The 57671-nt window shown below is 60.5% G+C and carries 49 protein-coding genes and 1 pseudogene (1 of these 50 running past the window's edge); 26 read left to right on the forward strand and 24 right to left on the reverse strand.

The window, feature by feature from the left end:
• Positions 1 to 6077, forward strand: a 6077-nt coding sequence (locus AC1DYW_RS07035; RefSeq protein ID WP_477225591.1) for a cadherin-like domain-containing protein, incomplete at its 5' end; no start/stop codon positions are given.
• 872 nt (positions 6078 to 6949) lie between these two features.
• Here the strand turns inward: AC1DYW_RS07035 and AC1DYW_RS07040 are convergent.
• The 8 genes from AC1DYW_RS07040 to AC1DYW_RS07075 all read right to left on the reverse strand — a co-directional run bounded on the left by AC1DYW_RS07040 (position 6950) and on the right by AC1DYW_RS07075 (position 13897).
• On the reverse strand, positions 6950 to 7300 hold the full coding sequence (locus AC1DYW_RS07040; protein WP_477225592.1) for a hypothetical protein: 351 nt from the start codon (positions 7298 to 7300) through the stop codon (positions 6950 to 6952).
• An 845-nt stretch (positions 7301 to 8145) separates the two neighbouring features.
• Positions 8146 to 9222, reverse strand: coding sequence for a class I SAM-dependent methyltransferase (locus AC1DYW_RS07045; protein ID WP_477225593.1), 1077 nt, complete (start codon positions 9220 to 9222; stop codon positions 8146 to 8148).
• A 260-nt stretch (positions 9223 to 9482) separates the two neighbouring features.
• Positions 9483 to 10190, reverse strand: a complete 708-nt coding sequence (locus tag AC1DYW_RS07050; protein WP_477225594.1) for an NAD(P)H-dependent oxidoreductase — start codon at positions 10188 to 10190, stop codon at positions 9483 to 9485.
• A gap of 27 nt (positions 10191 to 10217) precedes the next feature.
• Entirely contained in the window at positions 10218 to 10694 is a 477-nt protein-coding gene (locus AC1DYW_RS07055; RefSeq protein ID WP_477225595.1) for a DoxX family protein, read from the reverse strand.
• Positions 10695 to 10705: 11 nt separating this feature from the next.
• Positions 10706 to 11491, reverse strand: a complete 786-nt coding sequence (locus tag AC1DYW_RS07060; protein ID WP_477225596.1) for an HvfC/BufC family peptide modification chaperone — start codon at positions 11489 to 11491, stop codon at positions 10706 to 10708.
• Entirely contained in the window at positions 11478 to 12503 is a 1026-nt protein-coding gene (bufB, locus tag AC1DYW_RS07065; RefSeq protein WP_477225597.1) for an MNIO family bufferin maturase, read from the reverse strand. The genes AC1DYW_RS07060 and bufB overlap by 14 nt, the downstream gene beginning before the upstream one ends.
• 42 nt (positions 12504 to 12545) lie before the next feature.
• Positions 12546 to 12815, reverse strand: coding sequence for a BufA1 family periplasmic bufferin-type metallophore (locus AC1DYW_RS07070; protein WP_095081018.1), 270 nt, complete (start codon positions 12813 to 12815; stop codon positions 12546 to 12548).
• 239 nt (positions 12816 to 13054) lie between these two features.
• A complete protein-coding gene (locus AC1DYW_RS07075; RefSeq protein WP_477225598.1) occupies positions 13055 to 13897 on the reverse strand; it encodes a patatin-like phospholipase family protein in 843 nt (280 codons plus the stop codon).
• A gap of 110 nt (positions 13898 to 14007) precedes the next feature.
• Between AC1DYW_RS07075 and AC1DYW_RS07080 the strand changes: the two genes are divergently transcribed.
• The 5 genes from AC1DYW_RS07080 to AC1DYW_RS07100 all read left to right on the forward strand — a co-directional run bounded on the left by AC1DYW_RS07080 (position 14008) and on the right by AC1DYW_RS07100 (position 18057).
• Positions 14008 to 14394 (forward strand): hypothetical protein, encoded by a 387-nt coding sequence (locus AC1DYW_RS07080; protein ID WP_477225599.1) that lies wholly within the window; start codon positions 14008 to 14010, stop codon positions 14392 to 14394.
• A gap of 216 nt (positions 14395 to 14610) precedes the next feature.
• Positions 14611 to 15522: a LysR family transcriptional regulator gene (locus tag AC1DYW_RS07085; protein ID WP_477225600.1), complete on the forward strand. Its 912-nt coding sequence runs from the start codon at positions 14611 to 14613 to the stop codon at positions 15520 to 15522.
• 192 nt (positions 15523 to 15714) lie between these two features.
• Positions 15715 to 16197 carry a cupin domain-containing protein gene (locus tag AC1DYW_RS07090; protein ID WP_477225601.1) on the forward strand — a complete coding sequence of 161 codons (483 nt, stop codon included), beginning with the start codon at positions 15715 to 15717 and terminating at the stop codon, positions 16195 to 16197.
• 92 nt (positions 16198 to 16289) lie between these two features.
• Positions 16290 to 17492, forward strand: a complete 1203-nt coding sequence (locus tag AC1DYW_RS07095; RefSeq protein WP_477225602.1) for an MFS transporter — start codon at positions 16290 to 16292, stop codon at positions 17490 to 17492.
• Positions 17493 to 17592: 100 nt separating this feature from the next.
• A complete protein-coding gene (locus tag AC1DYW_RS07100) occupies positions 17593 to 18057 on the forward strand; it encodes a DUF302 domain-containing protein (RefSeq protein WP_457152712.1) in 465 nt (154 codons plus the stop codon).
• A 65-nt stretch (positions 18058 to 18122) separates the two neighbouring features.
• Here the strand turns inward: AC1DYW_RS07100 and AC1DYW_RS07105 are convergent, their stop codons facing one another.
• Positions 18123 to 19034, reverse strand: coding sequence for a LysR family transcriptional regulator (locus AC1DYW_RS07105; RefSeq protein ID WP_477225603.1), 912 nt, complete (start codon positions 19032 to 19034; stop codon positions 18123 to 18125).
• 276 nt (positions 19035 to 19310) lie between these two features.
• Here AC1DYW_RS07105 and AC1DYW_RS07110 point away from each other — a divergent pair, with 276 nt between their 5' ends.
• The 4 genes from AC1DYW_RS07110 (at position 19311) to AC1DYW_RS07125 (ending at position 23637) form a co-directional block, all read left to right on the forward strand.
• A complete protein-coding gene (locus AC1DYW_RS07110; RefSeq protein ID WP_477225604.1) occupies positions 19311 to 20093 on the forward strand; it encodes a 3-hydroxybutyrate dehydrogenase in 783 nt (260 codons plus the stop codon).
• A 26-nt stretch (positions 20094 to 20119) separates the two neighbouring features.
• Entirely contained in the window at positions 20120 to 21277 is a 1158-nt protein-coding gene (locus AC1DYW_RS07115; RefSeq protein ID WP_477225605.1) for a patatin-like phospholipase family protein, read from the forward strand.
• Positions 21278 to 21428: 151 nt separating this feature from the next.
• The gene (locus tag AC1DYW_RS07120; RefSeq protein WP_477225606.1) at positions 21429 to 22706 is read left to right on the forward strand and encodes an NAD(P)/FAD-dependent oxidoreductase; all 1278 of its coding nucleotides are present in this window, start codon (positions 21429 to 21431) and stop codon (positions 22704 to 22706) included.
• A gap of 226 nt (positions 22707 to 22932) precedes the next feature.
• Positions 22933 to 23637: a peroxiredoxin-like family protein gene (locus AC1DYW_RS07125; protein ID WP_477225607.1), complete on the forward strand. Its 705-nt coding sequence runs from the start codon at positions 22933 to 22935 to the stop codon at positions 23635 to 23637.
• On the opposite strand, the gene AC1DYW_RS07130 is transcribed toward AC1DYW_RS07125, so the two are convergent.
• Positions 23621 to 24526 (reverse strand): LysR family transcriptional regulator, encoded by a 906-nt coding sequence (locus AC1DYW_RS07130; protein ID WP_457154632.1) that lies wholly within the window; start codon positions 24524 to 24526, stop codon positions 23621 to 23623. The genes AC1DYW_RS07125 and AC1DYW_RS07130 overlap by 17 nt on opposite strands.
• 926 nt (positions 24527 to 25452) lie before the next feature.
• On the opposite strand from AC1DYW_RS07130, the gene AC1DYW_RS07135 reads away from it, so the two are divergent.
• The 6 genes from AC1DYW_RS07135 to AC1DYW_RS07160 all read left to right on the forward strand — a co-directional run bounded on the left by AC1DYW_RS07135 (position 25453) and on the right by AC1DYW_RS07160 (position 37077).
• Positions 25453 to 26595 (forward strand): hypothetical protein, encoded by a 1143-nt coding sequence (locus AC1DYW_RS07135; protein ID WP_477225608.1) that lies wholly within the window; start codon positions 25453 to 25455, stop codon positions 26593 to 26595.
• A 57-nt stretch (positions 26596 to 26652) separates the two neighbouring features.
• Positions 26653 to 28719: a caspase family protein gene (locus AC1DYW_RS07140; RefSeq protein ID WP_477225609.1), complete on the forward strand. Its 2067-nt coding sequence runs from the start codon at positions 26653 to 26655 to the stop codon at positions 28717 to 28719.
• Positions 28720 to 28745: 26 nt separating this feature from the next.
• Entirely contained in the window at positions 28746 to 29495 is a 750-nt protein-coding gene (locus AC1DYW_RS07145; protein ID WP_477225610.1) for a lysozyme, read from the forward strand.
• A gap of 201 nt (positions 29496 to 29696) precedes the next feature.
• Positions 29697 to 33290 carry a caspase family protein gene (locus AC1DYW_RS07150; protein WP_477225611.1) on the forward strand — a complete coding sequence of 1198 codons (3594 nt, stop codon included), beginning with the start codon at positions 29697 to 29699 and terminating at the stop codon, positions 33288 to 33290.
• Positions 33291 to 33446: 156 nt separating this feature from the next.
• Positions 33447 to 34406: a DMT family transporter gene (locus AC1DYW_RS07155; protein ID WP_477225612.1), complete on the forward strand. Its 960-nt coding sequence runs from the start codon at positions 33447 to 33449 to the stop codon at positions 34404 to 34406.
• Between the two features lie 586 nt (positions 34407 to 34992).
• Positions 34993 to 37077 (forward strand): adenylate/guanylate cyclase domain-containing protein, encoded by a 2085-nt coding sequence (locus AC1DYW_RS07160; protein ID WP_477225613.1) that lies wholly within the window; start codon positions 34993 to 34995, stop codon positions 37075 to 37077.
• A 337-nt stretch (positions 37078 to 37414) separates the two neighbouring features.
• Here AC1DYW_RS07160 and AC1DYW_RS07165 read toward each other — a convergent pair whose 3' ends face one another.
• The 4 genes from AC1DYW_RS07165 to AC1DYW_RS07180 form a co-directional block, all read right to left on the reverse strand.
• A complete protein-coding gene (locus tag AC1DYW_RS07165) occupies positions 37415 to 37978 on the reverse strand; it encodes a histidine phosphatase family protein (RefSeq protein WP_477225614.1) in 564 nt (187 codons plus the stop codon).
• Between the two features lie 64 nt (positions 37979 to 38042).
• Positions 38043 to 39071: an acetamidase/formamidase family protein gene (locus tag AC1DYW_RS07170; protein ID WP_477225615.1), complete on the reverse strand. Its 1029-nt coding sequence runs from the start codon at positions 39069 to 39071 to the stop codon at positions 38043 to 38045.
• A 103-nt stretch (positions 39072 to 39174) separates the two neighbouring features.
• Positions 39175 to 39789: an ANTAR domain-containing response regulator gene (locus AC1DYW_RS07175; RefSeq protein WP_477225616.1), complete on the reverse strand. Its 615-nt coding sequence runs from the start codon at positions 39787 to 39789 to the stop codon at positions 39175 to 39177.
• Complete coding sequence (locus AC1DYW_RS07180; protein ID WP_477226402.1) at positions 39786 to 40904, reverse strand: transporter substrate-binding domain-containing protein; 1119 nt, start codon at positions 40902 to 40904, stop codon at positions 39786 to 39788. Before AC1DYW_RS07180 ends, AC1DYW_RS07175 begins: the two co-directional genes overlap by 4 nt.
• A gap of 514 nt (positions 40905 to 41418) precedes the next feature.
• Here AC1DYW_RS07180 and AC1DYW_RS07185 point away from each other — a divergent pair.
• The 8 genes from AC1DYW_RS07185 (at position 41419) to AC1DYW_RS07220 (ending at position 45559) form a co-directional block, all read left to right on the forward strand.
• Positions 41419 to 41949 (forward strand): DUF1097 domain-containing protein, encoded by a 531-nt coding sequence (locus AC1DYW_RS07185; protein WP_477225617.1) that lies wholly within the window; start codon positions 41419 to 41421, stop codon positions 41947 to 41949.
• Between the two features lie 54 nt (positions 41950 to 42003).
• Positions 42004 to 42618: a nitrile hydratase subunit alpha gene (nthA, locus tag AC1DYW_RS07190; protein WP_477225618.1), complete on the forward strand. Its 615-nt coding sequence runs from the start codon at positions 42004 to 42006 to the stop codon at positions 42616 to 42618.
• Between the two features lie 22 nt (positions 42619 to 42640).
• A complete protein-coding gene (locus AC1DYW_RS07195) occupies positions 42641 to 42955 on the forward strand; it encodes an SH3-like domain-containing protein (protein ID WP_269904301.1) in 315 nt (104 codons plus the stop codon).
• Positions 42952 to 43305 carry an SH3-like domain-containing protein gene (locus tag AC1DYW_RS07200; protein WP_477225619.1) on the forward strand — a complete coding sequence of 118 codons (354 nt, stop codon included), beginning with the start codon at positions 42952 to 42954 and terminating at the stop codon, positions 43303 to 43305. Before AC1DYW_RS07195 ends, AC1DYW_RS07200 begins: the two co-directional genes overlap by 4 nt.
• A gap of 47 nt (positions 43306 to 43352) precedes the next feature.
• A complete protein-coding gene (locus AC1DYW_RS07205; RefSeq protein ID WP_477225620.1) occupies positions 43353 to 43808 on the forward strand; it encodes a nitrile hydratase accessory protein in 456 nt (151 codons plus the stop codon).
• Between the two features lie 96 nt (positions 43809 to 43904).
• Complete coding sequence (locus AC1DYW_RS07210) at positions 43905 to 44114, forward strand: CbtB domain-containing protein (protein ID WP_477225621.1); 210 nt, start codon at positions 43905 to 43907, stop codon at positions 44112 to 44114.
• Positions 44115 to 44129: 15 nt separating this feature from the next.
• The gene (locus tag AC1DYW_RS07215) at positions 44130 to 44876 is read left to right on the forward strand and encodes a CbtA family protein (RefSeq protein WP_477225622.1); all 747 of its coding nucleotides are present in this window, start codon (positions 44130 to 44132) and stop codon (positions 44874 to 44876) included.
• Between the two features lie 77 nt (positions 44877 to 44953).
• A complete protein-coding gene (locus AC1DYW_RS07220) occupies positions 44954 to 45559 on the forward strand; it encodes a hypothetical protein (protein ID WP_477225623.1) in 606 nt (201 codons plus the stop codon).
• 139 nt (positions 45560 to 45698) lie between these two features.
• Here the strand turns inward: AC1DYW_RS07220 and AC1DYW_RS07225 are convergent, their stop codons facing one another.
• From AC1DYW_RS07225 to AC1DYW_RS07265, 9 genes are all read right to left on the reverse strand, one after another.
• On the reverse strand, positions 45699 to 46682 hold the full coding sequence (locus AC1DYW_RS07225) for a beta-ketoacyl-ACP synthase III (protein WP_477225624.1): 984 nt from the start codon (positions 46680 to 46682) through the stop codon (positions 45699 to 45701).
• Entirely contained in the window at positions 46679 to 47944 is a 1266-nt protein-coding gene (locus AC1DYW_RS07230) for an adenosylmethionine--8-amino-7-oxononanoate transaminase (protein WP_477225625.1), read from the reverse strand. Before AC1DYW_RS07230 ends, AC1DYW_RS07225 begins: the two co-directional genes overlap by 4 nt.
• Entirely contained in the window at positions 47944 to 48579 is a 636-nt protein-coding gene (gene bioD / locus AC1DYW_RS07235) for a dethiobiotin synthase (RefSeq protein ID WP_477225626.1), read from the reverse strand. Before bioD ends, AC1DYW_RS07230 begins: the two co-directional genes overlap by 1 nt.
• Complete coding sequence (locus AC1DYW_RS07240; RefSeq protein ID WP_477225627.1) at positions 48576 to 49715, reverse strand: 8-amino-7-oxononanoate synthase; 1140 nt, start codon at positions 49713 to 49715, stop codon at positions 48576 to 48578. The genes bioD and AC1DYW_RS07240 overlap by 4 nt, the downstream gene beginning before the upstream one ends.
• On the reverse strand, positions 49712 to 50686 hold the full coding sequence (gene bioB, locus AC1DYW_RS07245) for a biotin synthase BioB (protein WP_477225628.1): 975 nt from the start codon (positions 50684 to 50686) through the stop codon (positions 49712 to 49714). Before bioB ends, AC1DYW_RS07240 begins: the two co-directional genes overlap by 4 nt.
• A gap of 123 nt (positions 50687 to 50809) precedes the next feature.
• Complete coding sequence (gene nadC, locus AC1DYW_RS07250; protein ID WP_477225629.1) at positions 50810 to 51664, reverse strand: carboxylating nicotinate-nucleotide diphosphorylase; 855 nt, start codon at positions 51662 to 51664, stop codon at positions 50810 to 50812.
• Positions 51664 to 53205 carry an L-aspartate oxidase gene (locus AC1DYW_RS07255; RefSeq protein ID WP_477225630.1) on the reverse strand — a complete coding sequence of 514 codons (1542 nt, stop codon included), beginning with the start codon at positions 53203 to 53205 and terminating at the stop codon, positions 51664 to 51666. The genes nadC and AC1DYW_RS07255 overlap by 1 nt, the downstream gene beginning before the upstream one ends.
• Complete coding sequence (gene nadA, locus AC1DYW_RS07260; protein WP_477225631.1) at positions 53202 to 54164, reverse strand: quinolinate synthase NadA; 963 nt, start codon at positions 54162 to 54164, stop codon at positions 53202 to 53204. The genes AC1DYW_RS07255 and nadA overlap by 4 nt, the downstream gene beginning before the upstream one ends.
• A 68-nt stretch (positions 54165 to 54232) precedes the next feature.
• Positions 54233 to 55183, reverse strand: coding sequence for an NUDIX hydrolase (locus AC1DYW_RS07265; protein ID WP_477226403.1), 951 nt, complete (start codon positions 55181 to 55183; stop codon positions 54233 to 54235).
• A gap of 490 nt (positions 55184 to 55673) precedes the next feature.
• Between AC1DYW_RS07265 and AC1DYW_RS07270 the strand changes: the two are divergent.
• Both AC1DYW_RS07270 and AC1DYW_RS07275 read left to right on the forward strand, forming a co-directional pair.
• Positions 55674 to 55802 (forward strand): annotated as a pseudogene (locus AC1DYW_RS07270) (short-chain dehydrogenase/reductase); the annotation flags it as partial.
• 129 nt (positions 55803 to 55931) lie between these two features.
• Positions 55932 to 56987, forward strand: coding sequence for an alpha/beta hydrolase (locus tag AC1DYW_RS07275; protein ID WP_477225632.1), 1056 nt, complete (start codon positions 55932 to 55934; stop codon positions 56985 to 56987).
• A gap of 162 nt (positions 56988 to 57149) precedes the next feature.
• On the opposite strand, the gene AC1DYW_RS07280 is transcribed toward AC1DYW_RS07275, so the two are convergent.
• On the reverse strand, positions 57150 to 57671 hold the end of the coding sequence (locus AC1DYW_RS07280; RefSeq protein WP_477225633.1) for a hypothetical protein. It continues 531 nt past the right edge of the window; only the last 522 of its 1053 coding nucleotides appear in the window; the start codon falls outside the window, past its right edge; its stop codon occupies positions 57150 to 57152.

Below are 57671 nucleotides of genomic sequence, written 5' to 3' on the forward strand. Positions count from 1 at the left end.
TGTTTCGTGGCGAGATCGCGCTCGCTAATTTCGATCCCGCTGTCGACACCCTCTCGATAGGCACAGCGCTCGGAGGAGCCGATATCGGTGACGGATTTACCCAGATCTGGTGGACGCATGTCGGTGCCGACACGATTCTCATCGGCGACATCAACAACAACTTCGTACTCGATGCCGATGATCTCTTCGTTGAACTCACCGGCACGTCAACCGACCTATCAGAAGCCGATTTCCTGCCCGACAATTTCATTGCGCTGGTTGGTCGCAACATCGATGAAGTCATCCCGGGCACCCCAAATGACGATATCATCTACGCGGTCGGTGGCGACGACACGGTGAACGGCCTCGACGGCAATGACGTCATCTACGGCGGTGACGGCGACGACACGTTGAATGGGGGACTCGGCAACGACCAACTCGACGGCCAAGCCGGCGACGACACCCTGAACGGCGACGAAGGCAGGGACATGCTTATCGGTGGACTCGGCGCCGATACGCTGCACGGCGGCGACGACGGCGACACGCTCATTGGCGGCCTTGCCAACCTAACTGGCGACACTGCGGTCAATAAGCTGTTTGGTGAGCTTGGCAATGACGCCCTCTACGGCGACGCCGGCGACGACGAACTCCACGGCGGCGGCGACAACGACACGATATATGGCAATGACGGCAACGACCAGATCTTCGGAGACCAGGGCGTCGACGCCATTTATGGCGGCAACGGCAATGACATCGTCGTCATCGAGCGCGCTACACATTATGCGCTGGGGGAGACAATTGACGGCGGCGTGGGCTTTGACACGATCCGTTTCGCCAGCACCATAGCCAACGATACGCTTACGCTACGTGCGGGGGTCGCCTCCATCGAGGAAGTTGTCATTTCTGACGTGATTGGCAGCACCACTGGGACAACTGCGCTCAATCTTGACGCGAGCAGCCTCACATATGGCCTCAGCCTGACGGGCAATGCCGGAGCGAACACAATCGTCGGCACGGCTTTCGACGACGTCATCAATGGTGGCCGCGGGGTCGACGTTCTGGACGGCGGAGGTGGCAACAATGTTGTCAGCTACAGCGATCGGGTTGACGCCGTAGTCATAACACTGAACGGCTCCTTGGACGCCGTCGCGATCGTGGGCGGCGTGTCGGAGGACACAATTCGCAATTTTGAGGGTGTGACGGGAGGTGGCGGCAACGACTCGCTTACCGGTGACGCACTGGCCAACGTCCTCTCTGGTTCGGCCGGCAATGACGCAATCGATGGTGGCGGGGGTGACGACACGGTTGTGTATGCGGGCCCCTGGAGGAACTACACGATCAGCGTTTCGTCTGGTGTTTACACGATCACTGATAACGTGGGTGCGGATGGCACTGACACCGTGTCGAACATCGAGAACTTCGCTTTCTCAAACGGCACCTTCTTGGCGGCTGAGATTATCAACGACGCACCCGCTGGCGTGAATGACGACAATTCTTCAGACAGCGTGGTCGAAGCGGGAGGTGTGGCCAACAGCACGACGGGCGATGCTACAGCCTCAGGAAACGTCCTCGGTAACGACACAGATGCCGACGTGAGTTTAGGCGACACGTTGGCCGTCAGTGGCGCGCGCGCAGGACCTGAAGCCTCAGGCGCTGCGTTCACGTCCGTTTCTGGCCCAACCACCCTCATCGGAACCTACGGCACACTGCTGATAGGTGTAGATGGCAGCTACGTTTATTCGCTCGACGACAGCGACCAAGACACCCAAGCCCTCGCGGGCGGAGCGGTGGTGACCGATTCATTCGCCTATCGGGTCATCGATGTCAAAGGTGGGACCGACACTTCCCAGATCGACATCGCCATCACTGGCAGCAACGATGCGCCAACCACCACGACGGTGACCTTGGTAGGGGTTGCGGAGGATTCCAGTGCTCGGCTCATCACTCAGAGCGAGCTGTTGGCAAACGCCGCCGATGCCGAGGGTGACAGCCTCGCGGCCACCAGCCTGGCCATCGTTTCCGGCACCGGCTCGTTGATCGACAATGGCGACGGCACCTGGAACTACACGCCGGCCGCCAATGACGACACGGATGTGTCCTTCTCCTACACGGTCAGCGACGGCAACGGCGGCAGTGTCGCCGGCTCCGCCAGCCTCGACATCACCCCGGTCAATGACGCGCCGGATCTAACGCCGAACACGCCGACTCCGGTTACCTATACCGGAGGCGCAGTTGGTTTGCTTCCGACAGCGCACATCACCGACCCGGACAGTCCGGCCAATTTCGTTGGCGGGGAGATTGCCGTCTCGCTGTCCGGTGGAGATCCGGGCGACCGCTTCAGCATCATGAACAACCTGCCTACGGGCAACGTGCAAGTTGGGTACGTCAACGGCATTCTGCATTTTACAGTCGATGGCGTCGACGTCGGAACAGTGTCCGGACTTGGCACCACAAATATGTACTTTACCCTTAACAGCAATGCGACGGCAGCTGCAGTTGACGGACTGCTAAAGTCGCTCGTTCTGTATAACTTCTATCAAATCATTACAGATGCGCCGCGTACGGCTACCATCACGTTTAGCGATGGAGGAAGCACTGGTTCTGGCGGAGCTTTGACTGACAGTGTTTTGATTGAAATCTCGCCTGTTGCTACAAATCATCCTCCTTCGATTGTCTCTAACGGCGGCGGAGACGATGCATCAATCAACGTTGCCGAGAACACGACCGCGGTGACCACTGTCACAGCAACAGATCCGGATGCTGGTGATACGCTTACCCACTCCATCGTCGGAGGGTTTGACGCCAACCTGTTTTCGATTGACGGTCAGTCGGGCGCATTGTCATTCGTGACGGCGCCAGATTTTGAGAACCCGAATCTCAACGGCGGGATCTTCGATCAGTTCTATCAGGTCGTCGTGCAGGCTGGAGATGGCCATGGCGGCCTGGACACCCAGACCATTACGGTCACGGTGACCAACGTCAATGACAATGCTCCGGTGTTCAGTTCGGGCACGACCGCCAGCTTTGCGGAGAACGGCACGGGCGTGGCCTATGACGCGAACGCCAACGATGCCGACAATCTCGGTGCGCTGACCTATTCGCTGGACGGCACGGACGCTGCGCTGTTTGACATCAACGCCTCCACCGGTGAGATCACCTTCAAGGTGGCGCCCGACTTCGAGACCCCGCTCGATCAAGATGCCAACAACGTCTACGACATCACCGTCACCGCCTCCGACGGCACGCTGAGCACGGGCCAGGGGGTCGCAATTACGGTGATCGATGCACCGAATACGATCATCGGTGACGAATTTGACAACGTGCTTGTTGGGACCAGCGAAGACGAAACTATTCTTGGACTCGGCGGAAACGACACGATCTCAGGCGGGGGTGGCGACGACAACTTGCGCGGCGGGTCAGGATCAGATGTCCTCGATGGCGGCGAAGGAAATGATATCATCCATTACGGCATCCTTGACAGTGCTTTGGGTGACACGATCGACGGTGGAGCAGGATTCGACACCATCTCGGTCGAAGGGAACAACAGCGACCTCTACCGGACAAGCATCACAGGCATAGAGCGCCTGACGTTCGATACCATTTCTGCCGCAACGGTATGGCTCAGCAGCGACAATGTCGGAGCGAGTCAGATAAATACCTTCGTGGGCAGCTCATTTTTCGACCAGGTATCCGTGCGCGTCACCTCCCTTTCGGGAGGAACGGCTGACCTTAGTACCGCTGTATTCCAGAACTGGGGCCCGAATGACAATATCGAGCTGATAGGCTCCAACGCCAACGACGTTTTGATTGGCTCCGCGGTTAATGATGTTATTTTCGGCAGCCTTGGCGCCGACATCATGCAGGGTGGGGCAGGCAACGACCGGTTCAGCTTCAATACCGGGGATGTTGCAAGCGGTGAATCGATTGACGGCGGGGGCGGCGCGGATGATCTGCTCATCTTCGGCAACAACGACTTCCGCCTGGCCACCCTCGGGTCGATTGAATCATTGAGCTTCGGCGGAGCAGCCATTCCTGCGACCGTCACTTTTTCCTCGACGCAGATCGGATCGGGATTGTCTCAGAATGCGTCCGTCGGGGGCAATGGCGGAGCCAACGCGATCGACATTTTGATGGATGCACCGGGAACTCTCGATATCGGAGCATGGACCTTTTCGAACTGGAGTTCCAACGACTCGATCTTCATGGGTGGGTCGTCATCGGCAGACACGCTCATTGGATCATCCCAGGCAGACGAGATTCAGGGCAACTTCGGCAATGACATACTAATCGGCGGTGATGGTGATGACCAACTCGCTGGGCAATATGACGTTGACACCCTTACCGGCGGCGCCGGCGTCGATACATTTGCCGGAAGTGTCACCGATTGGAATGGAGATCGGATAACGGACTACGAATACGGTGAGAAAATCATGGTCGCCTTCGGATCCGCCTCGCCGAGCGACTATCGTCTTCGCACGACAGCAACGGATACCTTCATCGACATCGATGGAAACGGGGACGGGACTTTCGACAGTACCGTCGTGCTCTCCGGCCAAATCAATGGCGTATTGACCGTGACACCTACGGCCGATCCTGTTTATGCCCAACTGGTGATCACGCAAAATACCGCTCCGGTCATCACCTCGAATGGCGGAGGTGATACCGCTCAGATCTCGATCGCGGAGAATACCACGGCGGTGACCAGCGTCACCGCGACCGATCCGGATGCGGGAGCCACGCTCACCTATTCGATCATCGGCGGCCCCGATGCCGCCCGGTTCCAGATTGATTCCGGCAATGGTGCGTTGACTTTCCAGACGGCACCTGACTTTGAGGCTCCCGGAGATGCTGGCGGCGACAACGTCTACGACGTGACGATCGCGGTTTCCGATGGCAATCTTGTCGACAGTCAGTCGCTTTCAATAACTATCACAGATGTTGCGGGACAGACGATAACGGGTACCAACGCGGGCCAGACCCACACCGGGACACCAGAGTCCGACACGATCTCGGGACTTGGCGGGAACGATATTCTCAATGGGCTTGGCGGCGACGACTTCCTCAATGGCGGCGCCGGCGCTGACCGCATGCTCGGCGGCGCGGGCAGCGATATTTACGTTGTCGACAACACTGGAGACATAGTCGACGAGACCGGCGGTGACGGGATCGATCTGGTTCGCTCATCGATTGCTTTCAACCTCTCCGATGCTGTGCACGTCATTGGAAGCGTCGAGAACCTGACGCTGACGGGGACGGCCAATGTGGCCGGCACCGGCAACGCGCTCGCCAACGTGATCACCGGCAACACCGGCAACAACACCCTGGTGGGACTGGGGGGCGCCGACACGCTCATCGGTGACGCCGGTACCGACACGGCCAGCTATGCGGCGTCGGCGGCTGGTGTGAACGTCAGCCTGATGACCGGTCTGGCTCAAGGCGGCGATGCCGAGGGCGACACCTTCTCCGGCATCGAGGGGCTTGTGGGCTCTGCACAGAGCGACACCCTCGAGGGCGATGGCGGCAACAACGTTCTGAACGGCGGCGCTGGCATCGATACGCTGAGCTACGAGCACGCGACCGCGGCCATCACGGCGAGCCTTGCGACAACGGTCGCCCAGAATACCATTGGCGCCGGCAGCGACACGCTCTCGGCCTTCGAGAACCTGATCGGCTCGGGCTTTGGTGACACGCTGACCGGCAACGGTTCTAACAACATCATATCCGGCCTTGCAGGAAACGATGCGGTCAACGGCGGAGCAGGCGCAGACATCCTCATCGGAGGTATTGGAAACGACCGTTTTGTCTTCAACGCAGTTGCAGATAGCAATCCATCGAGCTGGGATACACTAAACGACTTCCAGCATGGGGCCGACAGCATCGATGTGTCGGCAATTGACGCCAACAGCTCTGCGGGAGGCAATCAAGCTTTTGCGTTCGGAGGTCAAAACAATAGTATTATCGCCCACGCACTAACGTGGTTTGAGTCTGGAGGCAACACGGTCGTCCAGGCCGATGCAAACGGAGATACCACAGCAGATCTACTGTTTGTATTAGTGGGAAATAATTTGGGTATTAATGCGTCTGATTTTATTTTGTAGTGTCAAACTACGAAATAAAAACGTAGAACGTGGGGATATCAGCGCAGATTATCTGTGCTTTGACTACGCTCGGTTGCCGTCGATTGCCTCCATGCCCATTGAGAACGGTAGCCCTTTTGCGGCGAGCGAGATCGTCTGCCTCCGGATGACAGTCTGGCTGTCAGCGTCGCAGTCCTGCCGGATGATTCCTATAAGTCGTCCGACTGTATGGAGTACTGCGGACGCGGGGTTCTGACTTCGACCGAAGGCTCAACACTCGAAGGCGCTCGCCATCATGGCATCGAAGGCGTGGGCGATGAGGCTATTGGAATAGACAGGTGAGGCAGAGCTGTCGGTGCTGATCCGGGCAGGAATCGAAACTGTGGCATACAGATTAGGGGCCTGTCGTAGTATTTGACTGAGCTACGGGACCGCGCGGTCCGACAAATAGCCGCTTCGGAAGGCGGGATCATTCGAGACCCTGGCGGAACTTACGGAACGATACGGGAAGACTTCTGATTCTTATCCCACGAAAAACTCAATAAAATCAACGATCTAAATACATCCTCCCGGACCCACCAATTTCGTATAGGGTGAAGTGCGTTCAGCCCAGCAGGGGAATGGTGGCAGGACGCCGAGGTGTCGATATCGTGCGAGGATGGTGTCCTGGCTTCGACTCTCGTCTGCGGTCTATTAGTTCGCCGAGAATGTGCTACATATTGCGATACCTATTGTGATACAAATTTGGTTTTTGAGCGAAAAAAAGGTAATTAAAACAATAGCTTATAGGGCGGATCGATCCCAGCCAACATGAATCACTAGAAGGTCTTCATGTCTATTGCGTTGGTGAACATAGACGATCCGCGGGATCGTGGCGATGTGGTGAGAAGAACCTATGAAGTGCGTGCTTTAGCCCGCAATCGTTTGACACGCTCGCGCACTTCGGCGAGGCGTTCCTCCTTCGCCTGAAGATCCCGCATCGCCCGTTCCAGGTAATCATAGAGCGGAAGCCATGCCTCGCCTTGGTCACCGCGCGCAACGATGATCTCTGCAACACGGTCAAGTGCCCGCCCGATCCGGTCCACCGTGACCGGACGAGTGGTGGCCGAGTGCCCCCTCATGACATCGCTCTCTTGTAGACTTGCGGACTTGAATTTCCCCATTGCAAATTGCATCATGAGGAAAGCGTGAAGCCTAAAATCCCTCGAGGGCATTGTCTGTAATGTTGTGTTGTCGGCGGCCAAGTGAGGCAATCGACGGATTCTCCAACAAAGGCGTGACGGTACTTTTCAGTTTCTGGCGGCGAGGACATATCGGCACCTGAAGTCGACCGAAAAGCGCGATTGACTCCGATTGATGCTGAAACCTCAAAATATTTTTGGCGGCGAATTTCCCTTTAAAATCAAAAGCGTGACTTTTTGACGGACCATGCGTCGGTTTTCGGCGCGGCAAAAAAGAAAAAGCCCAGCTAGATCAATGACCTAGCTGGGTCAAAAACAATTGAGTGGGAGTAGGGGATACAAACGGCGGCGTTAGCGTAGTTTCGGTGGCGACTTTCGCTGCCGAAAATTGTTTTCGTGTCCGTATCTCACTTCAGCTGAACTGGCATTCTCCATCTCCGATCTGGCAAGTCCGATCTGCGCCCATATGCCCTATGAAGTAAAGAGTTTTCAAAAAGGGAGAGGCTACAGCGTAGAACGGCGTGCGCAAAGGCGGGTCTGCTTCGCGCCTCAGGCCGGTTGCGACGGCCGACTTGCGCGCTAACTTAAAGTAGACATTACGTGTGCCGAGATCGAGACGCATTGCCGGACGTTCGGTTGCGGCAGCGTTCGGTTTTTGACTCCGCCGCTTCACCCGATGTCGGCAACGACGGTTCCCGAGACGGGATCGGTCACGCCGAGGTCACCGCCGAGATCCTCCAGCATGCCGCGCATCGTATCCAGCAAACCGATCATCTGCGGTCGTGCCGCCGCTAGCTGTCCATGTCGTTCCATTCACCGACGACGCAGAAGGTCCGGTCTCCGGTCTTGACGAGTGCGCCCTTGCAAAAGCCCTTGACGTCGAGGGTCGCCTTCTTGTGCGCATCACCTTAACGGCGTGCCTCGAGGACCATATTGAACGGTGTCTCGGTGGCGCGGCGGAACCGCTTGAACCCGCCGCCGGATACGACCTTGCGCAGCCTTGCCTCGCCGGCCTGTGCGCCGAGCCCCAGCCCAACCTCCTGCGACAGCGAGGCAGGCGTGCAGATGAAGGTCGAGGCGGCGTAGTAGATGCGGCCGACCGGATTGAGGTTCGCCGAAAGCTGGTCGTTGGCGAAGGGCTCGACGATCATCCAGGTGCCGTCCGGCTTCAGTGCCTTGTGCACATGTTTGGCCGCGCCTTCCGGATCGCCCATGTCGTGCAGGCAGTCGAAGAAGGCGACAAGATCATAGGTGCCGGGGAAATCCTTGGCCGGCGCCACCTCGAAGCTGGTGTTGCCGGCAACACCGGCCTCCTTCGCCGCGGCCCGGGCGCGCTCGATCGACGGGGCGTGATAGTCGAAGCCGGTGAAGCGCGAGTTCGGGAAGGCCTTGGCCATCAGCACGGTCGAGGCGCCGTGGCCGCATCCGACATCGGCGACGTCAATGCCGCGCTCCAGCTTCTCGACGACACCGTCGAGCGCCGGCAGCCAGGAGCCGATCAGATTGGCGTTGTAGCCCGGCCGGAAGAAACGTTCGGTGCCGCGGAACAGGCAAGCGCTGTGATCGTGCCAGCCGAGCCCCTTGCCGGAGCGGAAGGCCTGCCTGACCTTCTCCTCATCCAGCCACAGCGTCGAGACCACCTCGAACGCGCCGGCCATGAAGGCCGGGCTGTCCTCGTTGACGAAGACCTGCTCCTGCTCGGGGCTGAGGTAGAAGCTGTCGCCGGCTTCGTCATATTCGACATAGCCGGCTGCCGCCTGCGCCGAGAGCCATTCGCGGACCAGCCGTTCCTGCGTGCCGGTCCTTTTGGCGAGCTGGCCGGCTGTCATCGTGCCGCCCTCGCTCATGGCCGAGAACAGGCCAAGCCTGTCTCCCAGCAGTACCGCCGCTCCTGTGGTGATGGCGCCGAGATCGCCGACCATCTTTCCCAGCAGCGCTTCCAGTTTTTCCTGATTGGGCTGATTGTCCTTGTTGCGCTCCAGCATCGGCTTTCTCCTCCAGCTCGATCCCAAACACTCGCCACGGGCGACAAGCCTGCTCCCGTCACCAGGATGGCCTCGCCGTAGCAGTCCATTGTTCGCCCCGTGGCGACCGACTGTTACAGCTTCACAGCAACGTGACCGCTGCCTGAAAATTCTCAGCGAGAGCAGGACCTCAAATCGCCGGTGCATCAGAGCAAACCTGCTAGCTCAGGAACCGCGGTCGGCGTGTGGCGTCCGGACCAGTAAGCTGAACAGTGCTTCTCTCACGCCGATTTCAAGACATGGGCGTCGTCGAAGTCCGCGAGCTTCGGATACGCGATGGTAGGGGCATACGCGAGGCAGAGGACGCGTTCGCGGTAACGAACGAGGTGCTCCTGACGTTGGCTACCGCTGATGCGCACTGGTGCATGCACGAGGAATGGTTCGATCACCGTGAAGCCGACAAAATAGAGTATCCCGTGGTTGATTGGGAACAGGATCTCAGTGATTGGCCCGTTTAGTCCGCGGGCGGAATAGATCGGCGAGGGTCCGCCGATTGTGACGGAACACATCGCGCGCTTTCCTGCAAAGACGCCGCGATCATACCATTTGCCGCCGCCATAGATGCGGCCGCCTGACGCGAACACTCGGTCAACCCAGCCCTTCAGGATTGCCGGCAGTCCGAACCACCAGAGCGGAAACTGCAGGATCAGTGCGTCGCACCAGAAAAGCTTGTCCATCTCCGCCTGGATGTCTGCAGCAAATCCGTCAAAGGCAACCGCATTCGCCTCCTCAGCCTGCTGGCGGTAGTAGGTCGCGTCGCGCACGCTCGTGAAGTTGCGGCGATCTGATACTGGATTGAAGCCCATGGCGTAGAGATCGGAAACAACGACCTCGTGTCCCGCCGCAGACAACGCCCCCTGCGCCGCGCTGGTCAGGGCGCCATTGAAGCTCTTGGGCTCGGGGTGGGCGTGAACGATGAAGATGCGCACCGTGCTGTTCCCACTCGATCGAAATGTTCATTTTCTCGATGCCGAAAAGGTCCGCTCGGCGATATGGTCAAGCGAGAAGACGCCAGCCCCGCGCGTCAGCACAAGCAGCAGCAGCGACGCCCACAGCAGGTGCTCTGCCCAGTTTTCCGGATAAACGAAGATCTGGATGACAGACACGACGCCGAGCAGCATCAGCGCTGCAAGGCGCGAAAACAGCCCGAGGAAAATCAACACCGAGCCCGTGAGTTCTGCGGCCGTCGCGAGCGGCGCCGCGATCGACGGATCGATGAACGGCAGATTGTATTCATTGGCAAACAGTTGCAGCGTGACCGGCCAGGATGCCAGTTTCGATTGCGCGGATTGCCAGAAGACATGTCCGACCGCGACACGGGCCGCAAGCTGGATCAGCGAAAATGGAATGCGTTCGGGCAGCTTGATGATGCGCCGGCAGAGGCCGACCAAGCCGCTCGGGCTGGTCGAGGGATGATCTGAAATTGCGGTCATGACTGTCTCCATCAGTTTGAGAGGGAATGCACGGTGATGCGCACGTTTGTGACAAGCCCGTCAGCGAACAGACGAACGAGCGCGGACACGAGTTCGAAGTTCGGTTCGAGCGCAAGCGCGCGGCTTGCACCATGTTCGAGGCCGAGGCCGTGCTTGAGAGAATGCCGGAAGGCGAAGTCTGCTCGGTCGAGGAGAATTAGGCGGACGCTATTCCCGGTCCGCCACAACGCCACGCGTTCGGGACGTCTCGCCCAGGTGCAATGCCGATCGACTGTTGTGCCCTGCTGGTGCGCCGTCCACACCGACAGAATCGACCAGTGTGAAACGATCAGCCTGAGCGATGGCTGCAGCAGGATATCGGGTGAAGGTCCCAGGTCGATTTTGTCATAGTCCGCAAGGCTGCGGGCTGGCAGCGAAGCCGTATCGAGTGCCTCGGCGATGGCCCATTCGAGCCGCGCCGTTTCGGCGACGATCGGCATGTCGGACAGCGTGTCGATCGTCTTCAGGAAGCGCGGGAAGCCGACGCCGTAGCGCGACAGCCGCGTATCCTTCGGCGGATGGCGTCGGATGAATTCGCTCGCCACGAAACGGAAGAAGCGTTCGTCGACCAGGCGCACGGTGACGGGAAAGACCGCCATCAACACCGCAGTGAGCGAACTGCGCGTGTTGTTCTGGTAGATGCGCAGGCGGGCCAATGGATCGGCCTTGCCGGCGGTCAGCATTTTCGCGGAGACCATTGGTTCGATGGCAAGCACCGAGCGTGCCATGGTGGTCTGCAGGTTTTCAAGCGGCAACATCGTATCCTCCTTCCATTGGCGTCAACGCTACCGGTATGGTTGCTCCGGCTTTTGCGGCAGCGAATGCTGCCAGCACTGGCATGCTGGTCCCCCCGGTTTCGAAGCGCGTGAGGGACATCGGTCGGGGTTTGGCTGTTTCAGCGTGTCTCGCAGCCTGCTTGCGGTTGAACATGATCGAAGCGGTGAGCATGTCGGCCCACATGGCTTCGCCAAGCAACACGTCGAGAACCGGGACATCGGTATCCCATTCGATCAGGGTGGGGCGGGGTCCGAGCCAGCTAATGGCGTGCTGATAGAGAGACCAGACGACCGGCGGGACCCGCGAGCCGTGATCGTCGATGAGCACTGTGTCGGCTCCGACCTGATTGGTCGCATGGCCGGCAAGATGGATTTCGCCGATCGCTTCAGCCGGCAGCGCATCGATGAAGGCTTTGGCGTCATATTGCAAATTGTGTGCCGAGACCTGGACGTTGTTGATGTCCAGCAGCAGACCGCAACCGGTCCGCGCCACGAGTTCGGCCAGGAATTCAGCCTCGTTCATCGAAGAGTCGGCAAAGGCGACATAGGCGGACAGATTTTCGATCAGCACCTGACGCTTCAGCGTATCCTGGACGGTCGCGACATTGCGCGCCACGATCGCCAGCGCCTCTTCATCATAGCGCAGCGGCAGCAGATCGTTGAGATAGGCGCCGTCGGCGACGCTCCAGGCGAGGTGCTCGGAAACAAGATCGGGCTGGAAGCGCTCGCACACCTTGCGCAACCGCTCGAGATGATCCGGGTCCACTCCTCGCGCGCTACCCAGCGACAGGCCGACGCCGTGCACCGACAGCGGATAGGTCTGGCGCAGTCGTTCCAGCTCCTCGACGCCGGCGCCGTCTCCCATGTAATTCTCGGCATGAACCTCGAGCCAGCCTGCGGAAGGCCTTCGGGTCAGCATCTCGCCGATATGAGGGGAACGAAGACCGATGCCCGCGGTTGCGGGGATCGCGAGAGCTTGAAACACACGTGACATCGGTCTGCTCCTTTCAAGAGGTTGGCTTGGAGTCTGGATGGTTCAGGCTTTCGGCTTGTCGCTGCCGCCGGCAATCTTGGCGCAGCTGCCGGCGGGCACGTAGAGCCATGAATCCGGCTGGTTGTCGGCGGTGGCCGTGCCGGCGCAGGAATGCGTCGCGGTCTGACAGTCGTTCTGGCCGGCCTTGACGACGCCGTAGCATTTCTCAAAGGCGAAGCCGGGCTTGGCAGCGGGGCCGCTATAGGCCGCCGTCGCGGCGAGCGAAGTGGCGGCAGCGAGGGCCGATCCGATGAGGGTCTTGGTGTTGATCACAGTCGTGTCTCCTGGTTGCGTTTCGAGGGAAAGACTGGCCTTGCGGCCTGTCTGCAAGCAGTGTCCCCGATCAGGCCGCTGAGCTGAAATGCTGTCTCGGCATGGATTTGATACGCGGCCACTATGTTGAGGGGCCGCACGCAAAAAGCCCTCCGGCGGGGGCACCGGAGGGCTTGGCACCTGCATTCGGGAGCGGCCGAAACAGGCGCGGCCAGGCGGGAGGGAGGCGCCTAGATCTATTAGGTTCCGCGGTCGAAGGCCGGGTGGTCCTCCGCCACGGAAAGATCGGCCAAAAGCCAGTCCCCGGCACGTTCGCGTCCTCGGTCACGCATGTCGGTCAGTTCACCCCAGTCGGTCCAGGGCCTTGTGAACAGTGCTGCGCCGGCGCGGTATTGGCTGTCGAAGATGACGTGGGTTGCGGCGGGCTTCATCGCACAATGGCTGGCGGCGAGGCGGCGACCCGCGCACGGCGTCATGAACAGTGCCGGCCTGCCGGTGACCACCAGCAGATGGTCGGTATCTAACGGCAGGGCCGGCGAAGCCGAAAGGCCACCGTCGCTCCAATAGGTGTCGCCGTCGATCTCGACGGCCGGGAAGAGGAACGGGATCGTGGCGGCCGCCAGGATCGCGTCGATCGACAACTGATCGCCGGCGAAAATCTTCACCGTATCAGTGCGGGCATTGGAGGCCAGGATGCTCAACTGCAGCGGGCGGTCCTTGTTGCGGATTACCGCAATATCGATCGATTGTTCCAAGATCGATCTCAGGGGGCTTGCGGCATCGGCGGCAAAAATCGATGCGTGGCTGACGCGTCGCCAGAAGTTGGTGAGCGCCGTCCGCGCGCCGCGCCGGCCGCCCAAGGCCAGGCCATAGGCCAAAACGGCGGCCTCCATTGCACCGAAGCCGGACGCGGTGATGTTGCCGATGGAAAGGCTGGGGTCGTCAAGCAAGCGGTCGAGGACGCCCCAAACGAAGGCGCCGTGCGCGTCGCTCTCCAGGACAATGTCCACGACCCCCCGGTCATCCACTGCAGGTCTTGCAATGACGGCTTGGTCGGTTTCGGTTCCGATCTGGATATGCATGTTTCAGTCTCCATCCCCAAAACGCCAGACTGGGCGTTTGATGGAAGACTGCCGCAACTCCTTCCACTTGCGAAATGCCAAGGTGGCATGAACTCCATAGGCATATTGCATTGGTTGCCATCACGCGCGCGTCGCAACATTTAGTCGGCAAGCGAAGATTCCGGGATTTTGCCCTGGACCAGCATCGAGACGGCCGCCGGAGAGCGTTCAGCACACAAGGAGCAAGTCATGAGAATACGAATCGCGTGCCTGGGGCGATTGCCCTCGCTCCTATTGCCGGAGCGACTTCGGCTGACGCCTTCAGCGACCTGTCGGCCGCCTTCTACACAGACGCCGCGATGAAGATGGTGAAATCGGATGCCGACTTCAAAGCAGCCTGGGCCGCTATGTCGACGGACAAGCAGAGCGCCATGAAGAAGGAATGCCACGACGCAGCGCCCAGCAAGCCTCATGCAGAATTCTGCGTGAAGATGCATCTGCTCGACGGCAACAGCTGAACGTTACGCCGCTTCCAGATCAGACCCGAGCGTGATGGCGTTCAAGCTGTTCGCCATCGTCTCCTATGTCCCAGCAAAGCTACAAAGGCGCCAACCTGCGCCACCCCATGACGATATGCTATGAACTTCATAGCGGCGGTGCATTGGAACGAGGATGTCGTTTGCGGCAAGGTTCGGTTTAGCAAAAAAGGACCATACGCAACGGGGACAATCGGCATGGACATTCATCACATCCGCTATTTCCTCGCCGTGTGCGAGACACGAAATTTCACGCGGGCCGGCGAAAAGTGCAACGTCACCCAGCCGGCGTTGTCGCGCGCCATTCAGCAGCTGGAAGAGGAGGTCGGCGGCCTTCTGTTCCGCCGCGAGCGAAACCTCACTCACCTGACCGACCTGGGCGCGCTGCTGCGCCCCCGGTTTCAACAGATCCTCGACGAACTGACCGGAGTGCGACAGGAGGCGTCGAGATTCTTGTGCCTGGAAAATGCCAACCTCAAGGTCGGCGTCATGTGCACCATCGGTCCGCGCCGCTTCACCGGCCTGCTGGCCGATTTCAACAGGCGCCAGCAGGGCATTCAGCTGCAGCTGGTGGAAGGTGTGCCGACCTCACTTTCGCAACTGCTCGAGTCCGGAGAAATCGACGTCGCCATCATGGCGTCCAGCAACAGTTTTCCGGAACGGTTCGATGTCACGCCGCTCTATCGCGAGCGCTTCGTCCTGGCCTTTCCAAACGGCCATCGGTTGGCCCGCAACGACAATGTCGCCATCTCCGAACTCGACGGCGAGAATTATCTGCGGCGACTGAACTGCGAGTATCGCGATCACCTCGCCGGCCTGTGCAACGACCGTGGCGTGAAGCTCAGGATCTCCTATGCGAGCGAACGCGAGGACTGGATCCAGAACATGGTTTCAGGCGGCCTCGGGATCTGCTTCATCCCGGAGTTCAGCGCGGTGATCCCTGGCTTGCAGGTCAGGCCGGTCATCGACCCCGAGGTCTGGCGGGAAGTGTCTTTGGTGGTCGTGGCGGGGCGCAGGTTTTCACCGGCGGCATCGGCCTTCGTCAACAGCGTCAAGGCGCATGGCTGGCCTGAGAGCGCCCTCGTTCAAACGATCCGCACCGCTGCCTGAAGCAAATCAAATAAATTCCAGCACCGCACGACAGGACCTGTCGTGCGCCTTTCGTTCGTCGTGATGTCCGACCATAGTTTTCGGGTATCGAATTGAGAGCCAGTCAGCATTTCTCTTTGTTCGCCGCACCCATCACTCTCCATTCCATGCCCCGCCTCCCGCGTTTGGGCACCGACAAAGGAGAAATACTAGATGGCTACCAAGAAACTCAACTTTGCGTTGGCAATCGGCTTGCTGTTCGCAGCCGCTGCATTTTCCGCTGCGCCGGCCTTCGCCGGGGACTGCCCTGCCGGCCAGGCCGCCACGACCGACATTCAGGAACACCCCAGCAAGCCGGTCGGCGTGACCGACACGGTTCTCTCGGCGATCGATCTCAGCAGCAAGGGCGAAGCGTGGAAAGGCAATATGCTGCGCCTGCGCAAGCTCGTCGTTCAGCCGGGCGGTGTCGTGCCGTGGCATGAGCACAATGTCCGCCCCGCCAACATTCTGATCGTCGAAGGCTCGATCACCGAATATCGCAGCACCTGCAAGGTCGGCATCGAACATCCGGCTGGCGACGTGACAGCCGAATTCGGCCAGCTCGCCCATTGGTGGAAGAACAACGGCAAGGTTCCCGCAGTGCTCTATTCCGCCGACGTCCTGCCTCCTGCGATGCACGACGACCACATGATGTGAGCCGCCCATCGCGGTGAACAGATCCCGGAATCAGCGACGGAAGCGCGTCCTCAGGCGGTCCGCCCGGGGACGTGCGGCTACGGAGTCCTGTCATGACTACCACTGAACACACCGAACCGACGCGGCTCCGCATGGTTGCCGCAGACAGCTGGCGCTTCGGCCTGATTGCTCTGATCGCGTTTCTCACGCTTGTCGATCTGTTCGCCACTCAGGCCATCCTGCCTTCGCTGGTGATAAAATTCGGCGTCAGCCGCGCGACAATGGGTTTTGCCGTCAACGCCAGCACGTTCGGCATGGCTGTGGCCGGGATCGCCGTGGCGCTTTTCGGCAGAAACCTCGATCGGCGCAACGGCATCTGGATCAGCCTTGCGGTGCTGGCAATCCCGACGACGTTGCTTTCGCAGACCGACAGTATCGTGGTCTTCGCCACGCTGCGTGTCGTCCAGGGATTGTGCATGTCGACCGCGTTCACGCTGACGATGGCCTACCTCGCCGAACACTTTTCATCGAGGCAGACGACCAGTGCTCTTGCTGCCTATGTAACCGGCAATGTCGCCAGCAATTTTTTCGGACGGCTGATGTCGGCCGCGGTGGCCGACACGTTTGGCATCTCCACCAACTTCCTCACGTTCGCCGCGCTCAATCTGATTGGCGCGGCCCTTGTCTGGCTCACCCTGCAAAAGAGATCGGCAATGATGCGCCCTGACGCCAAGAACGAGCCTGCCTGCACCGCATGGAAGGGCCCGTTGATGAACGTCGAGTTGCGTGCCTGCTTCACCATCGGCTTCCTGATCCTCTTCGTCTTCATAGGCACCTTCACCTATGTGAACTTCCAGCTCGTCGCCGCGCCGCTGTCGCTGTCGCCCATGGCGCTGGGGCTGGTTTATTTCGTCTTCCTGCCCGCGATGCTGACGACACCACTCGCAGGGCGGGTTGCTGCCGGGCTCGGGCCAAGGATCGGGATCGGCGCAACGCTTGCATTGGCCATCTTGGGATTGCTTCTGCTTCTGGTGAGCAGCCTGCCGGTGGTCCTTTCAGGAATGGCGCTGGTCGCCATCGGCACCTTCCTGGCGCAGGCAATCGCCACCGGGCATGTCAGCCGGACCGCGTCGCGCGACCGCGCCGCCGCGAGCGGCATCTACCTCGCCTCCTACTATGCGGGCGGGCTCTTCGGCAGCTTCGTCATCGGACAGGTCTACGACCGGATTGGCTGGACCGCCTGTGTGGCCGTGCTTGCCGCGGTCCTCGCCTGGGCAATTGCGGTCGCGCGAGCATTGAAGACGCCAACCGGCTGACGATCGCAAGTCGTCGATCGCGAAGCGCTCTCAGATATTGGACAAAGATATCAACGTAGTAGCCAAGATTCATGCAACCTGGAAAACAAAGGAGACTGACATGACCAACTACCTGAAAACCATGATTGCCGGGGGCGCCATGCTGATGGCGCTCATTCTCCCGGTCGCCGCCTCGGACGGTGTCGTCACCGTGAAGAGCGACTATTCCGTCGCCGAAACCGTCGCCCGCATCAAGAAGGATGTTCTCAAGAAGGGCATCAAGTTCTTCGGCGTCATCGACCAGGCAAGGCTTGGCAAGAATGCCGGCAACGACGTCAAGCCGTCGCGGCTGGTGATGTTCGGCAATCCGGCTCTCGGCACGACCTTCATCACCTCCAATCCCGAGGCCGGTCTCGACTGGCCCGTTCGCGTCCTGGTCTACCAGACCGCGGACGGAACGGTTTACGCCGCCTACAGCGATTTCGACTGGATCGCCAAGCGGCATGGCATCACCGACCGCGAGGCGCAGTTCAAGATGGCGACCGAAGTCATCCAGTCCGTGACCTCGACGATCAAGAAGAACTGAGTACGGATGATGTGCCGTAGATCCGCTGCCGGTGCATGCGACGCAGCCTGCTGCTCGCGACGAGGTTATTCAGCGGCGGACAACGCCTTTGCCCGCTCGCCGAACCACCGCTTCTGCGTGGCCTCGCGCACCAGCGCGCCAACTGCCGGCGAATGCCTGCGGCCGCGCACGGTGACGAGATTGACCTCGCGCCAGAATTCCGGCTCGGTGATCGGCAAGGGCACCACGCCCGGGTGCTTGGCGGTGTGTTCGGGCATGAAACCGAAGCCAAGCCCGGCAGCGATCATTGCCAGTGTCCAATCGTCACGATCGCTCCAGTAGACAGGGCTGACGGTGACGCCCTGTTCGGAGAGAATGGCATCGGCATAGCCGGCAAACTCGCAATTGCTGCGGTGGATATAGCTTTCATTGCTCATATCCTTCACCCGCACGCTGCGCTGGTTGGCGAGGCGATGGTTCAGATGGACGGCCATCACCATCTGCTCCTGAAAGAGTGGTAGCGAGTGCACGTCCTCGTCGGGCACGTTCGAAGGCAAGGCGTAGATGGCGGCCTCGAGATCGCCTTCGAGCAGCCGTCGCCGGAGGCTCGCGGCATCTGCGTCGCAAAGGTGAAGCTCGACGCCGGGGTGATGCGACCGGACGGCAGCGATGAGCTCAATGATTTCGTCTGGCGCAATCGTGCTCATGATGCCGACCTTGAGCGGCGTCTTCTTCAGATGCACATATTGCTCGGCAATCTGCTTTGCCTGGCGGGAGTTCTCGAAGACACCCTCGAGATAGGTCTCCACCATGCGACCGAGCTCGGTGAGATGGGTGAAGCGGCGCTCGCGGTGGAAAAGCGCCCCGCCGAATTCATCCTCGAGCAGCTTGATTGCGCGCGACAGCGCCGGCTGCGTGACGTTGCACTGCTCGGCAGCCCTGGTGAAATTCAGCTCCTTGGCAACGGCCAAGAAATATCTGACCTGGCTGATCTCCACGGCAACTCCCCTCAGCGGGCGGGCATATACCGCACGACCCGTGTTGCGGCGCGATCTTACTAGCTGCCCCTACGTCAAACAACCCGGCCTGGAGATCTACATCGTCGCGGCAGCGATCAGACCGTCGGCTATCGAATCCATGTCTCAACGGCATTTCCGTCGCCTTCGGCTGCTGGCCATACTTGATCCAGAATTTCAAAACGGGGCGCGTGCAGGCCCGTTGCCCGCAGCCATTGCTCGATGGTTTTGCTGCGGCTCCAACAGAAGGAAACGACGATGCTCAAAGGAAAGACGGCGCTGATAACAGGCTCGACCAGCGGCATCGGCCAAGGCATTGCCGAAGCCTTCGCGGCAAAGGGCTGCAACATCGTTCTCAATGGCTTCGGCGATGCGGATGAGATCGAACGCTTGCGGGCGAAGCTGGCCGCCGACTCCGAGGTCACCGTTCGTTACGACAATGCGGACATGAGCAAGGGGGGCGCAATCACCGCCATGATGGACAAGGCCATCGCGGAGTTCGGGGCGATCGACATCCTGGTCAACAATGCCGGCATCCAGCATGTGGCGCCGATCGACGACTTCCCGATCGAGAAATGGGAGGCGGTCGTGGCGATCGATCTGATGTCGTCATTCTACACAATCCGGCGCGCCCTGCAGGCGATGAAGGAGCGCAAATGGGGTCGCATCATCAACGTTGCGTCCGCCCACGCGCTTGTCGCTTCGCCATACAAATCCGCCTATGTCGCCGCCAAACACGGCGTCGCCGGCCTGACCAAGACGGTAGCGCTGGAAGTGGCCGAGCAGGGCATCACGGTCAATGCGGTTTGCCCCGGCTACGTGCTCACGCCGCTGGTCGAAAAGCAGATACCGGACACGGCCAAGGCGCGCGGGATCACCGAACAGCAAGTGATCAAGGATGTGCTTTTGGCCGCACAGCCGACCAAGCAGTTCGTAACGGTTGAGCAGGTTGCGTCGCTCTGTCTGTTCTTGGCCTCCGACGATGCGGCCTCGATCACCGGTGCGATCCTGCCGATCGAAGGCGGCTGGACCGCCCACTGAAACCGGCAACGAGGAGCGCAAAGGCCATGAACAAGATCACCTGGAACCCCTCAACGTCGGAACCCGTGCCGGAGGCCGTTCGTATGGCTGACGGTTCGGTCAAACGACAGACCGTATTGGTGCTGCAGGGCGGCGGCGCTCTCGGCGCCTATCAGGCCGGCGTCTACCAGGCGCTCGTCGAGGGCGGGGTCGAACCCGATTGGGTCATAGGCACCTCGATCGGCGCTATCAACGCGGCGCTGATCGCCGGAAACGAACCGCAAGACCGCCTGCCGAGGCTGCGCGAGTTCTGGGACGGCGTCAGCCGCAGCAGTCCGCTCGACGAGTTTTTCCGGATGATGGCTCCAAGCAACATCTTTGCCAACATGGGCACGGTGATGCGCGGCATACCGGGGTTTTTCGAACCGAACCCAAGCGCCATGTTCGGGGTCAATCGCGAAGTGGGGGTGGAGAATGCCTCCTACTACACCACCGATCCTCTCAAGCGGACGCTGGACAATCTGATCGACTTCGATTGTCTCAACCGTCGCCGCACGCGGCTGACGGTCGGCGCGGTCAACGTCAACACCAGCGAGCTCAAGTATTTTGACAGCAGCCAGATGCCGTTGTCGGTGGCGCACATCATGGCGTCGGGCGCCCTGCCGCCGGCCTTTCCGGCAGTCTGCATCGATGGCGAGCCCTATTGGGATGGCGGCATCTATTCAAACACGCCCATCGAGGTCGTGCTCGACGAGCGTCCGCGGCGCGACGCGCTGATCTTTGCCGTCAACATGTGGCAGCCGCGCGCGACGGAGCCGAAATCGATCTGGCAGGTCATGGGACGACAGAAGGATCTTCAATACGCCAGCCGCGGCCGAAGCCACGTTGCCCGCCAGGAGCAGCTGCATCGCCTACGCCACGTCGTGCGCGAAATGGGAAAGCTGGTCCCCGAGGAGCGGCGCGACGATCCGATGTTCAAGGAACTGGCCTCCTATGGCTGCCCCTCGGTCATGCACCTCGTCCGGCTGCTTTCGCCGCGCCTGGACGGCGAAGACCACACCAAGGACATCGACTTCACGCGCTCAGGCATCCGCACGCGCTGGCAGGCCGGATACGAACATGGCCAGCGCGTCCTCTCGGAAAAGCCGTGGCAGTGCGAGGTCGACATGCTGCAGGGCATCGTGATCCACGAATCGCAGGAATAACGAACCAGCGCCTCGGAAACGATGGAGAATACCGATGCAGATCATCACCCCCGGCATGCGGCTGATCCCCGAGGCGGTGCTTGCCAACAATGCCGCTCTTTTCCGCACACTTCCGGAGACGCCTTCCCACGCGGATACGTCGCTGCATCGCGTGGTCATCGTCGGCGGCGGTGCGGGCGGACTGGAGCTGGCCACGCGCCTTGGCCGCAAGTTCGGCAAGCGACGGCTTTCCATCACGCTGGTCGACCGCAACCGCACCCATATCTGGAAGCCCCTGCTGCATGAAGTGGCATCCGGCGCGCTGAACGCGTCGCACGATGCTGTCGAATACATCGCCCATGCCAGCCGGCACGGCTACCGATACCGCCTCGGCGAGGTCGTTGGCATCGACCGTGCCAAACGCCAGGTCTTTGTCGCTCCCAGCTTTGATGACGATGGCAGGCAGATCATCCCGCCGCGTCTGCTGGGCTATGACACGCTGGTGATGGCCGTGGGCAGCGTCAGCAACGACTTCGGCACGCCTGGGGCGGCTTGCCACGCAATCGCGCTCGATACGGCCGAACAGGCCGCCCGTTTCAACAAGCGCATGATAGACGCGTGCCTGCGCGCCAACGCGCAATACGAGCAGCTTTCGCCCGGTCAGCTTCATTGTGTCATCGTCGGCGCCGGAGCCACCGGCGTGGAACTTGCCGCGGAACTGCACAAGTCGATGCGGGAGATTGCATCGCACAATCTCGACAACATCGATTTCGAGAGATTGATCCGCATCACCATCGTCGAAGCCGGGCCGCGGATCTTGCCAGCTTTGCCCGAACACCTAGCACGCGCTTCAGCACGTCTGCTTGTTAATCTGGGCGTCCAGATACGGTGCGGGATCAAAGTTACCGAAGTGACGGAGGACGGCATCAAGCTTGGCGAGAAATTGTTTGTGCCGGCCGAACTCGTCGTCTGGTCCGCTGGGATCAAGGCTCCGTATTTCCTGAGCGAGCTTGATGGCCTCGAAACGGACAGCATCAACCGGCTGGTCGTGGATGAGACACTGCGAGCCAGAGGGGACGAGAACGTTTTCGCACTCGGAGATTGCGCGAACTGCGTCCTGCCAGGCGAAGGCAATGCCCTGCCGCCACGAGCCCAGACAGCGCACCAGCAGGCAGATCATTTGGTGAAAGTCGTTTCAGCGCGCCTCGCGGGGCAGGTTGCGCCGGCGTTCCGCTACAGGGACTACGGTTCCCTCGTCTCACTGGCCGATTACGGTTCGTTCGGCAGCCTGATTGACGGGCTGAAGATCGAAGGTCTACTCGCCCGGCTGATGTATCGCTCTCTCCACAAGCTGCATCTCAAAGCGGTGCATGGCCTTGTGAAGACCGCCCTCGACTCGATTAGCGAGATGTTTGCGAGGCGCACCCGGCCACGCATCAAGCTCCATTGAACACGTGCAGGTGGCGACTTGGAAAAGTATGGTGTCGTGATCCCGGCCTTCTCGTCGGATACCAGGAAAACGATGTCATACTGTAACGAATTGAGGACGAGCCACGAACAGAATGCGAACCCAACATGCCTCGATGCATCTTGGGCATCGAAACGATGCAAGGAAAGCATGACCCCGCCCGAGGAGCTCCAATGATAGGGTGCACGCAATCCATGAAAGTGCAGAAATGGCCGCCGACGACCAGGCAATGACATTTGAACAGTCCGTCCAGGCTGCCATTGAACTTGATGCGTCCCTGAACGAACGGCTGGCGGTGATTGCTGGGGCGGTGCGCCGCCTAGACGCGAATTTCGCCGACGCAGTGGACCGCTTGGTGGGACGATTGGAGAAACAAGGGGCGGCCGCGATGGCGCCGGTGCCGGGTGATGTCATGCCGGCGTTCCTGCTGCCTGACGACGATGGCAAGCTGGTCAGTCTGGCCGACGTGCTGCAAAGGGGGCCAGCGGTGATCACCTTTCAGCGCGGGCATTGGTGCCCCTATTGCCGTTTGAACGCGATTGGCATCGTCGAAGCCCAGCCCGAGATTGCCACCCTGGGCGGCCAGATCGTGGTGATCATGCCCGAGCGGCGCAAATTCGCGAAGGCGATGAAGACTGCCGTCGGCGCGACGTTTCCCTTCCTGACCGACATGGACAATGGCTACGCCCTGTCTCTCAATCTTGCGATCTGGGTCGGGGCGGAGATGGAGCGGCTGATGGGGCTAGGCCTCGATCTTCCCAACTATCAGGGCAACAGCAGCTGGTTCCTGCCAATCCCTGCAACCTTCATCATTGGAACCGACGGGATCATCACCGATCGCTTCGTCGATCCCGACTACCGTCGGCGGATGGACATCGACGATCTGATCGCGGCGCTCAGGCGGGCTCGCTGACGCCAAAAGATGACCAGTCGGTCGACCGCAACAGGTTGAGCAGCGTCGTGGCCACGGGTGAGCGATGTCGGCCGGCAACCGCGTAAACGGCGACGACCCGGGAGATATCGACGTCTCGCAGCTTGAGCCTGCGGATATTTGGCGTCCGTGGTGCCGTCACGGAGACGAAGCCCACCCCGGCGTTGGCCTCCAGCAATGCCAGCAGGTCGTGGTCGGTCTCGACTTCATGCGCGGTGCGAGGCGTCAGGCCTTTCGCGGAAAGGCAGCGGGACAGTTCCTCGCTGGTTTCCCAATCGATCCGGCTGAGCACGGGTTCCGCCGCCAGTTGGCTCAGCGCGACATCGGCCTCGTTGCGGCGGGCAAGTGGGTGATCGGAGTTCACGACGAGCTCTATGCCCTCCTGGAAGAGCGGCCAGGTGTCGAGCCGATCCCAGGCCTGCCCCAACGGACCGGCAACGGCTAGCTCAACCTCACCGTTCTTGAGAGCCTCAACGACAGCGCTCGGCGAGCCCCGGTTGATCTTGAGATGGACTCCGGGATAGGCGCGAAAAAGCTCCGTAAACGGCGATACCAGCAGCGCAATGTTGACGCTGTTGGAAATGGTGACGTTCAGAGGCGCCACGTCGCTGCTTTGCACAGCCTTGGCGAGTGATTTTGCGGAAGTGGCAGCGTCGTAGCACTGTTGCAACAGAGGCAGCATACGCCTGCCGAGTTCAGTCAGGTGAGAGTGCTGGCGCTCGCGCCGAAGGAGTTCACCCCCCAACTCCTCCTCGAGCGTCTTGATCGCTCGTGTCAGCGCAGGTTGGGTAACGTTGCACTCTTCGGCTGCTCTGGTGAAATTAAGCGTGCTGGACAGGGCTAGGAAATAGCGGACTTGCTGCATCTCCATGAATCTTCGCCCCCTCAGCGAAATGATCTATCAGCGACTGCGCATGTTTGCAGGCTAGCGCATTGCAGCCGTTCCGGCAAAGTGTGGCAACGTCGCTAGGCGGGACGCTATGCAGCATGGCTAGTCAATGTTTGCTGTGGGCCGGATCAAGTCGATGATCGCGATGGGTTGAAAGTAGCGCTCCCGGCTCGATGTCATGCGTCAGCGCAGGAACAATTTCGTTTCGACATCATGCGTCGTCAGCGCCTTCGTGAACTCCGCGAGCATCGGATCGGTGCGACACAAGTCCGATCTGCGCCATGGAAGAGGGCTACAGCGTAGAACGGCGTGCACAGAAGCAGGTCTGCTTTGCGCCTGATCTCGGCCGCTAGATCGGCTTTGGCGTTTCATGAAAGCCGACGTCGCAGTTAACCTTCCGCCTGCGCAATCAATGGACCGACGTTTTGGCCGTCATTCCGGGTTCTCGTCCGGGTGACCGAGCTCGCAGAACCAGGAGAGCGCCTGTCGGCGGCGGACCGCGAGCGCATCGTTCGAGGGGCGGGACTCGGATGTCCTTGCCCGACGTCATCGTCCTCGTCTCCCACATCCAGCCTTTGGCCTAACAGATCCGATTGGGCAAAAGCGCAGTTCCCTGAAAAAGGATCACTTCAAGCGGCGCCTCGGATTTTTTCGGCACCAATGCCTTGACCTCGCAGGCATGGATGCCTGCACGTCCGTCAGTGCGTTTCGTGGTAGGGGCTCAATTTCACATAGCGATACATGGACGGCGCGGCTTCGCCATTCATCTTTTGGAACGCAGATTTCGACGGCAACCCGCCGATCCTTAGTGCGGATAGGCAAACAGAAATCGCTTCATCTAGTATGCGTTCCCCTTCCTAATTATAGAAATGGAGAGTACGGTTTGAGAAGCCATCCGGGGGGGTGAAATGCGCTTCAGGCAACTGATTGCAGCTCTTGTTCTAGTACTTTCCCAACCTTTTGGCGCACTGGCCGATGAGTTTGCCGCCGTAACGCACCCGAGCTTCTCAGCCGTAGAGCCGCGGCTGGTTTATGGGCTGATCACCTACGATTTTGCGTTTACTGGAAAGGACGGCGCTGCAAGAAGCCAATCGGCTTCCGCGTTCCTGCAATCGTTGATAAAATCGAGATTCAAGAACAAGTCGGGAAACTACATCGTAAGTCTCGATGTGGCGATTGGCGACAAGATCATTGCCACCGAGCCATTCATGTCGGCAACGTGGGAAGAGAGCAAATTCCTCTTCGTCACGACATCCGAGAAGTCGAACATCGTCATCAACAGGAACGGTATCCTCATCGACGACATCGTCGTGGATTCTGAGACAAATACAATCTCGTTCTCGATGAAGGTCAGATATAGTTCCAATACGTCGGTGGACATGTCGTTGCTGACCGAGCTGTCGCAACTGTCTAGAACCGCCTCTCTGGCCGGTTTGTCGCCGGGTGTTCAGGCGGTTTCGGATGCCTATGCTCCGTTCGCGACCATCCTCAGCAAGCTCCTGAGCAAATATACCGACGTCTCGATCGTCGACAACACAACGGGCGCGTTCACGTTGCTGGATGACGGATTTCCCAATCAGCTGCGGTATAACGGGACCAACTTCAAGGTTAACATCTACCTGAAGACGCTGAACTCGCAACTGCCGACGAACTTTTCGTCTGAAGGGTTCAAGATCTCCAATTTCGGCCTGCCGCTGACCGAGGTGAAGAGCGGTGTTGGGGCAGCACGGGCACCGGTGATCGATCTGATATCGGCAGGAACCGACAGGGTTGCCGGATTTGTAAAGGCGATCACGGACGGCGCGCCGCTTGGATCCCCCAAGCCCGCATCCGAGACGGAAATCCACGACAGTTGCGTCGCCCTCAAGAACAAACTCAACAAATTCGTCACCTCAAGGGATGCGGCATTGGTTTACTGGTCCTTCCTTCGAAGCTTCCATGCGGCGCTGGTGCAATACAAGGATGGCGTAAGCTGCGGCAGGGGCGATTTGGTTGAAGACCTGAGCGCACTGAATTTGCCGCTCAGCGCAAGCGACTGGCCTGCACAATAGGCTTCGAATAACGGGCTGCCTTGCCCAGGTCTTTGTGGATTTCTCTGGAGCGAAACGATGTTCACAGTAGGCAAGCGGCATTGCCGGGCGCTTTTGGTGGCTTTGCTTCTCTTGCTGTGTCCTCGCGTCGTATTAGCCGAGGAACCGGGCGTGTTCGCACTCCTTGTTGGCATAAACAGCTACGCAAAGACGCCCGGCTCCGCCTACAACGCATCGGACCTTCATGGAACCGCAAACGACGTTGCCCTGGTTAAGGACCTGCTGACCGGCACCTACGGCGTTCCCGACGACGGCGATCACTACCGGGTTTTGCTGGACGCCCAGGCGACCCACGCCGGCATTCGAGAGGCATTTGCGGAGCAACTGATCGAGAAGGCAAAAGCGCATCCGGATGCGACGTTCCTGTTTTACTTCAGCGGTCACGGCTCCCTGGCCATCGATGACAATGGCGACGAGGGCGATGGCTATGATGAGACCATCGTTGCACAGGACAGCCGTGGTCCGGGTGGCACCGACATACGCGACGATGAAATCGAGGCCTGGCTGACCCAGCTCAAGCAATACTCCCATAACATCGTGCTGATCTTTGACAGCTGCCACTCAGGCACGATTTCAAAAGAGCCCACGCTTGCTGCCCGAATGGCGCCGCTGGACGGTAGGCTGCTGAAGGATGCGCCTGTTGAGCGTCACGGCAAGGATGCGTCGATCGCGGATTCAGGCCGCTCATACTCGATCGTCGAAGGGTCCCGGGCCGATGAAGTGTCCAATGAGGATCTTGTCTCTACCGCATCGGGTTCGCAGTATCATGGGCTGCTGACCTACTATCTGGTCCAGACGCTCAAGCGATCTCCACAGCTGACCTATCGCGAAGCAGTGATGCAAGCCGAGAGGTATGTCCAAAAACGTGCGCCATCCCAGCATCCACAGGCGGAAGGAGACTTCGACAGGGTGGTTTTGGGCGGAATAGGAACCCGCCAGCCCCCCTTCATTTCGATTACAAGTGTGACGCAGGACCAGATTTCGGTCCCAGTTGGCCAGGCGCAGGGGATTCAACCAGGAGCAATCCTGGCCGTGTATTCCAGCAAGGCAACCAAGCTGGTCGGTGAGGACGGCAAGATCGCGAACGCGGTCGTGATTTCGTCCGACGTCGCGACTTCGGTTGCCAAACTGGTCAAAGCCCCGAACGAGCCTGTGACCACTGCGTCGAAAGTTCGAATCGTCTCGCCCTATTCCGTTGAGCAAAAGGTTGCGGTGGCTATTGCCGATCCACCTCCAGAGTTGGGCATCGCTGCGGCTGTCCTGCCGATAAAGGCAGCGCTCGCTGATCGACTACGCGACAATGCGCTGGTGCGGCCGGTGCAGGATCTAGGCCAGGCGACGATGGTGATCGCCATGGGGTGCCTGAACGGTGGCAAGCTTGTTCCGATGGAGGAACGCAAAACGCTCAGCCCCGACTGCGACAAGGTCTACTACATCACGCCGCGAGACCAGGTTGGGGCCATGCATGGCTACACGGTTTCGGCAAACGACGACGGTGCCGCTGTCGATGGCATTACGGGTGCGCTCGAGAAGATCGCCCGACAGGAAAACCTGCGCGCGCTGACGAACAGCGTTTCCCCGCTGGCAGGTGCGGTCACGGTTTCTCTTGTCCGTGTGACAGTTAAGACCGAGAACGGCAAGACAAGCGTGGAGGGCGAGGCTCCGGTGGTGTCATCGGGCATAGAGCCGATGAAGCAGGGAGAATATTTTCGCTTCAGCCTCACAAATACAGGATCACAAGATCTCTACTATTCAATTATCGGATTGGGGAGCAGCGGATCTGTGTATGTCTTGGGAGATGGTGGATCAGGGGACAAATTGCAGGCTGGCGTCACGATCAGCACAAAACCGCCACTGAAGGTCGGGCCGCCCGCCGGCCTTGAATCCTACCTGGTGCTTGCGACGACTTCGCCGGTCAACGTCCATTTCCTCGAGCAGCAGGGCATAGATCCCAGAGATGCCGGCCCGCTTGGCTGGCTTCTCGCTGGGCTCTCTAATCCTGGTTTCAGAGACTCCGCCCAGGTTCCGGATTTTGATCTGAATTCCTGGGCAACCATGCGGACGGATATTGAAATTCAACCTTAACTCGGCAAGTCGGAGAAGGACAGACAATGACAGTTTTCAAGAAAGCACAAACGGACGGGCAATGGTTCAAGCGTACGCCTTGGTCGCGGGCTGTCCTTCTGGCGTTATGCGTGACAACAGTCTCGATCGCGCACGTCCAAGCCGGTCAGGCGGTGAAAACCCTCAAGGACAAGCATGCGCCGGGCATCCTCCTGGAAGACACCAAGGATGTACTGCCGCAGGGTGTGGAATTGCGCAAGGTATACCGGCCCGGCATTGAATTGACCAAGAAATGGGAAGGGTGGGTCCCCAAGCGCTATAATGATGCCGTTGGTTACTGCACCGTCGGCTACGGCCATCTCCTGAAGAAGAAGAACTGCGACGGTACGGGCAACGAAGTGGAGTTCCTGAAAGGCATCTCGAAAAAGCGCGGTGAAGAGCTGCTTATCGAGGACATGTCGAAGGCCCAGATCACTGTGCAGCTGGCCGTGCCAAAAGATATCGACGACGGCGCCTATGCCGCGCTTGTCGATTTTACGTTCAATGTTGGCGGCAACAACTTCAAGACCTCGACCCTTCTCGCGGTCGTCAAGAAAAAGCAGTTTGATCGTGTCCCCGAACAGCTCCTCAGATGGACACGTGCGGCAGGCGTCGAACTGGTAGGATTGAAGAACCGCCGCAAAGACGAGATTAAGGTGTTCTTTGATGGAAAGCCGGTTCCGAAGCCGGCGCCCCCACCGGGTGAGGATCTGTCGCCTCTCAATATCGATGTTGTTGCCGAAAAGACGGCAAACTAGGATGCATCGTTCCACATCCGTGCCGACTCTGGAGGCAGTAGCGCGCAACGGGTTATAGCGAGAGCATCGTCGGCGCCCCTACGCTGCGACGCGTCGCGCGGCGTAGGGCGTGTCGATCTTCGAAGGCAAGCGACGACTGCCCCGACCCAGTTGCAAAGAGAGTTCGCGGCAAGCCGCGAGAGCTTTCAATGAGGGCTGCGCATGAGACCACACCGGGTAATTTTCGAGGTCCTGTACTTTTTCCTGATTTGTTCGGTGTTGTGCGGCGCCGCCTTTGCACAGGACATTGGTAGTCGCGGCCCAGACAATTTCGCTGCCCTGGTGCCCAACCTGCGGCCGCAGGAGGCTTCGTTCGTGACGTTCTCACCCAATGGCAAGCTGCTGGCCACAGGTGGCGGGTATGGTGAGCCGGCAGCAAGGCTCTGGGACGCGGATACCGGACGTTTTTTGCGCGTTATTGACGGCAGCAAAAGTAGCGCTTCGATCGGAGTGCACGTCAGTGCTTTTGGCTTCTCCGACGACGGGCTGACCGCTGTGACAGGAGACGATGAGGGGCGGCTTCTGTTGTGGGACCTGAAGGGTGGTCGAGTGCTGCAGGAATACGCGACGCAACACCAGGCGATCTATTCGATTGCGATCTCGACTGATGGAAAAGAGGTGGCCCTCGTCGAGGAGGGCGGCATTGAGATATTTGACATTGCGGTCGCAAAGCCGATCTTTTACCGCAAGACGCCCGACATAAGTTACGGCAAGATCGAACGCCATGGATCTGGATGGGCGGCCATATCATGGAGCCCCGGCAGGGTCCTGTTCCTTGACTCCAGGCGCGGCAACGACACAGAGGTTGATCTGGGGGATGACACCACCAGCGTGTCGTTCTCGGACAGTGTCGGCAAGATATTGGTAACCACGTCCCAGGACGTGTCGATCAGGGACCAGAGCAACCACGTCCTGGCCAGAGTTCCGGTTCGAAAGAACGTGCCGACGGAATCCGCAATGTCTTCCGATGGGCACTACGTGGCCCTCGGATACCGCATGGGCCTTGTTGAATTCCTGGACGCGAGCACGCTTAGGCTTCTGCGCACCGTTCCCGTCGACGGCGACCTCGATTCACTCAATTTCTCGCCTGCGCAACCATCGCTTCTGGCGGTCGGGCTGCGATCGAACGGCTCTCCGATTTTTTTGCTGAGCGCCGGTTCCGACAAGGGCGACGAGATCGTCGGCGCATCGATCGATCCAATTGGGTCTGCGGCGTTCCGGCCCTCCAGAAACCACCTGATACTCGCTCCCGTGGCAGGCCCGGTTGCGCTATGGCGCGACGACGATGGCCGAGGCGTGTTCGAGAACCTGGGCAATGGGCCGATATATTCGGGATCCATCGCCTTGTCCTCGGACGGTCAACTCCTGGTTGTCGATTCAAAAAGCGATACGCGTCTCTGGAGCGTCGACTCAAAAATTGGTTCACGCCTTCAAAAAGGTAATCTGGACCATCACGGTGGATGCAACGGGGCTCAAGTGTTCCTTCCCAAGACCCATCAACTGGTGACGACCGACAGCGCGGGGCGCGTGTTGATATGGGATCTGGACTCTCGTGCTCGGCTTATGCTGGACGAGAGTGCCGCCGACAGACGCCGTTGTATCGCCGTCTCCACCGACGGTGCCATGATCGCAGTCTCGGACGAAACCAAGGCAACGATCTCGCTCTGGGATGCAGGAAACCGAAAGCGGATCAGAAATCTCGCTGGCTTGTCGACCAACATCGGAGGCGTGGCGTTTTCACCGGATGGTTCGAAGATTGCGGTGGTCAGTCCTGCAGAAGGTTTCAGCCTGTTGGACATACGCACGGGGGAGAAGCTCAAGAGCGTGGATATCCCGTTGCTGGGATTGACGTTTCTGCCGGACGGCAGGCGACTTGCATTCGGCAAGGATGACGGCGAGATCGCAATTTTCGACTATGTCGCCGGCAAGGTCGAGCGATCCTTCTTTGGCCACGTCGCGAGGATTTCTTCACTGAACGTGTCCGGCGACGGAACGCTGCTGGTTTCGGCAAGTGACGATGGCTCCGCGAAAGTATGGGACATTCCAAGCGGCAAGCTGATGCAGACGATCGTCTTTGGCCGTGAGGGTACCTGCCGGAGCGACGTGGAGGGCAGCCACGCTGGCAATGGGCAGGCGGATCGTTCGGCTCCTACGTCTTGTTGGATGAGCTTTGACGCTGACGGGCGATTTGATTCTTCGGCGCTGGAGTCCATGCCGCTGGTCAGCTGGGTCGTCGGCGATGATCCTTTCAGGGCGCTTCTCCCCGAGATATTCATGCGGGATTATTACGAGCCGAACCTGCTTGGGCGATTGCTGGCGTGCCATGAGGCGGAGGCAAGCGGGAAGAATGCCGATGCCTGCGCGCAGGCATTCAAGCCGGTTCGGCCGCTGGCCTCGCTGAACCGGATCCAGCCCGATGTGCGGATTGTGAGTGTGAAAGCGGGGCCGACACCCGATGTTGCCCTGGTGGAGGTTGAGGCATCGGGCAAGGAAGATGCCGCGCAGCCGAACGGCAAGACGACCACCGGGATTTACGACGTACGGCTGTTCCGTGAAGGGCAACTGGTGGGCCAGTGGCCCGAGCCGAAGGACAATGCGGCGGTGGTCGGCGACGATCTTGATGCGTGGCGCAGCGCTTCGCGCGTGGTGATGACGCCGGGAAAGATCCTGGCGAGGCACGTCTTCCCAGTCCGGCTTGCAGGCGGTGACAAGGGCAAGAAGGTGATGTTCACGGCCTACGGGTTCAACGAGGATCGGGTGAAGAGCGCGACAGCCACCGACGACAGCTACACGGTGCCGCAGGACATAGCCGTTCCAGCGAAGCCGCGGGCCTATGTGGTGACGGTCGGAGTGAACGAGTACGAGAACGAAGCATTGCGGCTGAACTTCGCGGTGGCCGACGCCAGGGCGATCGAGACGGCGCTGCGGGGAATCAAGGGCTACGACGTGGTGCCGGTGCTGCTGACCACCGACTACGCGCGCAAGGAAGGGGATAAACAGATCCCGGCGGTCGACCACGCCAGCAAGGCCGACATCCAGGCGGTGCTGGATATTCTGGCGGGCAAGGGGGAGGTGGAACGGTTGAGGCTGCGGCAGGAGATCGGCCCGGTCATCGATCAGCTGGCGAAGGCGACGCCGGACGATGTTGTGATCCTTGCCTTCTCCGGCCACGGCCACAACGAGCAGGGCCGCTTCTACATCCTGCCGTCGGATTCGGGCAACGACCTGACGAAGCTGGACAGAATGATCTCAAGCGAGGAACTGACGGCGTGGCTGCGCGATGTCGATGCCGGCGAGATGGTGATGATCGTGGACGCCTGTCACTCCGCGGCGGGGGTGCCGGAAGGCTTCAAGCCAGGTCCGATGGGCGATCGCGGGCTTGGTCAACTGGCCTATGACAAGGGCATGCGCATCCTTGTGGCCACGCAGGCCGACGACGTTGCCCTGGAGAGCGGCTCTCTCGGCCAAGGGCTGCTGACCTACGCGCTCAAGGAGGGGTTGACGGCCGGCACCGGCGCGCACACGCTTGCCGACGCAGACGGTGACGGCGCCGTCACCGTGAAGGAATGGCTGACCTATGCCGAGACCCGGGTCCCCGGCCTGTATCAGGATGTGCTCGCCGGCAAGATCGAGAAGACCAAGGACTCCAGCCCCGATGCCAATCTTCTCGAAGACACCACCCGACACGCCCAGACGCCGGCACTGTTCGATTTTGTGAGAAGACAGGCACAAAACCCCGTGATTGCAGCCCGCTGAGGATGGTGCGGGAAAGAGCCCCTTCGCTCCATCGAAAGACATTTGACGGCCGAGCGCAGATTCCTTTTCGACCTCGCCATTTCAAAACGAATGCACGACCCAACGACGCAGGCTATATTGCTCCTCGGGCCGACGTCATCGAAGGGAGGGCATGACATGCAGGCAATGCCGATAGCGCATCAGGCCGAGCAACCCGTGGTCGGGCCCGTATCCTCCTTGACCGGCTATCCGACCGCCGTCCTGTGCTGGCTGCTTTCGGCCGGGGTCTATATCGCGGCCAAATGGGTGGCGCCTGAAATGCCGCCCTGGGGCCTCTGCTTCTGGCGGCTGACGCTCGCTTGCGCAATCCTGCTGCCGATTGTGCACCATCATCACGACGCGATGATCGGGCTTTTGCGAACTCGCGCCGTGGAGGTCGTCGCCGTGGGGGCGATCGGCCTCACGCTGTGCCAGGGCATGATCTACCATGGCCTCAACGACACCAACGCCACCACGGCCGGCATCATCATGGCGCTGTCGCCTGTCATGACGATGGTGCTCGCCCGTTTCGTGCTTGGCGAGCCGCTCGGCCTGTGGAAGTCGCTTGGCGCGCTGGTTGCGCTCGCTGGGATGATTTTCATCGTTGCCCACGGGAACCTGACGGCGCTGCTGCAACTCAAGTTCAACGCAGGCGAGCTGTGGATCGTCGGCAGCGCGTTCTGCTGGGGCCTGTACACCGTGCTTTTGCGCCGTGCCAAATTCGGCATCGAACTCCTGCCGATGGTCGTGCTGCTGCTCGGCGCTGGTGCGCTGGTCGCATTGCCTTTCCATTTGTGGGAATTGTTCAACGACGAACGCTCCGCCATGGACGTCCACAGCATTCTCGCGCTCGCCTATCTGGCAGGTCCCGGCGGCGCCTTGATGTACTATCTCTACAACAAAAGCGTGGAAACGCTCGGCGCGAGCCGGGCGAGCATGTTGCTCTATCTGCAGACGGTGTTCGTCGCCATACTCGCCTATCTGCTGCTCGGCGAGGACTTGCACGATTACGATCTGGTCGGTGCGGCCTTCATCGTCGCCGGCATCGTACTCGCCACCGTGGTCAAACCCCGGCCGGCTCAACCACGCGTGGCGTAGAAATCTTGCGAGTGACGGCGAGGAACTGGCCTGGAGCTTGTGGAAGGGGAAGAGTCGCGACTGTTTGAGTCTTTCGGCATAGATTTAATTGCCAGATCCTTGAGAAACGGCCCCTTTCCATGCCGCCTAATCTGGCAAGCCCGCCAGACGCCAGCCATCAACAATCGGCTGCGCAGTATCCATGCTCGCAAAAAGGGCGAGTTCGCCGCCGTCTCACCGATCCTCCAATTTGGATTACCCGCAAGATAAAGCGGGCTTCCTCCCGCACGGCGCACGGTGCGGCGCTATGCAGTTGGTGAGTATAGTTGCTAAACCCAGCGATAGAACGAGGGGACGGTGTCGGTGCGACCGCGACGTTTCTGCGCAGTGCGGTCCCACGGGCAAATCGACAACGCATTCCCGCACACGTCTCGCAGTAAAGTTGGTATGCATACGCGAGGGAGAGGGTAACAGATGAAACACAATCTTGGCTTGCCGTCCGACTCGACGCCGACGCTCCTGTTCCCGAAGACGTGATGCAAAAGCAATGTCAGATCTCATGTCTTCTCAAGATGTGACCCGCTCATCCCGCCCCGCGGGCTGGGGCTTGGCCGCAAAGCTGTTTACAACCCTCGTCCTTCTTGGCGCGACCGCGGTCCTGGTGACCGGGGTGCTCGGTTACATCCGCGCCCGCGACGCCCTCGAAAAAGCAGTCTTCGACCAACTCACGGCCGCCCGTCAGACCAAGGCGCGCCAGGTTGAAACCTACTTCCGCACAATCCAGGCGGAGCTGCGCCTGCTTGCCACTTCCAAGATGGTGGTCGATGCGACACGCGAGTTCCGGATCGCGGTCGACCAACTCGACCGGGCAGGCGCGCCGCCTGACCTGCGGCAGAAGGTCGGCGTTTGGTACGCTGAGAACTTCATCCCCGGAATGACGCGCACCCTAGGCAGGGAACCAGCCCTGTCGGACTACCTGCCGGTCGGTGGTGCCCCCTACTATCTGCAGTATCACTACATTGTGGAGAATCCCAACCCGCCGGAGCGGCGCAAGCTTCTCGACGACGCCGGCGACGGAAGCGAATACACCAGGCTGCATGCCATATATCATCCGTTGATGCGCGCTGCGGCGACCACGGTCGGCTTTTTCGATCTCATGATTGCCGATCCCAAATCAGGTCGCCTGATCTATACGGTCGAGAAGGAGGTGGATTTCACCACGTCCCTTCAATTGGGTCCGTACCGTCGCACCAACGTCGCGGCCGCCGTCGCCCGCTGCTCGCAGATCGCAGATCCGTCAGCCATCTGCCTCGAAGATTTCTCCTCTTATGCGCCATCTGGCGGCGCACCGATCGCCTTTATGGCAGCACCGGTGATTGCCCAGGGCGTCGTCATCGGCGCGCTGGTCGCGCAACTGTCGAATGATGAGATCGACAACGTTGTCACTGGTAACCGCCGCTGGCGGCAGGAAGGGTTCGGCGACACGGGTGAGGCCTATCTCGTCGGACCCGATTATCTGGCGCGCTCAGGCTCGCGGGCGTTCTACGAGAACCGGGAAAACTACTTCGCCGACCTCAAATTCGCCGGCGCTTCGGACGAGGAGATCGCCGCCATTCAGCGCTACGGGACACCAGTGCTGCATCAGCGCGCCGACACCAAGGCCACCCGTGCCGCGCTCGCTGGTGTCGAGGGCACGGGCGAGATCATCGGATACCGTGGCGTCCCGACGCTCGCTTCATGGGGACCGCTCGCGATTTCCGGTGTCAAGTGGGCTCTCGTCGCCAAGATCGACAGCGCCGAGGCCTTCGCACCGATCGCGGAACTCCGCCGGGATCTGCTGCTTGTCGGGGGACTGGCGCTGCTCGTGGTGGCCGCCATCGCCGCCTGGCTTTCGCGCGCGCTGCTCGGACCGCTCCGCGATCTCACTGCCGGGGTGAAACGCTTCTCTGCTGGCGACTATGCGACCAGCGTGCCGGTCCGCACGCGCGACGAGATTGGCGAACTCTGCTCGGCCTTCAATGGCATGGTTGAGGATCTGCACCAGAAGAATCTCGTGATAGAGAACAAGAACCGCGAGAACGAGCAGCTGCTGCTCAACGTCCTGCCGGCACCGATCGCCAATCGGCTGCGCGCTGGGGAGGAGAGGATCGCCGACGGCTTCGCCGAGGTCACGGTCGCCTTCGCAGACCTGGTCGGGTTCACGGCACTGACATCGGAAATGCCGCCGCACGATGTCGTGATGTTTCTCAACGGACTCTTCACGCGCTTCGACGTTGCCGCCAATGATCTCGGCATCGAAAAGATCAAGACGGTGGGCGACTCCTATATGGCGGTGTGCGGCCTACCCGTACCGGTAGCCAACCACGCCGAGCGCATGGTCCGCATGGCCATCCGCATGGTCCACATTACCCGCGAGCACGCGATGGAACACAACGTCTCGATGAAGCTCAGGGTTGGCGTCAACAGCGGGCCAGTGGTCGCCGGCGTCATTGGGAAGAGTAAGTACATCTATGATTTATGGGGTGACACAGTGAACTTGGCGAGCCGCATGGAGTCTGCCGGAGTTCCCGACTCTGTTCAGGTGACGCGCCCCGTCTACGAACAGCTCAAGGACCAATTCGTCTTCGAGCCGCGCGGCGCTATCGAAGTCAAAGGCAAGGGAAAAGTGGAAGCCTGGGTATTGAGATTTTAGGCGCTGGGGGCACCTCCGATGCCGGCTTGCCCTCCACCTATACGCCGTCAATGGATTTCGCCGCGGGCGCGACTGGCCGCCTTCATGCGGTTCGAAGGTCTCGACGAAGCGCATCGGGCCGAAAAGATCGACGCCCTCTATATGCTCTTCTGATGCCCTGCATGCGGATATCGCACCGCCTTCGCGGATCGTTCAGAACAGATACGACGCCGGGGACGGACCAGGTCCCGTCTCCGCGGGCCTTGTATTGCTCGACGAGACAAACGGAGCGCTGGCCACGAAACACGACATATGAAGTGATGAGTCCAAATTATCGGGTTCCGGCCCAAATGAGGCGTCAACCGCACGTGCGAAGGACCCAGCGCGTACCGTCCGAATAGAGACCAATCAAGGAAATTGGCGGGGTATCGATTCGCCAGTATGAAGTTAGCGGTGCCGCCAATATGTGGATCATGGCTGTTCGCACCACCGCCGGATGAGTAACCGCTATCAGTTGTCCGCCTGCCGACCGCATTGAATCGAGGAACCCTGCAGTTCGGGTGGCCACTTCCGTCAGCGCTTCACCGCCTCCGGGACTATAGGCGGGATCGGCTCGCCATGCGGCAAGCGAACCGGGCTGCGCGGCTTCAATCTCATCTGGCGTCTTGCCCTCCCAGACGCCGTAGTTCTGGTCTCGCAAGCCGTCGTGAACCGTTGCGCGGAGACCCATGAGATGGGCTGTTTGCTGGGCGCGTAGCGATGGAGCCACCAACGCGCGGTTCGTGTTCGAAAGCTGCCGACCAAAAGCGCGAGCGAGCTCAACCGAGCGCTTTTCCAGTGTCTCGTCAAACAGCGGGAACCCCGCTTTGCGCATTCTCTGCGTGATGCCGCTGCAAACCAGCGTCAGGCGTGTCGCTCTCATACCGCGCGTCCGCATTTCGGTTCGATGATAGCTGTCTTCGCGGCCAAAGCCTGCAGCAGCCAACCTAACAGGTAATAATCGTTTTCCTTACAGCCGCCGCGACGGAATATTTCGGGTCGACAAAATTGCCCAGCCGCACGATGCCGCATTGGCTCAGCAGCATGTAGGCGTCCCATTTGTCGAAGCCGAACTCAGCGACCATCCAGCGGATCAGTTCGCGGTAAGCGATGCGTGTTGCATCCTCAAGGGGTCTGGCGCTGCCGATCGCCATAATGAGATCGGCGGTCTCGAGCCGAGGCCAATCGATTGTCCAGCCCTTGATCAGGTCGACACGGATGGTGACGGTCGCCGAATACTCGACCGCCACACCGCAAACCTCGCCGTCGCCTTGGCAGGCATGCGCATCACCTATGAACACGCGAGCGCCGGGCGAGCGAACGGGCAGGTACGTCACGCTGCCAGGCCCCATGTCCGGCAGGTCCATGTTGCCGCCGTGGTTGTCGGGCGTCAGCGAGTTGATGGAATCGATCTCTGGTGAGCAGCTCAGCGTCCCGATATGAGGCTTGTAAGGGAGCGTGACCCGATCGCTCCAGTAAACATGCTCCTCGTCGAGGTTGATCTTGCGGACCACCTCGGGCAGCGGCTCGTTGAGCATGGCCGTATACGTCGTACCGGTCAGGGCACCGAACTCCTCGATCATGCAGCACGTGCCGCGTGGGTTCTGGCCGCGTGGCACCATCGACTCTATGTAGACCGCAACGGTGTCGCCTTTTTCCGCCCCTTCGACCATGATCGGTCCGTTCTGAGGATTGAGAAACGGCATTCGCAAGAGTTGCGAAGGCTTGTCGGTTTCGTGCCGGATGGCACCCTCGAAGGCGTCACGGGTTTCGACGACGATCCTGTCGCCGGGAGAAATTTTGAGGACCGGCTCGGAATATGGTCCCATCGTATAGTGAAATTTCCCCTGCTTTTCCTCGGTCAGGTGGTGCGTGTTTCGTGCCTCGCCGCGCCCGACCCCGCGCGTGGCCATGATCGATCCCTCGACCCATGGATGCGTGAATGGCAAGGCTGGCTTTGCGGTCTGCGTATTCATCTTTTTCTCCTCTAAAAGACAAAGCCGCGCGAGCGCCGCTTTCGCTGGCGTTCGCACGGCGCTGTGCGTATTCAATTTCGATATCGAGGCTCAGCCCTGCCGCCTATTTGCGGGCGGCGGATCTGCTGATTTCGGGAATTGTCGACAGAAAGCTGTCTGCTTGTGCTTCGAGTTCGTGGCAGCATGCTTCGACGGAGATGCGCCGGCGCATACTCTCGTCCCGAATTACGTGAAATGCCGCGTCGTCATCGATGCCCAACACACTCATGATGCGCAGGATCGTGTGAACCACCAGCGGGCGGCATCGCAGCCGTTCGCGCAGGTCGGCGACCTCGCGCTGAAGGTCGGTACGGTCATTATGGTTGTGGAACGCCGTGACCAGTGCCTGAAACACACCTTTCGAACCTATGGGCGTAATGAGGTAGGCGCTTGGATTCTGGCTAATGGCCCACGCAAGCCGGCCCGGCGTTTCCGAGCCGATGATGGCGATCAGCGGGATCGGCGCCTGCGACCACGGGAACATGCCGTCGAACCCGTTGTCGACGTCGAAGAACACGATATCGACAGGGCCAAAATCCTTGGCTCGCGGCGGCCATCGGCATATGGCTTCGATGTTGAACCTGCGGAGCTGGCTCAACAGGGCGTCCACGTTGCTATCTGCCCTGTGGATGATCAGCGCCGTTTTGTTGCTGAAGTTTGGGATCACTTGCTTGGTCACGACACGACCCTCAGCTTCAGTTGCTGCCGGTCACCTGGCGGCTGATCCTGGTCGCGAGAATCCAGCATGAAAGCCGCCCCTTTCAGCGAAGCCAGAAACGGATCGGGCTTGATAGGCTTTTGCGCGGCCGCGACGATAGTGAATTCCGCGCCGGCGCTCGACACGCCGATGCGCGGCGTCAGGTAACAATGGTTGTTTTCCGTGTCGATGCGGATCCGTCCTTGCGGTGCATCGTAAACACACTCGCCGAGTACGGCGAGTATGTCGGATGCTTTCGTCGAGGCTGCAGACCGAAGCGCGAGTGCAAGCATGTGAACGGAATTGTACGAAGCTTCGGCGTCGGCCGAGGTCACCTTCTGCTGGCCGAAACGCGTTCTGTAATTTTCGACAAAGGCATGATTTTGCGGGTTGTCCAGCGACTGGAAGTAGACACTGGAGGTAATGTGGCCGAGCGCTGCGGGATCGCCGATCGTGCGAAGTTCCGGTTCGGAGAGCGTGCAACTGGCGATGGGAATGGAAACGTCGCCTTGGGTTCCTAGTCCAGCATCACGAAAAGCACGCAAGAATGCGTAGCTGGATTCGCCGATAAGCGTGTTGAACACGAAATCGGGCCGTAGGAGACGGATTTCCTCAACGAGCCCGGTAACCTCGGTCGATCCGACAGCCAGATAGCGCTCAGCGAGCACCTCGCCGCCAAAATTCTCGGCGATTTCGCGCATGACGCGATTGCTTTCCCAAGGCCAAATATAGTCCGAGCCGCAACAATAGACGCGAGCGCCGAACCTTGAGGCCATATATTGCGCCAGGGGCACTATGTGCTGGTTCGGCGACGCACCAAGATAGACGACATTGTCGCTGCTTTCGAAGCCTTCGTAGTGCGAGGGATACCAAAGCAGCGCATCGTATTTCTCAACGACAGGCACGATCGCCTTGCGGCTGGAAGAGGTGTAGCAGCCGACGATGTGCGCAACATCGGAGTTGATGATGAGATCCCGGCAGATCGAAGCGTATTCAGCCGTTTCGCCTCCAGGATTTCGAACAAGCGGTGCCAGCTCGAAATCGAAGTCCGGCGATCTGTTGACTTCCTCGACGGCGAGCAGCGTTCCATTGAGCATCGCCTCGCCGACCGTGGCGTATGGCCCGGTCGTGGAAAACAGCACGCCGACCGGGATTTTCGCTTTTTCGCCCAAAATAGCTCAGCCCCAAAAAATAAGCCCTGAGGCCTCGGAAGGCGTCAGGGCTTCGTTGCCGCGAAGGATCGTCCTGATCCCTCAATTTTTAGTTCAAACCGGCTAGCCGGCAAATCCAATCAAATCGTCCGTCAGATCGGCAAAAATGTCAAATTCTATTTCCGACGGCTTGTCACGGCGCTACGGACATCACTTAAGCATCTGTTTTGTTTTACAAAACTCAGGTGATTTGTTGATTTTGCAAAATTCGCATGAATAACGGTTGACAAAGAAAAATTCCTCAGCGACGCTAAATAGGAACAAAAAGCGAGCGCCCAAAAGAGGCGCAGCAGGAACAGATAAAGCTCGTGAAAATGCGAGCTTATGGCGATGAGGCCCGCTCACCGGTGACGGTGGCGGGCCTTTTTAGTTCTGAAAAAAGACAATGGGGAACCCGGCAATGAAACCTGTCATAGCAACGGCTCTGAGCGTTGGCGTCCTCGGCGCGATCTGCACCTGGGCGTTTCTTTCCATCGGCACAATTCTGGTCTGGGCGGCTTTTGTCGCCTGGGCCTGCTTCTTCCAGTCGGGCGGCGACGAAGCCGCGCTCAAGAGCACGATCGTCTCGAATATCTTCGGCTGTTTCATGGGCTGGCTAGGCGCTGTCATGATCCTCGGCCTGCCTTTCGGCAACTTTGTTGGGCCCCAAATCTGGCCTGCCATCGTGGTGTTCATCACGGTTGTGATCTACATCCTGGCATCGCAGGTTCCGGCCCTGGCTTCCGTGCCGGGCACGACGTTCGGCTATGCCTGCACATTCGCGTTCCTGCTGCAGACGCCTGACCGGCTCGCTTTGGCGAAACTGCTCTCGGCGTCTTTCGAGAACTCGCTGGTGGTGGTTCCGGTATCGATGATCGGCGGCGCCCTGTTCGGTTTCGCATCGGCCAAGCTCGCCGCCGCCTTGACCAAGCCGGCGCTGGCCGTCGCCTGACCGCAAGCTGCCATCCCAGACGGAAATCTTCGAACAATATCAGTGAGGTAAGTCATGAAGAACAACAGTCACACTCATGCTAACGTGCTGATCCCCGAGGTCGGCCTGCGCGTCAAAGCGCTGGAATCTCTGCTCGCCGAGAAGAAGGCGATAGATCCTGCGACCCTCGATCTGATCCTCGAAACCTTCGAGACGCAGATGGGACCCAAGAACGGTGCGAAGGTCGTCGCCAAGGCATGGACCGATCCGCAATACAGGAACTGGCTGCTGGAGGACGGCACCGCCGCCATCAAGAGTCTTGGTTATATCGGCGTGCAGGGCGAGAACATGGTTGTCCTTGAGAACACGCCAAAGGTGCACAACGTCGTCGTCTGCACGCTCTGCTCCTGCTATCCCTGGCCGACGCTCGGCTTGCCTCCCATCTGGTTCAAGTCGGCGCCCTACCGGGCACGGGTGGTGATCGAACCGCGAAGCGTCCTCAAGGAATTCGGGCTCGATATCGCCGATGATGTCGAGGTGCGGGTCTGGGACAGCACGGCCGAGCTCCGCTACCTGGTGCTGCCGATGCGTCCAGCAGGCACTGAAAGCCTGACCGAACAGGAATTGGCCGCTCTCGTTACCCGCGATTCCATGATCGGAACCGGCGTAGCGCAATCACCTTCGCATTAGGCTCTGGCAAAAGGATCAGACCATGAATGGAATTCATGACGTTGGCGGCAAGCACGGCTTCGGTCCGGTGCTGGTTGAACAGAACGAACCCTATTTCCACGAGGAATGGGAGGGGCGGATGCTATCGATGATGATCGCATGCTTCGCAGCCGGCATCTACAACGTGGACCAGTTCCGGCATCCGATCGAGAAGATGGATCCGCGCCATTATCTGATGTCGAGCTACTACGAGAAGTGGCTCTGCACCGTCGAACAGAACTGCATCGATGCCGGCATCGTTACCCGCGAGGAAGTCGATGCCCGCCATGCCCAGCTCATGAAAGGAAAAGCAGCATGAACATGCTCACCCCCGATATGGTGCCAACGGTTCTGGCCACAGGCGATCCGGCCCGCGTCGATGCAAACATCCCGCCGAAGTTCAAGGCCGGCGACCGGGTAACGGTCGTCAATTTGAACCAGGTCGCGCACAACCGGCTGCCTGCCTATATCAGGGGCAAGGCCGGAACCGTTACATTCGATCACGGCGTGTTCGTGTTCCCGGACACCAGCGCCCACCGGAATGGCCCCAAGCCACAGCACGTCTACACGGTGGTCTTCACGGCTCGCGAGTTGTGGGGCGACGCCGGCCATCCGCAGGACCGGATGTATGTCGACGCCTGGGACGATTACCTCGAGAGCGCGGACTAGCGCGCTTTCCAGCTTCTCATCCACTCCGGCTTGAAGAGGATCTTTCCATGGACCAGAATAGCAGTTTCGATCAGCTTCCCGGCCTTCCACGCAATGAAGGCGGACCGCTCTTTGCCGAGCCTTGGCAACTCACCGCGTTCGGGATCGTTCTCGCGCTTCACCGCAACGGCTATTTCCAGTGGCGGGAATGGGTGAACTACATCAGCGCCGAAATCGAACTCGGCAAGACCTATGGCCTCGACCCGGAAAACCACAACGGGATCTACTATCATCAATGGCTTGCCGCGCTCGAGAAACTGGTGACCGACAAGAAGCTGTCAAGCTTCGATGAGCTGATGGCGCGCAAGGAACAATGGCGTCACGCTGACGAACACCGCAGCTTTGGCGAACCGCTCAGCCTTGACGGACATGATCATGGTCATTCTCACCACCACCATCATCATCACGATCATTCTCATGACCACGATCACAGTTGCCGCGCGCCAGCGACCCGGCTGGCGTGAACCACAAGCCGGCAGCAGCGCCGCAATCGCAGAGTGGGGGCGGACGAACATCTCGTTGCCAAGTCATTCCAACAAACACTGTTCAGGAGAACTTCCATGTCCGAAATCGCTCTTAAACCCGTTGCCCTTCCGGCACCCATTCCGGTTCGCGAGCTTCTGCCCTGGGCCATCTTTGGCGGGCTGATGCTGATGCTGGCGATCTATTTCATCGGTGCCGAAGAGGGCGCGACGTCGCTGATCCGCAGCATGTACGTCCACGAATTCGTCCACGACGGCCGCCATCTGCTCGGCTTTCCCTGCCACTAGCCAAGGAACAATGACATGGTTGGGAGTCTTTTGGTGCGGGGCATGCTGGTTGGCATCATAGCTGGCCTGCTTGCATTCGGTTTCGCCCGTGCGTTCGGCGAGCCGCAGGTCGATCACGCGATCGCTTTCGAGGAACAGCAGGCGCAGGCCGCGGGCGAGGCGCCGGAGCCCGAACTCGTCAGTCGCTCTACCCAGGCCGGTATCGGCCTGCTCACTGGCATTCTCGTCTATGGCGCATCCATAGGCGGGCTTTTCGCGCTGGTCTTCTCCTATGTTCAGGGACGGGTCAGTGGCTTTGGACCGCGCGGCACGGCAGCACTAATCGCGCTGGCCGGATTCGTCGCGATCATCCTGGTGCCGCAGTTCAAATATCCGGCCAACCCACCTTCCGTGGGCGATCCCGAAACGATCCAGGCGCGCACACAGCTCTTCTTTGTACTGCTGACCGTGTCGATCCTGGAGGCAGTGGCCTCGATAGGCCTCGCCAGACGCTTGGCATCACAATACGGAATCTGGAATGCCTGGATAGCGGCGGGGGGTGCCTATTTTCTCGTGATGTCTCTTGCCGAATATGCGCTGCCGCCGATCAATGAAGTTCCGGAGCAGTTTTCTGCCGCTGTCCTGTGGAATTTCCGCCTTGCCTCACTCGGTATCCAGACGGTTCTTTGGACTGCGATCGGCGTGCTTTTCGGAGTGGTCGCCAAGCGCAGGCTGGTCGAGCGTCGCGACGGTCGACCGGTGGCAAGCGTGGCGGTCCGCTAGGCCATTCCGGGATGCCGCGGAGCATCCGGGTGTCCACGCGCGCCGCGGCATAGTGTTTCTGTCTTTTGCTGCTCTCGATGATTGCGGAATCGGCGCAGGCGCATCGCCAGGAGTCAGACCTGGACAGATCAGGTCTTCAAATCCCAGCTTTAACTCACGGCCAAATGGCCGTGATCGCCAACTATCGCAGCGAAATTCTTGATCTGGCGGCCAACCAAGATCGTACGGATCAAAAGTTTCGCAGGCTGCTGAATTTCGCCAATCTGCAGTATGCCGCCTGTCTTTGGGGACTGATGCCCGGCAGCATTGGAGATGAAACAAGCCCCTTCAATGAATGCAGCCATGCCTATCTGTCCGCGATGCAGGCAGCGCTGACGCATCTGCGCGAGATGTCGGCAGATAAACCGGCCGTCGAGGCGCTGATATCACGGATCGACGCAGAAATGGTGCAGAACCGCGCGTCGTTCGTCATGTGTCAGTTCAGCGGCGAGACCTTCAATACGGCGTCGCTGGTCATCCCGAACTGGGGGAACATCCTCTGGCACCTGCCCAGCCTGATTGCGGTAGGCATCATCTTTTTGGCGGCGATGGCAGGTGTCCTGTTTCCAATTCGCACGTTGCGGCAATGGGTTGGGAAAACCGAGCGGCACCCCATTTCCCGACGTCTGAACACCGAAACCTGAAGAGTGAATAACGCGGCAGCCAGTCGAGCGCTCGCTGCCGGTCAACGCGAGGTGTTGTCCGCTTCGCACTCGCCATGACCCAAATGCCTTTGTCCTATCCACCATTCATGATCAGTCGGTTCGCGCTGTCGGTGGCTCGCTAGATTCCGACTACCAGTGCACCGCCGCTGAGACCCGCACCCGCTGCCGCCAGGAGAATTTTCTCGCCCGGCCGGAACGGCTCGGTCAGATGAGCGAGCGACAGTGAGAGCGGGATCGTCGCGGCGGAAGAGTTGCCGTAGTCGGCGATTGTCTTGACGATTGCGTGATCTGCAATGCCGAGGCTCCTCCCGACCGCATCGAAAATGCGGGCATTGGCCTGGTGCGGCACGAACCGATCGATGTCCTGCGGCTGCGTTCGGGCTGCGGCGAGCGCGTCCTTTGAACATGCAGTCATCATGTCCACGGCCCTGGCGAACACTTCGCGGCCGTCGGTCATCGTCATTCGGGTTTGCCCGAGATCCAGGCCACTTTGGAACGGGACGTTGCTTCCGCCCGCCGGGATCTGGATCAGCCCGTAGCGCGAGCCGTCGGAATCCACCGAGGCACCGAGAATGCCCCGATCAGGATCCTCGCAGGGACCGATCACCACGGCGCCGGCGGCATCGGCAAACAGCACGGCACTGGCGCGCTCGGCCGGATTGATGCGACGGCTGAGGATGTTGGCGGCGATGACCAAAGCTGATTTACCATGCAGGCGGGTGAAGCCGTCCGCGAACATCAACGCATAGATGAAGCCGGCGCAGGCGCCGGTCAGATCGATCGCACCTGCTCGTCCAAGTCCCAGCTTGTGCGCGACGAGGGGTGCGCTGGGCGGCAGAAGGTGGTCGGGCGTCGAGGTGGCAAGCAACAGGAGACCGATGTCGCTGCGATCAATAGCGGCGTTCGCCAGCGCCATCTCGCCTGCACGCACAGCAAGGCCGGACAGCGTGTCTTCATCTGTCGCCCAGAAGCGTGAACGAATTCCGGTGCGCCGCTCGATCCAGCCTGGCTCGAGCCCGAGACGATCTTCGATCTCCGGATTCTCGACCTTGCGCGCCGGCGCATAATGGCCGAACCCGAGAATGCGCGACGATCGACTCATGGCCCCGAACCGAAGCGTTCGCTGGCCTCCTCGATGGCGTCATAGAGAACGTCCAGTTCCTCGCTGGTGATGCAATAGGGCGGCAGAAGATAGAGGACATTGCCGAGCGGACGCACGAGCAGGCCGCGCTCGAGGAAGAAAGCGCGCAGTTTTGGCCCGATCTCGGCCAGATAGCCGGCGGAGCCGGTGCGCAGATCGAGAGCCGTGATCGTCCCGGTCGCCCGGCTGTCGGTGAAGCGAGGGTTATCGCGAAAGCGTTGAAGCCCGGCGGCCTGCTTTGCACTCAGGGCCGCGACCCGCTCGGCTACCGGCTCGTCGCGCCAGATCTCGACATTGGCGAGTGCGGCCGCGCAGGCAATCGGATTGGCGGTGTAGGAACTCGAGTGGAAGAAGGTCTTCTTGCGGTCGTCCGAAAAATGGGCCCGGAAGATGGCCTCGGTGGCAAGCGTCGCCGCCAGCGGGATGGCGCCTCCGGTCAAGCCCTTCGAGGTGCACAGGATGTCCGGAGAGATGGATGCCTGCTCGCAGGCGAACATGGTTCCGGTGCGGCCCCAGCCGGTCATCACCTCGTCGGCGATCAGCAGCGTGCCCGAAGCTTCGGCGATCTTCTTCAGTTCGGTCAGAACCGAGGCCGGATACATCAGCATACCGCCGGCGCCAAGCACCAGCGGCTCGACGATCAGGGCGGCGGCGTGCCGGTCGCGGCTGACGGCCTCGAACCGATCCAGCGTCTCCTGCTCTCGCCCGGCGGCCGGGAAGGGGATGGTATCGACCTCGAACAGCAACGGCTCGTAGGCAGCGTTGAACACACCGCGGGCGCCGACGCTCATCGTGCCGATGGTGTCGCCATGATAGCTGTGCTCCATGACGACGATGCGCGAGCGCGGTGCGCCGATGTTGCGAAAATAGCCGAGCGCCATCTTCAGCGCGACCTCGACGCAGGTCGAGCCGCTGTCGGAGTAGAACACCCGGTCAAGGCCGGCCGGAGCGAGGCCGACAAGCGCCCTGGCCAGACGTTCGGCCGGCTCGTGGGTGAAGCCGGCGAAGATGATCTGGTCCAGGCTCGCCACGGTCGTTTCGATGGCCTTCATGATATGGGGATGGCGGTGGCCGTGGGTGACGACCCACCAGGAGGAAATGGCATCCAGGATGCGCGCGCCGTCGGCCTTGTGGAGATAGGCGCCGTCCGTCCGAACGATTTCAGGGATCGTCGGTTCGAGCGCGTGCTGAGTGAACGGATGCCACACACGGGACTGCGACATCATTCGCCCCTTGCGATCGCTGTGAGGTCGAAGCCGGCAACCATGGCATCTCTCAGCGTTTCACTCGTCAGAGGATCGATTTGCGGCAGTCTGCCAAGCTGGCGCACACCGCTGAACTCCACGATTGTTCTTTGCGTATCGGCCACCTCATCACCGATGAAGGCAATGCCGATGAGCGGGATGGAACGGGCCCTGAGCGCCTCGATCGACAGCAGGGTGTGGTTGATCGTGCCGAGCGTGGTACGGGCGCACAGGATAACCGGCATCCGCCATTGCGCGAATATGTCAATGAACCTTGTCTGTCGGTTGAGTGGCACCATCAGCCCGCCAGCGCCTTCGATGACAAGCGGACCCGGCAAGGCTGGAAGCGAGAGTTTTGCCGCCTCGATCGCAACGCCGTCGATTTCCGCTGAACGATGCGGCGACAGCGGCGTTCTCAGACGGTAAACTTCCGGCAGGACGCGCCCGGCCGGCAAACCGGAAAGCCGGGCAACGACCTCACTGTCAGTCTCGTCGTCGAGTCCCGATTGCACCGGCTTCCAGTAGAAGCCGTCGAGCTGGCCGGCGAGCCCGGCCGAAAACACCGTCTTGCCGATGCCGGTATCCGTTCCGGTGATGACGATGCGCTTGGTCATGCCGAGGCCAACACCTCGACGAGCGCCTCGACCATGGCCGCAATGTCGGCTTCGTCGACGTTGAGCGTCAGCGAAATGCGCAGACGCGACGTGCCCTCGGGCACGGTCGGCGGACGAATGCCGCGTATGTCGAAGCCCCGTGCCTGGAGCGCTGTCGCCACCGCCATGGTGCGCCTGACGTCGCCGATGACAAATGGCTGGATCTGCGAGCCGCTCGGTATCACGCCGCAGCGCTCGGCCAATTGGCGACCCGCGAAGGCAACACGCTCCTGCAACTGGAGACGGCGCATCGGCTCATCGGACAGCATGGCGAGCGCTTCGCGCGCCGCGACCGCCATCAGCGGTGATGGCGCGGTGGCGTAGATGAATGGCCGGCACCGGTTGACGAGATAGTCGCACAGCGTTCGTGGAGCTGTGACAAGCGCGCCCGACGCTCCGAGGGCCTTGCCGCAAGTGTGGAGTGCGATGATGTTGTCGCGGCCCTCGAAACCGGCGGCAAGGCCGCGGCCCTCCGGTCCCCAAACGCCGGTGGCATGCGCCTCGTCGACGACGATGAATGACTCGTGCCGATCGGCAAGCGCGACCAGGCTCTCCATCGGCGCACGGTCGCCATCCATGCTGTAAAGGCTTTCGACCGCGATCCAGACGCGCCCGGTGCCGCTTTCGGAGCGCCAGCGCGTGATCGCATCCTCGATAGCATCCACGTCGTTGTGTGCGGCGAGCTTGAACTCAGCGCGGCCAGCGCGAGCCCCCTCATGCATGCTGGCATGGGCGAGTTCGTCGAGGACCAAAAGGTCACCCTTCTGCGGCAGCGCGGTCAGAAGAGCGAAATTGGCGATGTAGCCGCTACCGAAGAACAGCGCGCGTTCAGCTCCGAAAAACGCCGCCGCGTCCGCCTCCAGAGCCTCGTGTTCCGGCGCGTTGCCGCGCAGCAGCCGCGACCCGGTGGCGCCGACCGGCGTGCCCTGCGCGATCGCCGCCGCAACCGCGTCGCCTAGCCTTTTCGAAGCGGCAAGCCCGAGATAGTCGTTCGACGAGAAGTCGAGGCCGGCGCGCGGCGACAGCGTCCGCAGCCGGTCCTTGCGCGCCAGCCCCTGCAGGGTCGCGTCATAGCGGGCAAGCGGTATCCCGCTCATTGCGTCTCGAGGTCCATCGGCTCGATGCCGAGACGCCGGAACAGCAGACTATCCTTGTCCTCGCCGGGATTGTCCGCCGTCAGCAGCGTGTCGCCGACGAAGATCGAGTTGGCGCCGGCAAAGAAGCACAGCGCCTGCATCTCGTCGGTCATGGCGGTGCGGCCGGCCGAAAGCCGGACATGCGATTTCGGCATCATGATGCGCGCCAGTGCGATCACGCGCACGAATTCGATCGGCTCGATCGGCCTGGCGTCGGCAAGCGGGGTACCGGCGATCGGGATCAGCATGTTGATCGGAACGCTTTGCGGATGTTCCCGTAGATTGGCCAGTGTCACCAGCATGTCGATCCGGTCCACCGGCTCTTCGCCCATGCCGACAATACCGCCGCAGCAGACCTTGATGCCGGATTGGCGAACCTGTTCGAGCGTATCGAGCCGGTCGGCAAAGCTGCGCGTGCTGATGATCTCGCTGTAGTAGCGTTCCGACGTATCGATGTTGTGGTTGTAGTAGTCGAGACCAGCCTGTTTCAGACGAGTTGTCTGCTCGAGATCGAGCATGCCGAGTGTCATGCAGGTTTCCATGCCCAGCGCCTTGACCCCTTCGATCATAGCCACCACCGCATCCATGTCGCGCGCCTTGGGGTTTCGCCACGCGGCACCCATGCAATAGCGGGTGGCGCCGGCATCGCGCGCCTTGGTTGCCTCGGCGATGACGCGCCTGACTTCCATCAGCTTCGATGCCTTCAGGCCAGTTTCGTGATGCGCCGACTGACTGCAATAGCCGCAATCCTCCGGGCATCCGCCTGTCTTGATGCTGAGAAGCCGGCTGAGCTGGACCTTGTTCGGATCGAAATTCTGACGGTGAACGGTCTGCGCCTGAAACAGCAGATCATTGAAAGGGGCATCATGCAGCGCCCGAGCCTCTTCAAGGGTCCACGTCCGGTCGCCGTTGAAGGATCGAGCCTCAGGCATGGTCTTTTCCGAAATCGCTGTATGCATTTCCATGCTGTTCCTTGCGTTGTGCGACACAGGCGCCTTTGAAAGGGCGGACACGGTCGAAAGAAGCTGGGTAGGCTGGATGGTCAGCCCCGACGGCTAAGGCTCACGATAGTCGAGACCGATATCGAGGATCGGCGCGCTGTGAGTCAACCAGCCGATGGAAATCAAATCGATACCGGTTGCGGCAACGGCTGGCGCAATCGCGGCGGTGATCCTGCCCGACGCCTCGGTTGTGGCCCGGCCGGCAACCATGGCTACCGCCTGGCGAAGCTCGTCGACCGACATATTGTCGAGCAGCACGGCGTCGGGGGCCAGAGTAAGCACCTCTTCCAGCTGGGCCAGCGTATCGACCTCGACTTCGATCTTGACGAGATGGCCGGCGCTGCTTCGCGCCCGCTCGAGTGCCGTACGAATTCCACCGGCCATGGCAATGTGATTGTCCTTGATCAGGATCGCGTCGTCGAGGCCGAAGCGGTGATTGGAGCCGCCACCGGCGCGCACGGCATGTTTTTCGATAGCCCGCAAGCCGGGGGTCGTCTTGCGCGTGCAGACGATCTTTGCGCCGTGGCCGCGAACCGCGGCGACGACCGACGCGGTCGCCGTGGCGATGCCACTCAAATGGCACAGGAAATTGAGCGCCGTCCGCTCCGCCGTGAGTATGGCCCGGGCCGGGCCCCTAACCGATGCAATGGTCTCTCCCGGCGATACTTTGCTACCGTCAGCCTGATGCAAGGTCATTTCGACGTTCTGGTCGATAAGCCGGAAGGCGAGCATCGCCAGATCGAGCCCGGCGACAGTTCCAGCCTGGCGTGCCGAAAGGACGGTCGTTGCCCAAAGGTCCTTCGGCACGATGGCATCGGTCGTCACGTCGCCGGCCCTGCCGAGGTCTTCGAGCAGAGCTGCACGCACAAGGGGTTCGAGCATGATTGCGGGAAGTGGTGAGAGGTTCATCACGCGACGCTTTCCAGCATTGGGGAGGATTCGAATTCCCGCGCTGCGGCAATGGCTGCGTCGAGCGTAATCTGGGAGCGGCGGGCGACGGCGGCATCGTGGGGGAAGTCCGTCCGGAAATGAGCGCCGCGGCTTTCCCGGCGCAGCAAGGCGGCAACTGTGATCATCAGCCCGACGGCGGCGGGATCCGACGCCGTTTCGTGTCGCTGCGACAGCGCCAGCAGGGTCCGGGCAGCCTGCTTCAACCCTTTGCCGTCCCGCATGACGCCGAGGGCATGTGACAGGAGGGGGCGCACAGGCCCTGGATCTGGCGCGGGCAGGTCAGAGGCCATCGCTGGCTTTTCGCGATGCTCAGGCGAAGCGGCTACACTCTCGGCAACCCAGCGCGCGCAAACGACGGCTTCGGTCAGCGAGTTGCTGGCAAGCCGGTTGGCGCCGTGCAGGCCGGTCGAGGCAACCTCTCCGCAAGCCCAAAGTCCGGGAATCGATGTGCGCCCGGCCAGATCCACGGCGACACCACCCATGTGATAGTGCTGGGCCGGCCGGATAGGGATGAGATCCCGCGCCGCATCGATACCGGCCTTGCCGCAGGCCGAAGCGATCGTTGGAAATTGCCGCGCGAATGTCGCGCCCGGCTTTTCGCGCGCATCGAGGAAGACGCGATGGCCGTCGGCAAGATGCCGCCAGACAGCGCGCGCAACGATGTCGCGCGGTGCGAGTTCTGCCCCGGGTACGCCATCGAGGAAACGCTGGCCTGTCTCGTCAACGATTGTCGCGCCTTCGCCGCGAACCGCCTCACTGATCAGCGGCATCGGACGGCAGGGCCCGTCAAGCGCGGTCGGGTGGAACTGGATGAATTCGAGGTCGGCAAAAATTGCACCGGCGCGTGCGGCGAGTGCCAGGCCTTGTCCGCAACTGCCGAGCGGGTTTGTCGTGTCGTGGAACAGGCCGCCGATTCCGCCTGTGGCGAGAACGACCCGTCCTGTGGCGACGAACACCGGACCCGTAGAACAACCCGCGAGCACCCCGGCGATCCTGCCATCCTCCACCACCAGCCGGCGCGCTTCGATGCCCTCGACGACCACAATCGAGGGCGTGGAGCGCACGGCGGCGACAAGGGCGCGCATAATCTCGCGACCGCTGCCGTCACCCCCGGCATGAACGATGCGCCGCCGGCCATGCGCGGCCTCCAGCCCGAGACGTAGCGCGCCTTCGGGTGTCCGATCGAAGCGAACTCCAAGGCGCGACAGATCCTCGATTGCGGCCGGCGCCGCGTACACGATGCGCCTTGCTGCTTCCGCATCGCAAAGGCCGTCGCCTGCGGCGAGCGTGTCGGCAAAATGAAGCGCCGGTTCATCGTCGTCGCCTAGGCTCGCGGCCAACCCGCCCTGCGCCCACGCACTCGACGCATCCGCGCCAAGCGGCGATCTCGACAGCAGAAGCAACGGCTCCGGTGCCAGATGCAGCGCAGTCATCAGCCCGGCTATGCCGCCGCCAATGATGACCGGCCGGTTGGCGAGATTGCGGACGTCCATGCTCATACCGCCAGCATCCGCTCGACGGCCAGACGCGCGCGCCCGGCGATCTCGGGCTCGATGGTTACCACATGGCGGTTCTGCTCGAGCGCCGTACGGATGTTGGCGAGCGTTATCCGCTTCATGTGCGGGCACAGATTGCAGGGCCGGATGAACTCGACCTCGGGATGGTCGACCGCGACATTGTCGCTCATCGAACATTCCGTCATCAGCACGACGCGGGGCGGTTTATGCAGCCCGACATAGTCGGACATGGCAGCGGTCGAGCCGGAGAAATCTGCCTCTGCCACCACGTCGGGCGGACATTCGGGATGGGCAAGTACCGTCACACCGGGATGGTCCTCGCGTAGCTGGCGGATATCGGCTGGCGTGAAGCGCTCATGCACCTCGCAATGCCCTTTCCAGGCGATGATCTGCACGTCGGTCTGGGTGGCGATGTTCTGGGCCAGATACTCGTCCGGCAGCATGATCACCTGGGGAACGCCAAGCGACTCGACGACAGCCTTCGCATTGCCTGAGGTACAGCATATATCGGACTCTGCTTTCACCGCGGCCGACGTGTTGACATAGGTGACGACCGGCACGCCGGGATAGCGCTGCCGAAGCAGGCGGACATCCTCGGCGGTAATCGAGTCGGCCAGCGAACAGCCCGCCCGCAGGTCGGGAATGAGCACGGTCTTTTGCGGATTGAGCAGCTTCGCCGTCTCGGCCATGAAATGCACGCCTGCCAGCACGATGACATCGGCTTCGGCCGTCATCGCCTTGCGCGCAAGCGCCAGACTGTCGCCGACGATGTCGGCCACACAGTGGAAGATCTCCGGCGTCTGGTAGTTGTGCGCCAGGATGACGGCATTTCGCTGCCGCTTCAGATCGAGAATAGCGTCGATATCATCCGCAAATGCCGGCCATTCAATGGGCGGAATGACTCGCCGTACCCGGTCGTAGAGTGCGGAGCTCAGCGTCATTCTTGTCCCTCACATATGCTCGTTTTGAGTATATATGGAGCATATGCTTATATGGAGCATAAGGATTGTCAAGCACGCGAAAGTGGCAATTTCGTCCCTACGACCGCCCGCTCGGCCAGAACGCCGTGCCGGAAGCGAAACAGCTTGGCCGGTCGGCCGCCTGTGTCGGTTGTTGATGATCCGGTCTCTTCGACAAGTTCCTGCTGCTCTACCAGCCGCCTGAAATTCTGCTTGTGGACGAGCCGACCGGCGAGCGCCTCGACGCTGCGCTGGAGTTGCAGGAGCGTGAAGACCGACGGCATGAGTTCGAAGACGACGGGACGATATTTGATCTTGGCGCGCAACCTGGCGATGCCGGTTGCCAGGATACGGCGGTGATCGGCCGCCATTGCAAGGCCGAAGGCCGATAGAGTGCCGTTTTCGCCTTGGCGGCGATGCGCTTCCCCGACAAGGGCCGCTTCGTAGAGCAACTCGTAGCGTTGCAGCACCAGTTCCTCATTCCAGCCATTACCATCAAGACCGAAGGCGATCGCTGCTCGCTGCCAGCGGTCATCGTGCGTAGGGCGATCGTCGGCGCCATCCGCCCAGGCCTTCAGGTGCGGAACGATCACGTCCGGCAATGCAGAGGGAACACCTGCACGGTGATCTTCCCAGGGGAAATAGTCGTACCAGTTGCGCCAGGCGGCTTTGTCGGCGGGTGCCGCCTGCTCCTCCCGGGTCAAGGCCAGGTAGCTGATGGAAACCACGCGTTGCGCGCTCCCGTTTGCTGTCCTGTCGCGATCGGCGAAAGTGTAGAGCTGCTCGATATAGCCCAAAGGGTGGCGTGTCTGGTGTTCGACCCAATCCCTTAGACCGGACTGTAGCGAACGATGTCCAAGTTCGAACGGGCCGGAAGGCAGGGATTGACCTCGCTCGATGGTCATGACGCGCGGCTGGCCAATCGTCACCGCGACCAGCACTGCAATCAGTTCCGCCGCAATAGAATGCCGTTCGCCGCTTTTTGCGGGCTGCCTCACAATATCTCCCGCCTCATTTTTGCGTAGTCCTCGATCAGGGTGCGCTGGCAATTGTCTGCCCTACGGCCAAGGGTTGATTCTGAGCGTGAACCGGGCCGTGGCGGCAGTCAACGTTTCAACCCAGGCACCAGGCGGGGTTGGATAGGCATCGGTCCAGGCACCCAGCGAAGGACAGTACACTGCCGCCGACTGGATATGGTTCACGAGCTACTGGCCAAGCATGCCAAACGCGAAATCCACACGTGACCCAGCCGCTCATCGAGCTACTTAGCGAGTCAGCCAGATTCGCACGAGAAACATCGGGATGGGTTTCGGCAAGCATCCACAAAAGTCTCGATGGAACGCGAGTCGTCAACTATGCGCAAAGCGCAAGCGCGCAAGCCGTCCAGAGGGTGACTGATCGCTTGAGGGAGGCTGGCTTTTTGGACCGAAACAGGGGAATCGGTGAGGCACATCCATGCCTCTATGAGGTCGTATTCACGCTCGATAGGGCTTGGTCGAGTCCGACAACCCTCCACCACAGCTCGGCTGCGATGCCCTTGGATTTGTGTCGGAGAGGGTCGAGCGTCTTAAGCATGAGGTCGAAGCATGGAAGTCCGTTAGCATCTCGACCGATGGTTGACAGCGTTGGCGAAGGCAGTCGCGAAGGTCATCGAGGAAGACATCCGCACCCTGGGGGCCTACAATTCCCGAGTGCCGATGGGGGCCCCCGCAGTCCGATCCGGAACCATCGAAGAGAAGGAACCACCAGATGAAGAGCGTCAAGATCTTGGATCAGGTCACACCAAGCCGCCGTGATTTCTTTGCAGTCGCCACGACGGGCTTCGTTGCCGCTCAACTCGGCACGCTCGGATCGGCGGCAGCGGCACAGCAGACGGAGTCGGGTTCCACAGTTAAGCCTGGAGCACATACTTCCTTCGCAGCGCTAAAGCAGATCGACGCCGGCGTGCTGAATGTTGGATACGCGCAAGATGGCCCTGAAAATGGCCCTGTTGTCATCTTGCTGCATGGCTGGCCCTACGACATTCACAGCTATGTCGACGTGGCTCCGATCCTGGCCAAGGCCGGCTATCGGGTGATCGTTCCCTATCTGCGCGGCTACGGTCCCACCCGCTTTCTGTCCGCCGAAACGCCGCGCAAAGGCCAGCCGGCGGCGTTCGCCATCGACATCATCGCGCTGATGGACGCGCTGAAAATCGATAGCGCCGTCTTCGGCGCTTTTGACTGGGGCGCGCGGACCGCCAACATTATCGCCGCACTCTGGCCGGAGCGCTGCAAGGCGCAGGTGTCTGTGAGCGGCTATCTGATCGGCAACCAGCAAGCCGGCAAGGTGCCACTGCCCCCGAAGGCCGAGTTGCAGTGGTGGTATCAGTACTATTTCGCGACCGAGCGAGGCGCGGCCGGCTACGCCAAATACACGCGCGACTTCGTGCGCCTGATCTGGGAACTCGCCTCGCCGCAATGGAAGTTCGACGACGCCACTTTCGCACGGTCGGCAACTGCTTTCGACAATCCCGATCATGTCGCGATCACGATCCACAATTACCGTTGGCGGCTTGGGCTGGCAGAGGGCGAAGCACAGTACGACGACCTGGAGAAGCGGCTCGCCGCGGCTCCCGTGATCGGTGTCCCCACGATTACGCTCGAGGGTGACGCCAATGGGGCGCCTCATGCGGACCCAAGCGCGTACGCCAAGATGTTTTCGGGCAAATACGAGCACCGATTAATCAAGGGAGGCATCGGCCACAACCTGCCCCAGGAAGCACCGCAGGCTTTTGTCGACGCTGTTGTCGCTGTCGCCGCATAAGTGATTTGCACCCTGCGTGACGACGTCCGAGGCCGACTCAAACCTGGCACAATTGTCGCCCCCGGCTCTCGCGGAACGCCGATATGCGCATTCGAGCGCCTGACAGCAAGTGTCTGTGAGAAATCCGAGTATCAATGGAAGGCAAAGAAGCTCGACCGAATTTCAGGTCGATGTCTCGAGATGCCCAAAGCCGGCGCCTTCCCGTTCTGCCAGTTTGATGATTTCGGCGAATCTGGCGTCGTCGATCTGGCCGGCCATGCACACGCCGTCCGTATGCCATCCGGGCCGTGACATTTCCTCAAATTCAGGATCCCGCAGCCGGTCGGCCAGCCTGCGATTGCAAACGAGATAGGCGTCTTCAAACTGCTTTACGACATACGCCGGCAACCCGAACGGCGGCCCTGGCAGGTGTCGTTGAAGAGCCAAAAGCGCTTCTGACATCGGTGGCAGACCCCGCTCGTTGAGCATTCGCGCAACCTCGGTCATTTCGGCGTTAAGGCTCCGGTTGGCATGAATTTCCTGCACCTGATCGATCGTTTCGATGCCAATACCCAGCCGCGCCTTGAACGCGCTCAGCAGCGAACGCGGGCTATAGTTGATCATCCGCATGGCGGCATCGGGAAATGCGCCGGTCCAGCTCTCGTAGAGGCAATTCCAGTCGAGATGGGGATGATATTCGGCGCC

The organism is Mesorhizobium sp. P2_D5, from assembly GCF_056404355.1.

Coding starts and splice junctions, on each gene's coding strand:
- AC1DYW_RS07045 (WP_477225593.1), bottom strand. CDS start 9,222: ATGCTGGAGCGCAACAAGGACAATCAGCCCAATCAGGAAAAACTGGAA.
- AC1DYW_RS07055 (WP_477225595.1), bottom strand. CDS start 10,694: ATGACCGCAATTTCAGATCATCCCTCGACCAGCCCGAGCGGCTTGGTC.
- AC1DYW_RS07060 (WP_477225596.1), bottom strand. CDS start 11,491: ATGTTGCCGCTTGAAAACCTGCAGACCACCATGGCACGCTCGGTGCTT.
- bufB (WP_477225597.1), bottom strand. CDS start 12,503: ATGTCACGTGTGTTTCAAGCTCTCGCGATCCCCGCAACCGCGGGCATC.
- AC1DYW_RS07075 (WP_477225598.1), bottom strand. CDS start 13,897: ATGCATATCCAGATCGGAACCGAAACCGACCAAGCCGTCATTGCAAGA.
- AC1DYW_RS07085 (WP_477225600.1), top strand. CDS start 14,611: ATGGACATTCATCACATCCGCTATTTCCTCGCCGTGTGCGAGACACGA.
- AC1DYW_RS07090 (WP_477225601.1), top strand. CDS start 15,715: ATGGCTACCAAGAAACTCAACTTTGCGTTGGCAATCGGCTTGCTGTTC.
- AC1DYW_RS07095 (WP_477225602.1), top strand. CDS start 16,290: ATGACTACCACTGAACACACCGAACCGACGCGGCTCCGCATGGTTGCC.
- AC1DYW_RS07100 (WP_457152712.1), top strand. CDS start 17,593: ATGACCAACTACCTGAAAACCATGATTGCCGGGGGCGCCATGCTGATG.
- AC1DYW_RS07110 (WP_477225604.1), top strand. CDS start 19,311: ATGCTCAAAGGAAAGACGGCGCTGATAACAGGCTCGACCAGCGGCATC.
- AC1DYW_RS07115 (WP_477225605.1), top strand. CDS start 20,120: ATGAACAAGATCACCTGGAACCCCTCAACGTCGGAACCCGTGCCGGAG.
- AC1DYW_RS07125 (WP_477225607.1), top strand. CDS start 22,933: ATGGCCGCCGACGACCAGGCAATGACATTTGAACAGTCCGTCCAGGCT.
- AC1DYW_RS07130 (WP_457154632.1), bottom strand. CDS start 24,526: ATGGAGATGCAGCAAGTCCGCTATTTCCTAGCCCTGTCCAGCACGCTT.
- AC1DYW_RS07135 (WP_477225608.1), top strand. CDS start 25,453: ATGCGCTTCAGGCAACTGATTGCAGCTCTTGTTCTAGTACTTTCCCAA.
- AC1DYW_RS07140 (WP_477225609.1), top strand. CDS start 26,653: ATGTTCACAGTAGGCAAGCGGCATTGCCGGGCGCTTTTGGTGGCTTTG.
- AC1DYW_RS07145 (WP_477225610.1), top strand. CDS start 28,746: ATGACAGTTTTCAAGAAAGCACAAACGGACGGGCAATGGTTCAAGCGT.
- AC1DYW_RS07150 (WP_477225611.1), top strand. CDS start 29,697: ATGAGACCACACCGGGTAATTTTCGAGGTCCTGTACTTTTTCCTGATT.
- AC1DYW_RS07155 (WP_477225612.1), top strand. CDS start 33,447: ATGCAGGCAATGCCGATAGCGCATCAGGCCGAGCAACCCGTGGTCGGG.
- AC1DYW_RS07165 (WP_477225614.1), bottom strand. CDS start 37,978: ATGAGAGCGACACGCCTGACGCTGGTTTGCAGCGGCATCACGCAGAGA.
- AC1DYW_RS07170 (WP_477225615.1), bottom strand. CDS start 39,071: ATGAATACGCAGACCGCAAAGCCAGCCTTGCCATTCACGCATCCATGG.
- AC1DYW_RS07180 (WP_477226402.1), bottom strand. CDS start 40,904: ATGCTCAATGGAACGCTGCTCGCCGTCGAGGAAGTCAACAGATCGCCG.
- AC1DYW_RS07185 (WP_477225617.1), top strand. CDS start 41,419: ATGAAACCTGTCATAGCAACGGCTCTGAGCGTTGGCGTCCTCGGCGCG.
- nthA (WP_477225618.1), top strand. CDS start 42,004: ATGAAGAACAACAGTCACACTCATGCTAACGTGCTGATCCCCGAGGTC.
- AC1DYW_RS07195 (WP_269904301.1), top strand. CDS start 42,641: ATGAATGGAATTCATGACGTTGGCGGCAAGCACGGCTTCGGTCCGGTG.
- AC1DYW_RS07200 (WP_477225619.1), top strand. CDS start 42,952: ATGAACATGCTCACCCCCGATATGGTGCCAACGGTTCTGGCCACAGGC.
- AC1DYW_RS07205 (WP_477225620.1), top strand. CDS start 43,353: ATGGACCAGAATAGCAGTTTCGATCAGCTTCCCGGCCTTCCACGCAAT.
- AC1DYW_RS07210 (WP_477225621.1), top strand. CDS start 43,905: ATGTCCGAAATCGCTCTTAAACCCGTTGCCCTTCCGGCACCCATTCCG.
- AC1DYW_RS07215 (WP_477225622.1), top strand. CDS start 44,130: ATGGTTGGGAGTCTTTTGGTGCGGGGCATGCTGGTTGGCATCATAGCT.
- AC1DYW_RS07220 (WP_477225623.1), top strand. CDS start 44,954: ATGATTGCGGAATCGGCGCAGGCGCATCGCCAGGAGTCAGACCTGGAC.
- AC1DYW_RS07225 (WP_477225624.1), bottom strand. CDS start 46,682: ATGAGTCGATCGTCGCGCATTCTCGGGTTCGGCCATTATGCGCCGGCG.
- AC1DYW_RS07230 (WP_477225625.1), bottom strand. CDS start 47,944: ATGTCGCAGTCCCGTGTGTGGCATCCGTTCACTCAGCACGCGCTCGAA.
- bioD (WP_477225626.1), bottom strand. CDS start 48,579: ATGACCAAGCGCATCGTCATCACCGGAACGGATACCGGCATCGGCAAG.
- AC1DYW_RS07240 (WP_477225627.1), bottom strand. CDS start 49,715: ATGAGCGGGATACCGCTTGCCCGCTATGACGCGACCCTGCAGGGGCTG.
- bioB (WP_477225628.1), bottom strand. CDS start 50,686: ATGCCTGAGGCTCGATCCTTCAACGGCGACCGGACGTGGACCCTTGAA.
- nadC (WP_477225629.1), bottom strand. CDS start 51,664: ATGAACCTCTCACCACTTCCCGCAATCATGCTCGAACCCCTTGTGCGT.
- AC1DYW_RS07255 (WP_477225630.1), bottom strand. CDS start 53,205: ATGAGCATGGACGTCCGCAATCTCGCCAACCGGCCGGTCATCATTGGC.
- nadA (WP_477225631.1), bottom strand. CDS start 54,164: ATGACGCTGAGCTCCGCACTCTACGACCGGGTACGGCGAGTCATTCCG.
- AC1DYW_RS07275 (WP_477225632.1), top strand. CDS start 55,932: ATGAAGAGCGTCAAGATCTTGGATCAGGTCACACCAAGCCGCCGTGAT.